Here is a 57,671-nt window from a genome sequence, read left to right as displayed (position 1 = left end):
GACTTTTTCTCCTCAAATTACTTGTAGTTTATTCTCTAAAGACAGAGGCTTTTACCTGAGAAGGTAAAAGCCTTTGGTAGCTAAGCTATCTTAGACAAATACGCTGCTACCGCCACTCTGTACTTGAGTAAGGTAATCGGTAACTCCTAATAGTTGAATCTGGGAAGCTCCATTATCCAGGACTAACCCGAAATCAGTTTGAATCTGTGATACTTGGTTACTACCCAATACCCAGAGGCTATCTTCGTTGTCGGCGAAGTCAGTAATGACAACATCGGCGTTTAAGACTCTGAACTGGTCTGAGCCAGTACCTCCAGTAAACACAGCATCGGTGAACAGTGCGGTCATTTGGTCGTTGCCATCTCCACCGTATAAGGCAGAACGAATTGGACTATCATCAGGTGCCGAATAAGTAGTGAGGACATCATCGCCATCACGACCGAGAATCCACGAACCCTCTTGTCCCGATAAGATGTCTCTGGCGTTACTCCCTCCTAAGTAGGAGAAACGACCGGCGTTAGGAACGCGTGTCTGAACCCCGACATTGGCGTTGCCGAACTCGTAGTAGCTCGTCAGCCCTCTGGCATCAACTTCAATCGTCTCCCAAGTACCTAAAACTGGGGTAAACACACCTTCATTGAGGCTTGTAATTTGTAAATTCATACTGTTTTGTAGGTTATTTTGTGTGAGAGAATCTCTCAAAATAAATGGCGCTAGCCCTACAACCTAGAAACCTAAATAGGTTCCTTCCACAAAAGTAAGAGGCTCGAATCGTTCTAAAATTAATGCCTCGGTTTGTTCAGTCTTGATTATTAAACCCTGGTCGTTGAGAAATTGCCGTACATTGGGGTCTCCAATGGAAATGCGATCGCCTTTCTCGAAATCTGTCACTAATATTTTCATGCCAACTGCGAAAAAAGTATCACTGCCTTCACCCCCGCTAAGAACACAGGAAGGCACAGTCGTTTTTGCTGTGGAGAGTGCTTTGATGGTGTCGTTCCCCGTTCCACCGAGAATGATGCAATTTTCGGCTCCATTCCCCGCTACTTGCAAATTGTTATCGCCGCCATTCCCGACGAGTAAAGCCCCACTATCTGCTAAGAAGAAATCGATCTTTGAACTCCCGATAATTGTTGAATTAGGGCCAGCCCTTCTGACTATAGCCCCTACTTCAAAATCAGCAGTAGAGAGATTCAGTCGTATGGTGTGTCGATTCACATTGATGTAGGCTGCTGAATAACTTTCTGTGATTTTGACGTAGGCGTTTTCTTCGTTGATTTCTAGAATTAAGCTATTTTCCATAAAGTTTTTATTCTGACTTTAACAAAAAAATAGCACCGTGAAGGTGCTTATATTACTGGCTAGGTTTTTCGTTTTAATCGAAGAAGAGCCACTTTCGTTGGAAAAGTGAGAGTAAACTGAAAATCTGAATAGTTTTGGCTTAATAACAATGTGATTTGCGCCCTATTATTTTGGAGCTTTGATGAATCCGAATGAGGCAAGGCTACAATCGCGTCGATAAGATTGCGTTCTTTTATTTGTTTTTCAACCTTGCACCAATCTGAGTAGTTAAAGCCGTGATCTACCATAATTTTACTAACAGCATTGAGTTGAGAGGCTACTGGATTGTCGAAGTAAAGCAGGTAGGCAGTTAACATAGTCGAGGCTAAAATGCCACCAAGGAGTATAAAGTCGAACCATAAAAGGGTGTAATCAAATATTGCCTTGGTAATAACTCCGATAAGAAGAGTTATTATCGCTCCTATCCAAAAAGAGAGGATAGTTGGTATTAAGTATCTCATAAGCGTTACTGAGTAAAATTCTGCAATAATATCGAGCTAGCTTCGAGCTTAGTCCTCGTAAACCCACAGGGGCATTATTTCTGCTACCGTTGCCGTGACAATTTCCTGGAAGTCTTCTTCGTTGGTTATCGAGGCTCGTTTTAGTTTTGCTCTGATTTCTGAACGGATTTCTTTGAGAAGACAATCTGATATATGAGGCAGGTCAATCCCTGCCAATTCGATGTGTTCTTTGCTAAGACTTTTGCCAGTGAAGTGCATATTAACTGAAGGTTGATTGATAGTTTCAGTCAAGATGCGCTAGCATGGCGAAAAAAAAGAAAGAGACGAGCATTTGCTTGTCTCGATAAGCTATAAAGCCCTAGAATATAAGAAATACGAGCAATAAAACGTCAAAACCCCAATGCAGATACTAGGGACTTAGAGAGAGAAATAGATGAAATAGTGTATCAATTATATGGGTTGAGTGAGGAGGAGATTGCTATAATTGAAGAAACCAACCAACGGAAATAAATTAACTCTCATTTAATTTCACTCACTAAAAATCATGGCTACTCAAGAACAAATAAACCAACAACTTAATCACCTAAACCAAGAACAACTTAACCAAGTTGCTGATTTCATTACCTTTCTAAAATTCAGAGAAAATTTAACTAAACCTCTAAAGAATATAGATAATATAGCCAAACTTTATCAAGAATTTGCTGAAGAAGACCGTCAACTTGCTGAAGCAGGAATCAATGAATATGCTGACTTATTAAACCAAGAAGATCAACGATGAAGATTGAACGAGGAGAAATTTGGGTCGCTACTCTTGACCCCACACAAGGATCTGAACAAGCAGGAATACGTCCAGTAATTATCTTTCAAGAGAATACCATCTCTCAATTTACAACAACCATTATTAGCATTCCTTTAACTACTAATTTAAGACGAAGTTCTTTACCTAGTTGTTTATTCATTCCTCAAAATGAAGGGGGTTTAAATCAAGATTCAGTTGCTTTATGTCATCAATTAAGAGTCTTAGATAAAACTCGTTTACGCCGTAAATTGGGAAAATTAAGTTTAAACACTATTAATCAACTGGAAAGTATTGTCTTATTTACTTTAGGTTATCAGCAGTAAGCAATGAATATTTTAGTAGAAGCTGTTGCTTAATTTCTAGAGAGCGAAATAGATAAGATTATGTATAATTTATATGGGTTAAGTGAAAAAGACATTAACATTATAAAAGAAAAAAAAAGAGCTACCCCTCGAAGGAGTAGCTACGCTCGATGTAACGAAGATCAACGACAATCGATTACATTGTTTGGTATCTGATAATTGGATGGAACTTTTTGGAGATAGTAGTCTGTAGCTCGTCCGAATCGGAATTCTTGTGAACCACATGATATAATTATCCCCGTCGGTCCTAAACCTAACAAAGCATCGCTGTTTAACTGATCAATTTCTTCTTTTTGCAGTCCGTTAATCAGCAACGTTTTTTCTGGCAGATCTATCATATAGGATTCATTTTTAAGCCGTTTTTCTCGTTCATTCGCCTTTATGGTGCTTACAGTAATCAATGTCAATATGGCAATAGACACTATACCCGATATTATCAGGTCGCACTGTTTTTCGCTTAAATTGTCGAACATTTTTTTCTCCTGAGTGGCGAAGCTACCCCTGCAAAGGAGTAGCGTATTATTTCTAGCTTTCGTTAATTTGGATTGGCATGACTAACCCAAAGGTTTTGTATTCCTCTAAGGGCGATATGAACACTGGACCTGGTTGATCGCCCGTTGTTTCCGTGATTTCCATAGTTACAGTATCTCCGGGCATCGCTTTGAGGCACTGTTTCAGGTAGTTAGAGTTAAAGCCTAAAGACTGTGCTTGCCCATTGATATCTTCTACTTCTAATGTATCTTCGGCACTCCCCGTCGTGTTTTCCTTTGAGCGAAGGGTGCATTTCTTCTCTTCTGGGTCGAAATCGATGAAACATAAGGAATCTTTACCAACTGCGAACGTATCAATGAACTTCAGAGCCTCAAGGAGTTGCTTGCGGTTAAAGGTACAGTCCAGGCTAAAATCATCACCGTTGATCAACATTTCGTAGTCTGGGTACTTCCCGTCTAATTTACGACTTCGGATAAACCCTTCTGAAAAATCCACTTGAATTTTATTTTCATCAAAGCTGATTGTAACCATCTCTGCAATTTCTTCACTCGTTTCCATCTGTTTCAGCGCGTAAGCTGTTAAGGTAAGGGTTTCGGTTGGCATGACGAGTTTATTTTCTGGATTATTCTCCGAAGGCTCGTACAATACCCTTGTTCTAGCTAATCGATGCCCATCCGTCGCCGCAAATTCTACCGTGTTTTCTTCGTCGGTATCGAAGTTCAGACAGACACCGCATAAAATAGCCTTGGCCATCTCGGTTGCTACAGCATATTTGGTTTCTTCAACTGCTTGGATTAGATCATCAGCTTCTATGGAGACTTGTTCGATTTCTTCTTCTGTCAGGGAGTCAATCCAAGGCATTTCTTCGATATCCCCTTTAGCAAATTTTGCCTCCTTTCCTTGTTGACTTTTCAAGTGAAGATATTCTTCGTCAGCGGACAGTGTAATCGCTACCTCGTCTTTAAGCGTGTTAAGTAGGGTGAGGAAATCTTTGCAATTTACCGCCACTTCGCCAGGGGTGTTGATATTAGCATCTCTCACTGTCCAACTCATTGCTATCTGCCCATTAAATGCCTCTACTTTGAGGATTTCGGGTTCAGCTTTGAGGATTACATTGAGTAGGATTAGGTGGGTTGGGTTATGAGGAATCACTTTATTAGCTAGGCTTAAGGCTTTGATTAGCCCGGTGGGAATGCAAGATATATCCATGATTTTTGGGTAAACTAGATTTTCTGAAACAGCTTTGCGCTAGCAAAAAGAAAGAGAACAGGGACTACCGAAGTAGCCTGTTCTTAGCTATCAAGAAAAGCGCGCTCGCCTTTGGCGAGATCCGCTTTGCGGATCGCTTCTTTGATAGGATTCTTGAATAGTTTTGAGAACGGCAATAGCGTTTTCTAGAGGTACAAAGGCACGGAGTTTATGGCTAACGTATTCGCTTTGAACTCCCAATTGTTTGAGCCATTGCAATTCAATGGTCGAGTTATGTCCTACAATTTCTAGCCGGTAATCCCCTCGGACTAACACTTTTCTTAGCTCTAGTTTCTCAGTTAGGGATTCTTTTGTTCCCTGGTTCATCACCGATTCGTAGATATCCTCGATTGTCCGTTCATGGCTCAATTCAAAGCTTCTGGCAATGTAAGTCATGGCGCTTTCGCTGACAGCACGACCTAGTAACCGCTCACCATCTTCGGTGTGAATGCGGTATATTCGCATCTGGTTATTGTCAAGCCTTTTCCAAATCGGTAAGAGGACACCCGTAATCAGGTAGAAAGTGGATTCGATGAATTCAGGTTCTTGGGCAATCTGTTGTTCCCACCCTTGTTTGAATGTTTCAGCATCAACCTTAGTCCATAAGGAGTTGTCGAATTCCCAACGTCTCATTTTGGTAGTGTTACAAGGACGAGTTAAGCTGAATCTCGGTTCGCTAATACCATCTTTGTTAACTACGCTGGTGGTTGAAGTGACAACTGCTACTTGATTTGACATTTGGTTCTTAGCGAAGAAGGTGTCACTATAACTGCCTAATCTAATGGCCTCGTCTAAGCTGAGTATCCGATTCAGTTCAGTTTTCTGGATTTCAACCGCGTAACTGGTTCCTCCAGTCACAGGGTCTTGATAGAGTTGTTGTCGGTTTACCACTTCTAGCTTTTCAGCTTTGATAGTCTCGACACCCATTTCATAGATCCCTGCTTCCTTAGCTTTCTCAATGGCAGAACTAATGCACATCTCCAACGTGGTAAACAGGATTTCTTGATCCTCTAACCGCATCGCTAAGACTCGATTGAGGAAGGTTTTCATGGGAGGAAGTTCAGCTTTGAAATCTCCTTCTTTGGTTAGGAGATTTAACCCTGAAATTCTCTCGAATTCCGCTAAAGTCATACCTTCAACTAGTCCTTTATAGAGGCTGAAGTACAATGTCCGTAACGCCTGTTTAGCATAAACAGACTCTAGGTTATCCTCTTCTCGGAAGAGTCCCTGATTGCCTGTTTTGCGTTCACCTTTGGTCAACGCTCCTAAACTAGCTAACCGTCTGGCGATAGTGCTGGTGAAGCGTTTCTCCCCTTTGATGTCGGTGCAAATCACACGATATAAGGGAGGTTGAGCTTGGTTACTGCGGTTGGTTCTCCCAAGTCCCTGTATAGCGACATCAGCTTGCCAGCCGCCTTCTAAGAGATAATGCACCCGTGGGCGTTGATTCTGGCAACTTCTATTGGCGTGGTACGACCTACCTGTTCCTCCTGCCTGGGAGAAGACAAGAATCTGCTTCTCGTCATCCATGAACAACTGGGATTCTGCTAAGTTTGCAGAGCTCGACCGTTTATCGACCATCATGCGATCGCTACCCTCTTTCGTGACTCGGATGATTCGCTTTGAGCGTCCTGTCACTTCAGCCACCGCTTCATACCCAAAATGGTTAATGATTTGGTCTAATGCTGATGGCAAAGGTGGTAACAAGGAGAGTTCTTCGATGAGAGCATCCCTTTGACGTAATGCTTCTTGACAGGGTATAGGATTATCCAGTGAATCGGTCATAAGTTGACTACGCTCATTGCCGTTATCATCTGTGAAGCTCTCATATTGATGTATTGGGAATCCGTTGATCAGATAATCAAAGAGGTATTCTCGTGGAGTAATATCAACGTTGATATCATTCCATTGACTGACTGGAATTTCGTCTAGTCGTCTGTTCAAAAGGGCTTCATCGGTTGAAATCAGTTGAATCACGGCTGCTTTCCCCTCTTTCATATCCGCTTCTATCTGTTTGAGTAGAGTCGGACATTTAATCGAGGTAATCAGATGACCGAAGAATCGTTGTTTAGTGCTTTCAAACCGAGAATAGACGGAGGATTTTGCCCTGCCATTTGTACTACCGAACTTGCTGCTGATTCCCGTAAGCTCAAGGGCTTTCTCAATGTTCTGATAGATAATCTGGTAAGCGTCGGCATACCGGTTGTACATCGCCACTTGAGCCTCGTTGAGTTCGTGTTCAATGATTTCGTACTCAACACCATCAAAACTCACACTACGAGCTAAGTAGAGACCCATAGCCTTAAGGTCGCGGGCTACTACTTCTAAAGCAGCAATCCCACCCTCGGCTACTTGGGATAAGAAATCTTCTCGGTTGATAAAGGGCAAAATCTCTGAGTTCCAGAGCCCTAACCGTTCTAAGTAACTAAGATTCTCTAACTTACTGGCGCCTGTAGCTGATACAAAGACAAACCTCGCATTGGCTAAGACTCGTTGAAGACGTAACCCTGCCAATCCCTGTTGAGAGGCTGCTTTGAGACCTCGTTCGCCGTATTCTGCTACCGCATTGGCCATAGCATGAGACTCATCAAAGACAATAACGTTATCACTGTCTTCGCCAAGCCACTCTATAATTTGCTCAACACGAGAACATTTGTTTGCTTTTGCGGGACTTCTCAATGTGGCATAGGTCAAGAAGAGGATTCCTTCGTTGAGAACAACGGGATCTCCTTGCTTGAACTTGGATAGAGGTACTACCTGAGCAGGATCACCACCAAGGGCTTTCCAGTCTCTCCGAGCATCTTCAAGTAAAGCGTTACTCTTGGAAATCCACACCGCTTTCCTGCGACCTTTTAGCCAATTATCGAGGATAATCCCGGCACACTGGCGTCCTTTTCCTACCCCTGTACCGTCTCCGTTAAACCATGCTTTGCGGTAATGCTTAGCTTCTTTGGTTCCTTCAGGGACTCGTTCTAAAGTGTCGTGGTCAGCATCATACATAAACCAATCAGGTAAGAATTGCTCATGGCTATTCCCTGCATAAATGACACTTTCTAATTGAGCATCAGAGAGTAAGCCTTGCTCAATCACCGCCTTTGGTAGCTTAGGTTTGTAGGTTGGTGTGGGTGGTGCGATCGCTGCCATTGCGGCTGATTCAACGAGTTTAGTTGGATGAACTTTAGCTGCTTTGATATTGATGGTTTGAGGCATATAACGCTCATAGATCCCATCATCGTTGAGGTACTCACCCTCATCTCGCCAATCAATAACGTTGTAATCAACGGTAATGACATCATCGAAAGATACTTTTGCTTGTGGCCTTGTATCTTCTTTGACTTTCTTAGTCTTTTTGCTAGGTTTTGTGATAGGAACTACGACTGATGACTGATGCTTCTTAACCTTTTGTCGAGGTGGGATTTTAGTGTCAATCAAGTCAGCGATTTCATCGAGATTTAAGCATTTGTCGACAATGTAAGAGTCTGCCTCGTCAACTTTATCAATTACCGTAAGTCTGGTATCAATAGTTGTGCCATGTTTGTAGTAGGTCTTACCTTCGATACCAACACTGAAAACGACTTTACCGGGTAACGCTGCGATCGCGTCGCCCCATGTTGTGCTATTGGGTGAGAACGAATCAGAACTTAGTGTAACTAATCGTCCTCCTGCACTTAATCTGTGCAATGCTGAACGAATGTGAGCTAAAGCTGCACTACACCCCTTCTTCTTGCTATGGAGATGGGTGGTAAACGGTGGGTTCATAACTACGACAGTCGGTTTATGCTGAGTTGGGAGCAGATTGTCGATTTGCTCTGCATTGTAGTTATAGACTTTGTGTGAAAAGCCTTGCTTTAGGCATTCGATTCGATCTTCGCTAATTTCATTGAGAATCAGCGATGCCCCTTTAATCTCAGGCCAAATAGCGAGTAGGCCGGTTCCTGCACTTGGCTCTAACACTACATCTTTAGAGGTGATTTGAGCAGCTTCACCCACTAAATACGCTAAAGGTAAAGGGGTACTGAACTGTTGAAGTTTTACCGATTCTTCAGAGCGTAGAGTATGAGTCGGTAATAGGGTTTGTAACTCAATAAGTTCTTTGACGGCTACCATTGGGTGTTCAGCGAGCGTTCCGTGGTATTTTCTCACCCACAAGACTAAGGATAATTCCACAGCATTATAGGCTTGTTTCCAGTTCCAACGCCCTTGGCTATCTGTACCGCCAAAAGCTTCGTTCATGGTTTGTTTGAGGAGACTTGAGGTTATTTTCTGATTAATCGACAGGTAAGAAAGCAGCTTCTCGGCTACAGTTAGTAAGGTTCCTGTCCCAATCACTGGACTACCCAAAGATAGACCACTGAATAATGAACCTTGGGTGAGTGAAGAACTTTTATGAGAGGAAGGCTTCGTAGGTTTTCGTCTTTTATGAGAGGCTTTCTTTGGTTTCTGGGTCGGTGCAGTGGATTCTACCAACCCGAATAAAGACATCTGTTCGGTGTTCATATAATGTTACCTCTATAGCTTTCACCTTATCGGCGCTAGCCATGAGTAACCGATTATTGCTTTGTTAAGCTATTTGTTGAAAAGAAAATTGGTAGGTTTGTTGGAACAGAATCAAAACCTAATGATGGGCTATAATAAGAAGGAGGAACAAATTAAGCAAAACAAATTAGGATTGGAAGTTTAACTGGACTGATTCTCAAATATTGTTTAAATATCCTTATAAATTAGAAAAAATGACTTCTTATCAAACTCAACTAACTTTAGATGAATCTCAGCAAATTGTTCTTGAGAATTTACCTTTTAAGAAAGGAACTAAATTGACAATTAATATTGAAGTTACTAAAGAAGAAAATGAAGCTACATCAGAAGATTTTGAGGCTTTGTTAGAAAAAACTCAAGGAATTTGGACAAAAGACGATGGGTTAGAATATCAATAGAAAATGAGAGAAGTTTCAGCTTCTCAGAATCTGTTATTTATAGATCAAATCGAATAACTCTATGGGGGAGTCTATATTGAAGAGTGGAGTGGACTAGACTCAGAATCGCATCTTCAAGGAAAAAATCATCCAATGGCCAAACTAGGTTTAATAATGGCTGGTACAATACGTCGACAAGCCATTTTCCCACCATGAATATTTCTAGCAACAGGGCCAATTTGTAAAGCAGTTAAACCACCCATAATAAAAAAGTTGGACTTAGGCAGACGTAAATGTTCATCTAGTACCGGCAAACCGTTAACGATTTCTGTCGGATAAGTCTCCAGTACGTTTTGCAATAGGGGATGCTCTTTTGTGTTGAATGTTGTACCAGTAGCTAACCAAATACGATCAAACTGATGCTTGTTTCCATCGTGACAACCAACCTGCCAAAGATTATTTTGCCAATGTGCCTCTCTAACTTGACAGCATTCTTCAATTTGTATTTTACCTTCATGAGATGCCTTTCTTAATTGCAGCATCATTTCAGGAGTCATTGAACCACCATTACGTGCTTGCTGTATTTGCTGATAACGAACATACCAATCAGTTTCAGCGTGAAAGTCTTTAAGATATTTTGGCCCTAACCAACCAGGATCAGCATCAAAAATTTTTTCTTGTAACTGCTTTCTCGTCATCAAAGTAACAGTTGCACCTAAATTTATTGCACCTTTAGCTAAATGTCCGCTACTTAAACCACCACCAACAATTAATATCCTTTCTCCTGTTAACTTAAGTTGGTTGAGATTTACCTGTTGAGAATGACACAATGTCTCTGAAGGATAATTGAGCGGAATCTTCTCTACCCAGTCAGGAAACTGCATTTTCCCACTTCCCGTAGCCAATACCACTCTACGAGTCATAATGGTTTCTTCCGTATCTAAAACCAATTGAAACCGAGGATGCAAAGCACGTTTAATGGGTAAAATGTCTACGACTTTGCCCCGATAAACTTTATCTTCTAACTTCCAGCGACGAATAACTTCATCACAAAAATCATGAAATAGCTTCGTACCTGGTCTATCATAGGGAGGGAACAGTTCATGATGCCGATGTTCAGCAAAGGTTCTTAATTGATGGGGATTAGGATCTGGGTGATGAACCGCAGGGGATCTTAAACAAGGAATTTGTTGAGCTGCAAATTGTTGCTGCCATTGACTCAGCCAAGTTTGACTGGGATCAAAAGCTAAAAATTTATGATAATACTTTGCACGTTTTTGTAAGAGATGGGTGGTTAACGTTAGAGCCTGAACTCCTGCCCCAACAATTGCTAGGTCTATATAATTAGGTAGTGCCACTGCGGATTAATTAAAATTAACGATAATCATTCTCATTGTATAATAATGGTTATCATTTTAATGAACCAGTTCTCCACTAAACATCATGAGTTTTACTGCTGAATCTCTCTATGTACTCGATCGTCTTCGTCCCAAGGCATCTTTACAACGCTTTGTAATTACTGCTGTCACTGGTTTAATGGCGCTCGCTTGTGGAACAGAACCCACACCTCCAAGCAGTTCTGATTCCACACCCGAAACAAGTTCAGGTCCCAAGATTGTTACTACTTTCTTACCGGTTCATTTGTTTACTAAAGCTGTAGTTGGAGATACCGGACAAGTCGATATTTTGATTTCCCCTGGTGCAGAAGTTCACGACTATCAAGCTACCCCAGACGATGCAAAACTGTTAGCACAAGCAGATGTTTTAGTAGAAAATGGTTTGGGGATGGAAGCGTTTCTATCAGATTTAGTTGCCAATGCAGGTAATTCTGAACTTCAACAAATTGATGCTAGTGAAGGAATAGAAGCAATGGAAGGGGAACATGGACATGATGAACACAAACATGATGAACATGGACATGACGAACACAAACATGATGAACATGGACACGGACATCACCATCCAGAAGGAAATCCTCACGTCTGGTTAGATCCTGTTTTAGCGCAACAACAGGTCGCTAATATTAGAGATAGGTTAATTGAAATTGACCCCAGTAATGCAGATAGCTATCGTAGCAATGCTCAAGCTTATATTGAACAACTACAACAGCTAGATAATGAATTTAAAGAAAAATTAGCCCCCGTTCAAGGTTGTAACTTTATTACTTTTCACGATGCTTTTCCCTATCTAGCGCAACGCTACGGACTCGAACAAGAAGCAATAGTAGAAATTCCTGAAGAGAGCATGACTCCCCAAGATATCCAACGAATAAAACAAATAACTGAGGAACATTCTGTTAAAGCTTTATTAACTGAACCAGGAATTGAAGACAAGCGCATTGAGCAAATATCCAGTGACTTAAATCTATCTCTTGAAGCGATTAACCCTCTTGAGGCAGGGGAAACCGATCCCCAATATTATTTTCAAGTAATGCGGAGTAATTTGGAGGCATTGTCAAGAGCCTGTCAAAATACTTAATAAGTGATAGCTTTTCTTGTTTTGCGGCTCTTTTGAATCAAATTAGTAAATTGAATGTACCAAAACCTATCTATTACCCAACCCATCATTAAAGTGAAAGATTTATCGGTAATGCGTGGGGAATATCTAGCAGTCGATAATGTTTCTTTTGAATTATTGCCAGGGACTCATACAGCCATTATTGGTCCAAATGGTGCAGGGAAAAGTACCTTAATTAAATCTATTTTAGGTTTAGTTGAAGCGCAGTCAGGGGAAATTACCTTGTTTGATGGGAATGGTAAACGTTCAAAGCGATTAAAACAGGAAATTGGCTATATTCCCCAAAAGTTTCCCTTTGAACGCACTTTCCCCTTAATCGTATCGGAGTTAGTGGGTTTAGGCTTAAATAGCCAACATTGGTGGTGCGATCGCCAACGAAAACGAGAGATTATCCATCAAGCGTTAGAACAAGTTCATCTAACCAAACAAGCAAATCAAAAAATCGGCACTCTTAGTGGAGGAGAATTAAAGCGAGTTTTATTAGCTTATTGTTTAGTGGTTCCTCGTCGTCTTTTAATTCTCGATGAAGCGTTAGCAGGGGTAGATGCTACGGGAGAGATGGAATTTGCTGCTTTACTCAATAATCTCAAACAAGAACAAAATTGGACGATTTTGGAAGTTTCCCACGATTTAGATTTAGTTAGTCGCTATTGTGACTCGGTAATGTGTTTAAACCGTCGCTTACTTTATCAAGGTTCCCCTCAAACCACTCTCACCCCCGAAAATCTCTTGCACGTATACGGTGCTTTAATTAGTCCTACTTGTCATCATCATGAACCTAGTAAACTTCCTGAGTCTTTTTAGTCTACCCTTTATGCAACGGGCGATACTGGGTGGCGTACTGCTTGGTATTTTAGGGGGAATTTTGGGTAGCTTTTTAATCCTGCGTCGTCTTTCTCTATTCGGCGATACCGTGGGACATTCGGCAATGTTGGGAGTGGTTTTAGCTGCGTTATTAGAACTTCCTGCCACTTGGACGTTAATGGGTTTTACCGTTGCTTTTGGTTTAGGAGTTATTTATTTGATTGACAGAACTGATCTCGGTAGCGATACAGTATTGTGTATTTCCTTATCAGGTTCCATCGCTTTAGGCACCATTGGTTTTAGTTATTTAAAGGGATATCGGGGTAATTTATTATCGATTTTATTTGGGGATATTTTAGCTATTAGCAATACCGATTTGATTTTATTATTATTAATTTTAGCTGTAACGATAGCCTGGATTCTTATTAGTTTACCAGAGCAAATATTACTTACCCTTAATAGCGATTTAGCTTTAGTAAAAGGTGTACCCGTTCGCAGCCATCGTTATTTTTTTATCGTGCTTTTAGCCATTACGATCGCCCTAACGATTCGTGCCGTTGGTATTTTATTGGTTAATGGTTTTTTAGTTATTCCTGCTGCAACTGCCAGATTAATTTGTCAGCAGTTTGTACCATTTTTAGCCACTGCTGCTGGTATGGGTGCGTTTAGTGGGGTAATGGGAATGGTTATTTCTGGTGCGATCGATCTACCGAGTGGTCCTAGTATTGTTTTGGTTCAGTTGTTTGGGTTTTTGGCAGTGGCTTTATGGTGTCAGCAGGGTTAAATGATTCTATTATTGCTCTTGAATAACCCTACCATATAGACGGATAGCCTGCACTCCTTCCCCTTATTTTAATAGAAACTTAGGCAAAAATTAAATTTTCACTACTTATGATACACTACCTAAATTTATAAGGGTTTGAGGCTTGTCATTTCAGATAGGTTTAGCGGGGACAGCGTTGCTCTGCACTCGAACAGCGAGACCGCAAATATTTTAACAGTGTAGAAGAGCATACTTACTACTCAAACCCCAAACCCCAAACCCAAACGGGATATAATGATAATGATTATTATTCTACAGAATCCTAATAAATAAAATTAGCCTCAAGTTACTAGCTATTGTTCCTTTAGTTACTACCAAAGTTTCTAACTCACGTTGCTTAGAAAGTAAAAATATCATGAAAGCTAAATATACTCGTTCTCAAGCGCAAATTAATGAACTACATCTAGCCACTTTGTTGAGCTAGATGTTTCTGACGCTTCTTTGCATTGTTGTGCTTTTTCGCCCCTAGTTGCCTCATGCTTCCGCATAAAGTAGAGCTAGGCGACTCTACGTCTAAAGAGGACAGTTCCTGCCCCCTTGCCCAGTTTAAACACACCTGGGCTGATGCAACATCTCTGTCGCAACTATAAAGGCACTTTTCGCAGTTGTGCTGGCGTTCTGCTAATGTCTTTTTCTTTTGATGACCACAATTAGGACAAGTCTGAGATGGCTTAACTTTTCGAGTAGGAACCTCAATGTAAAACCCACCTGCTTCGGTAACTTTGCTTTTTATTAATGATTTTAAGTTACCAATTCCAACGTCAAGAATTGACCGATTTAATCCAGTCTTTTGACGTTTTCTTTTGCTACCTCTTTTAGCTTTTTTGGTCATTCCTTTTAGGTTTAATTTCTCAGTTGCCACCAAGCTATTACAGCTAACTATTTGTGTGGAAACTTGATGATGCCAGTTTTGTCTTTGACGACCAACTAAAGATTGAATCTTACCGATTTTTCTAACAGCTTTTTTCCATCTTCTAGACCCTTTTACTCCCTTTTTTCCTGCACGTTTCTTTCTAGATTTCTTTGCTGTTTTGTTGATTTTATCCTGTGATTGTTTGAGAAATCTAGGATTATCAATAACAGTGCCATCGTCAAAAGCAAGTGCATGATGAGTCCCAAAATCGATACCACAAGCCTCTTTACCTGTTTCTCGTTTTGGATCACAACTAACAGTAACAGAAGCGTACCATTTTCCTTGTTTAAAGATGATAGTGCAAGTATTTGGTGTTCCCCAATCTCTTGCTTTACCCCTCATCTTTATTGTTCCAAAATTAGAAAGTGTCAACTTTCCATGATGTCCATTACTGTCTATTTTCCCAACCAGCTTTATCAGGATAAGTCCACCCTTTATATCTTCTTGAAGACTTTAGTTTCGGATAACCTGATTTAATCTTGAAAAAACGTTGGAAAGCAAAATCAACCCGTTTTACAGTTGCTTGAAGGGCATGGCTACCAAGGTCTTTGTATTCTGGCCAATCTTTTTTAAACTCAGGTAATGAGTTTTGTTGGTCAAAGTAATTAATGGATTTACCAAACTTTTTGTATTGAGTTTTTCGATTAACTACACAAGCATTGTATAAATCTTTGTGTAAACGTCTCCAATAATGAAGTTTCTCATTTTGTTCTTTATTTGGGTAAAGTCTAAACGTGATTCTTTTAGTAGCCATGTTGCCGACCTCAACAGAACTGATATGATGATTTTAGTCTAATTACCTGTAGGGTGTCAAGATGAAACCAAGAAAAGGGTCACATAGTGTTTTTAGTGTGCGGTTACACTTTGTTTTTGTTACTCACTATAGACGCAAAGTAATAACCGCCCTAATGCTAGAGCGATTAAGAGAAATGATTTGGCAAGTATCTCGCAAAATGGATTGTGAGTTACTAGAGTTTTCGGGTGAAATGGATCATGTCCATATCTTATTAGATTTCCATCCTAAAAACTCTATTTCTACAGTTGCAGGGTGTCTTAAAAGTTCGACAGCTAGAGTCATGAAAAAAGACTTTCCTGAACAAGTAACTAAGTTTTATAAAGACAAAGTTTCTTTTTGGTCTAAGTCTTATTATGTCACTTCTTCTGGTGGCGCACCTATTGAAAAGTTAAAAGAATATATCAAGAACCAAGATGCTCCGAAAAGTTAATTTGACAATTTTTCGGACATTGAGTCCTCAAATTGTCGTGCTTTCCTTCCCTAGTCCGCTACGCTGAGACTAGGGACTGACGCACTGAAGTTCAGGTACTCAAGTCGTTAAATTATGCTATTTCCGCCCAGAACTTATATGCAGAACTCAAAGATCGAGATCAGCCTTTAGGACTAGCAACAGTTTACCGTGCCTTGGAAGCTTTAAAAACTCAAGGAACTGTGAAAGCACGAATTTTAACCAGTGGGGAAGCACTTTACAGTTTAATTTCTCACGATCATCACCACATAAATTGTGTTAGTTGTGGTCAATCTTTCGTGATTAATGAGTGTCCTGTCCATGACTTAGAAGAACGATTAGAGCAGACTTATCACTTCCAAGTCTACTATCATACTTTAGAATTTTTTGGGCGATGCCCTCAATGTCAAGACAATCAAGTACAATGAGAATCATTATCATTTTTGAGTCAGTGTGAGGAATTGAATGATTAATCGCTGTTTTTTCTTTAATAATGTAATCCTAGTTTTAGGAATGATTCTGTTTTCTACGTCTCCCAGTCAAGCTTTACCTACTCAAGACTTGTCTTTAAAAGAGTCTCGTGGTGACTTTTTGCGTCGTCAGGGTACAGTGTCTTTAGAAAAAGAAGAAACATCCCCCTTGCCTCAGTTACCGAAAATTGATCGAGATTTTCATCTAAGACAATCTCGGGATGGCTTTTTGAACCCTGGTAGTCGTCAGCAACGCTCCATGAGTCAAGTAACCAGTGTGTCTGAGTTACAAGACATATCACCCACTGACTGGGCTTATGAAGCTTTACGCAGTCTTGTAGAACGCTATGGCTGTATTGTGGGATATCCTGACCGTACCTTCCGAGGCAATAGGGCGTTATCCCGTTACGAATTCGCTGCCGGCTTAAATGCCTGTCTCAATACCATGGAACGATTAATCCAGGAAAATGTTGCCGTTTTACGGGAAGACATCGAAAAATTGAAACGGTTGGCACAGGAATTTGAACAAGAATTGATCGCTTTGGGCGCAAGGTTGAGCAATTTAGAGGAACGGGTCGCTTATCTTGAAGATCATCAATTTTCAACCACGACTAAGTTAACTGGAGAGTTTGTGGTCGGTTTAACGGGTATTACCAGTGGAGAAAGAAACGGAGGAACTGAAGAAATTAACAAAATTACTAACTTCGGTTACAGGGGACGACTGGAATTAAATACCACCTTTGATGGTAATGATTTGCTCTATACCCGTCTCGCAACAGGCACTGTACCCGCCTATTCTGACATCACAGGGACGTTTGAAGGAGAATTAGGCTTTTCGCAACCTGACGACAGTGATCTCGCCGTAGAACTGATTATTTACGAGTTTGACCTGGCTGAAAATATCAGGATGTTTGTTGAACCGGTTGGGGGTGCGTTTGATGACTTTGTACCAACAGTCAACTTTTTGGACGGTGACGGAGCTTTTGGGGCGATTTCTGCCTTTGGTAGTCGTAATCCTCTTTATTATATGGGTGAAGGTCCAGGAATTGGCTTTCAGGGTCGTTTGTTTGAGGTGTTTGAGTGGAGTGGGGGTTATTTAGCAACTGATGGTAATGACCCCTCTTTGGGTGCAGGGATGTTTAATGGTCCTTATGGGTTAATAGGACAATTTGCCTATGAGCCCAGTGACCGATTAAAAGTCGCGTTTACCTATGTTCATGGTTACAATAATTTAGATTCGGGAACAGGGACTCTTCGCTCCAATTTTCAAACCTTTGTCGAAGAAGAATTTGAAGAGTCTGTAAATACGGTTAATAACTCCTACGGGGTGGAATTTACTTGGCGTATTTTTGATCGGTTTGTATTAGGAGGTTGGGGCGGTTTTACTAGCACGAGAACCCTAAATGCTATTGATGCTGGTGACGAGTTTGATGTGATTCAACGAGGTAAGTTAGATATTTGGAATTGGGCGGCAACCTTAGCCTTTCCTGATGCGTTTAAAGAAGGGGATACGGGAGCTATTATTGTGGGTATGGAGCCGTGGGTTTCTAAAGCCGATATTAATTTTCCTGACGATGTAAGAAGAACGGATCAAGATAGTTCTTTTCATATTGAAGCCATTTATCAATATCCTATTAATGACAACATTGTAATTACCCCTGGCATTATTGTTATTACTGAGCCTGATTTTGATGATCGAAATGAAGCGTTAGTGATTGGTACAATTCGTACCACGTTTACATTCTAATTGAGCAATTAAAACTAATCATTCATCATGCTGATGTTGGACAAAAGTTCTTAATTGATGGGGATTTGGCTCAGGGTGATGAACAGCGGGGATCTCAAATATCGCTAGGTCTATATAGTCAGGTAATTTGACTTTCTAAAAAAATAATAATGATTATCACACAATTAAAATGATAATCATTATTATTTTAATTGTGTCTATCAACTTAATCTTATTAAAGTCATTAGAGGTAAAAATCAGATGAAAACGCCCATAATATCGCTTTTGCTGTTAACACTCCCCCTTGTCTCCGCTCAAGCGGCTTCGTTTGATTTGACGGATAATAACAGTGAAATTAGGGTGGATGATAGAAACGGAATTACTATTTGGTATGTGGATGGAAGTCCTGATAATGTGTTTCTTTCCAATTATTACTATCGAATTGGACCAACAGGAAACGAATCTCCCTTTTTTGACGGATTGGGAACCCCAACGGTGACTCAACCAACAGGCAATCAACTGGAATTGACTTATACAGGAACGGAGTTACAAGCTGTAGTGAATTATGAGTTATTGGGAGGAGATTTAGGGAGTAGCCGCTCTTTTATTGATAAATCTGTTACTTTAACTAATCTTTCCGGGCAAAATCTAGATTTTCACCTTTTTGACTACAGTGATTTTGATATTAAGTTTGACCAGGCAAATCAAAAGGATCAGGCGATCGCATTAGATTTTGGGACAATTATTCTGAATAGCGCGACAAAACCCCTATCAATTCTTACCCAAGTCAGTCCCACTCCATCTCACTATGAAATTGCTGATTTTGTGACGCTTTACAATAAGTTTTTTAATGATCTTGATGGTCCCACAACGTTACCCGATAATCCCCCTCTGAATGTTCCTTTTCCGATTCCTCCGAGTGATAATGCCTTCGCTTTTCAATGGGATTTTAACCTAAATGCAGGAGAATCTGTGACTTTCAATAGTCAGTTTAACTATGCTCCTGTTCCTGAGCCAAGTGGTCTATTTTCATTGATTGGGTTAGGTATTTTAGGGGGAATTTCTTTAACTCGTCGTGTCAAATAATAAATAATAATAATCATTCTCGTTGTATAATAGTGATTATCATTTTGATGAACCAGTTCGCCACTAGAGGTTATGAGTTCTACCACTGAATATCTTTCCTTACTCCATCGTCCTCGTCGCCTTCGTCGTACCTCCTCCTTACGCCGTATGGTACGTGAAACCCAATTAACAGTTAATGATCTGATTTATCCCGTGTTTGTTATGGAAGGAGAAAACCAACAACAAGAAATCCCTTCCATGCCAGAAATCTATCGTTATACCCTCGATTTACTGCTCAAAGAAATAGCCGATGCTGCTAATTTAGGGATCAATGCGATCGCACTTTTTCCCCTCATTCCTACAGAAAAGAAAGATAACGCAGGAACAGAAAGCTATAACCCCGATGGTTTAGTACAGCATACTATCAAAGCCATTAAACAAGAAATTCCTGAAATGACTGTCATTACTGATGTAGCACTTGATCCTTTTTCTAGCTACGGTCATGATGGCATCGTCAAAGATGGCAAAATTCTCAACGATGAAACAGTAGAAGTATTAGTAAAACAAGCCATTTCTCAAGCGGAAGCCGGAGCCGACATCGTAGCCCCTTCCGATATGATGGATGGGAGAATAGGGGCAATTCGTCAAGGTTTAGATGCTGCTGGTTATTTTGAGGTAGGAATCCTGGCTTATTCAGCAAAATATGCCTCAGCCTATTATGGACCTTTCCGCGATGCTTTAGAATCTGCTCCCCAATTTGGTGACAAACAAACCTATCAAATGAACCCTGCTAATAGTCGAGAAGCCATTAAAGAAGTGGCTTTGGATATTGCTGAAGGAGCGGATATCGTAATGGTTAAACCAGCTTTAGCTTATCTCGATATTATTGGTCGCATTAAAGAATATACTAACTTACCTGTTGCTGCTTATAACGTCAGTGGTGAATATGCAATGGTTAAAGCGGCTGCCGAGCAAGGTTGGATTGATGAAAAGCAAGTAATTTTAGAAACCCTTACCAGTATGAAACGGGCAGGGGCAGATTTGATTCTGACTTATTTTGCCAAACAAGTCGCTTTGATGTTGCGCTAAAGATCCTTTAAATCCTCAAAATTTTCCTTGCAACAGACTTTAAATTTTTGGCTATAATGATTATCATTATTGAAATATCCTTCTATGATTATTGCTGTCGCTAGTCCCCCAGGTGCGGGCAAAACCCAGTGGATTCACCAACAAATCCCCCAAACCAATACATCGGTAGGCTATTTCAGCCCTGAAACTGATTCTATCCCCATTGATGCAATTTATCTCCAAAGTAAATATCCTCAATTGAAGTTTTATCAGACAGGAGAAGAAGCAGCATTAACTGACACCATCACTTATGTTGAAATTCCCTGGTATTTAGATTTAGCAGGAATTGAACCGTTACTGCAAACTGTTAATTCCCATCGAGTCGCTATGATTCCAGATGATACAGACAGTACAGAATTAAAGAGTTGGGCAGATGAAATTATTCCAGGAACTAACATCACTAATCAAACCACAGCTTTACAGATTCATCGGGGCGTTTTGACGGGAGAAATCCTAGATTTTGATAGTTTAGCTACTTTTTGGCTGGAACTTACCCAAGGTGCTTACGGTGAGGTAGTTCGGGCCAAGGGAATCTTTGATTTAGCAGACGGACAAATTTATTATGGTGACTTTACATCAGGGAAAGCAGAATTAGAATTCAAACCCTTAAATTTACCCCGTTGGTTAGATGGTAGACCAGATCGTTTTAGTGGTTTTGAAATAGTGGGTAGTAATTTAGATAAAGCTGAAATTGTTCAGACTGTCCAAGATTGCTGTGTTCCCGAAGATGCTATTAATTATTATCAACAACAAGTAAAAGAAGCTTTAGCAACTGAATTAGAAGTAGAGGCAGTATGAAAATAGCAGTAATATCCGATATTCATGGTAATTATGCAGCTTTAGATGCAGTTTTACTGGATATCGACCAACAAAAAGCCGAAAAAATCTATTGTCTTGGGGATCTAGTGGGTTATGGTCCTTTTCCCAATGCTGTTACCGCACAAATTCGCTCTTTAGACATTCCCACTGTACAGGGTTGTTGGGATGACGATATTGTGGAAGGACTCAACTCCTGTGAATGTAGTTATCCTTCTCTGTTAGCAGAAAAAAGAGGGGTAATCGCCCACGAATGGACAAATAAGCACGTTAATCCAGAAGTTCGGGAATATTTAGCCCAACTCCCCCAGACTTATAAAGAAGGGAATCTCTGTTTCGCACATGGGAGTCCTCATAGCAACCACGAATATTTGTTACCGGAAATGGATGCTTTTACTGCTTTAGAAAGAGTCCTTTCCAGTGATGCAGAGATATTATTTTGTGGACATACCCATGTTCCCTACGTTCGCACCCTAGATGCTGGACAATTACAGGTAAGCGTTCATCAACCTAATAAAAAGGAACAACCTACTGTTAGTTTTAATACTCCTCTCAAACGTATTATCAATGTTGGTTCGGTTGGGGAACCCCGTCATGGTCGTCCTAATGCTACCTATGTTATCTATGATACGGAGACACAAGAGGTAAACTTACGAGAAGTGGAGTATGACTATAAAATAACCTGTGCTGCCATTTTAGATGCTGGTTTACCACCGATTTTTGCTTGGCGTTTGGCTAGGGGTTTAGAATTTGCCGAAAAAGCGGACGATCCGACTCATGTTTGCGAAAGGTAACTTAAATTACTTAAATATAAAGAATAGAAAATCAATGTGGGCAATTTTAAGTGGAATTGAAGGAAATATCGCAGCTTACTCAGCAATATTGGCAGATATCAAACGCCAACGCATTCCAGTAGAAGCATTGTATATTTTAGGGGATGTCATAGCAGCCAACCCCAATAGCGAAAAAGTAATCAGACGAATTCAAAACCCTTTACCTGGAGAATTACAACCCCAAGTCTGTGTCGGTTGGTGGGAGGAACAATGCTTTGCTTTACACGCTGTCGGTTCAACAGCAGAACCCACAGAATTAATTGATCGCTTTGGAATGGAAACCGTACAACTTCTTTGGGACTCTGTATCTCGTGAAACGGTACAATGGTTACGCAACTGTCATTTTGGTTTCTTGGAATTAGATTGTTTGTTAATTCATGGTAGCACCGTTAGTGCCAGCGATGAGTTAACCCCCGAAACCCCACCCTGGCAAATGCTCGACCGTTTGCAAAGAGTTGAGGCCAATTCTCTTTTTTGTGGTCGTTCCGGTCAAGTGTTTGAATATGTACTACAAGGGGGTTCGGTTAATAGTTCGGTGATGACTTTAGATCGCCAGCAACCCATGCAAACCATGACGGCAACCAAAAGAAGGGTTGTCGGAGTAGGAAATGTCGGTAGAGAACCTGGAAAGGCTACCTATACCCTTTATAGTCCCAATAGCGATCGCCTGGAGTTTAAGACAGTTTACTATGGGGAAAAAAAGGGTTTTGGTAATTAAATCAAATTAATTCAATTCTTGGCCTGTGGTTGTGGTAGGAACAGACAAACAATGCTCGATCTGTTCATATAATGTGTTCTTATCCAAATTTTGTCCAATTAAAACCAATTGATTTTTGGGTGTCCCTTTCCATTGATCATCTTCTAAAGTAAACCGTTTACCACTGAGATGAAAAATGTGGCGATCGCTACTTTCATTGAACCATAAAATACCTTTAGCTCGAAAAACATTTTTGGGGATTTGGTTATCTAGAAAATATTGAAATTTCCGAAGAGAAAAAGGTTTATCGCTTTCAAAAGAAACGGAGGTAAAACCATCATTTTCTAAATGATGGGAATGGTGATCATGGTGATGATGATCGTGGTCATGATCATGGTGATGGTGATGGTGATGGTGATCATGGTCGTGATCGTGGTGATGTTCAACCTCTTGCTGCTCAAAATACTTATCAGATTCAAATAATCCCACACTCAGAATTAAAGGTAAGGAAACTTGAGATTTTTTAGTGCGCAAAATTCTAGCAGAACCTTTTACATCTCTAATTCTATTTTCTAAAGCATCAACCTCCTTTTCATCTACTAAGTCAGTCTTATTTAAAACAATAATATCTCCATAAGCAATCTGACTTCGAGCCGCTTCTGACTTAAATAAATCGAGGCTGAAATTAGCACAATCTACCATACTAACGATAGAATCTAGACGAGTCATGTCTCTTAATTCTGTTCCCAAAAACGTTAAAGCAACTGGAAGCGGATCAGCTAACCCTGTGGTTTCAACAATTAGATAATCTACTTTTTCAGGACGCTCTAAAACTTTATGAACTGCTTTAACTAAATCTTGATTAATTGTGCAACAGACGCAGCCATTGTTGAGTTCTACTATATTATCTTCAGTGCTAACAATCAACTCATTATCAATACCAATTTCCCCAAACTCATTCACTAAAACGGCTGTTTTTATTCCTTCTTGATTGGTTAAAATATGGTTGAGAAGTGTTGTTTTTCCACTTCCGAGAAACCCAGTAATAACTGTTACAGGTATCCCCCGTTTGGGTGCATCCATTGTGTCATTGTTTCCTGACTGTTTATCCACTATTTGCATAATTTTTCCTGTAGTTAACTTATGGGCAAGAAAACAACCAACAGGTAGATTAACTCTATCGGTTGATATACATTCTTTTTTATATTAGCTCATTAACTGCTAAAATGATAATGATTATCATTTTAGCAAAGAAAGTATCTCGAGGTTGTCTGCCGATGAATACCAAGAATCCCCAATTTGATGTTGTTATTGTCGGGGCTGGGGCGGCTGGAATTGGTTGTGGGGTGGTCTTAAAAGATTTAGGAATTGAAAACTTTGTTATTTTAGAACGGCATCAAGTGGGAGCTTCTTTTAGCCGTTGGCCTGAAGAAATGCGCTTCATTACGCCATCGTTTCCCAGTCATGGTTTTGGACTCCTGGATCTCAATTCAGTAGCTTTAAAAACTTCTCCCGCCCTCACATTTGGACAGGAACATCTTTCGGGGAAAGAGTATGCCTTATATTTAGAGACTATTACTGAGTATTTTCAACTTCCCATAAAAACCGAGACGGATGTAGAAACAATTACAGCTTTACGTCAATGCAAAGGGTTTGTTATTCAAACCAATAGAGGTGAGTTGCGATCGCAGTTTGTCATTTGGGCAGCAGGAGAATTTCAATATCCTCGTTTAAATCCCTTTCTCGGTGCAAATTTATGTATTCATAATTCTCAAGTCCGTTCTTGGTCTGATCTTGAAGGAGATGAATTTGTGGTGATCGGGGGCTATGAAAGCGGTGTCGATGCAGCGTCAAATTTGGCAGCATTAGGGAAAAAAGTCAAGTTATTAGACCGCAATAGTAGCTGGGCAAACTTAGACCCAGACCCTAGTATTTCCTTATCTCCCTATAGCCTAAAACGTCTTGAAATAGCTTATTCTCTAGGTCGAGTCGAGCTAATTGGGGAAAAACAAATCGAAGAAGTTAAGGCTGTGAAAAATGGATATGTAGTAGAAAGTGAGTATGAAAAGTGGTTTAGTTCTACACCACCCATTCTCTGTACCGGGTTTGATAGCAGTTTAAAACAGATTGCTCCCATGTTTGATTGGTCAAACGGCTATGCAGCACTGACTCAAGAAGATGAGTCTACCCTAACGCCAGGATTATTTGTCGTGGGGCCTTCGGTACGTCACGGCGAGTTAATTTTTTGCTTTATTTACAAATTTCGGCAGCGATTTGCTGTGGTCGTTAATGCGATTGCTCAACGTCTGGACATCGATACGACTCCCTTGCAAGTCTATCGTCGAGAAGGCTTGTTTTTAGATGACCTTTCTTGCTGCGATAACGATTGTGTTTGTTAAAAAAGAAAATGAATATCTTTACACCCTCAAAAATAGAACGAGATTGTGTTGTTGTCATTGGCAAAGAAAATACGGGCAAGTCACAACTAATTGCTTCTCTGACGGGTAAATCTGCATATAGTGACAATTTTCGTGGCTCTACCATAGCTTGCGAAACTTATGACTCTGAAGCCTATACTTTTATTGATACCCCTGGAATTCTTTATCGTTCCGACAGCGTAACCACTAGGCAAGCTTTGAGACAGTTGCAAGAGAATGACACCGTACTATTAGTAGTCAAGGCGACTGACGTAGATCGAGATTTAGCAGATTTATTACCCTTGGTAGCAGATAAACGGGGTATTGTGGTGATTACTTTTTGGGATAAGCTCTCCTCCATAACCAACAATCAACAAGTAGTGCGAGAGTGGAGTAAAAATTCTAACCTGAGCATTGTAACGGTAGATGCTCGTTACCTGACAGCAGAACAACAAAACTTGATTGTAGATGCTCTACAACAACCTCATACTTTTTCCATAAAATGGATTCCTCAAAGGGCTGGCTGGCACATTCAACCGCAACCGACACTGCTAGAACATCCGAACCTGGGCTGGTTAGTCGCGATCGCCCTATTACTGATTCCTGCCATAATTGCTGTTTGGGGGGCTAACTCCTTTGCAACTTTAGTAGACCCCGTAATGCAAGCTGCCGTCGCTTATTTAATTGAACCATTATCACAACTCCCCATCGGGTTAAGAGAAATACTGATAGGGCAATATGGACTGGTAACGATGGGGCCGTTGCTGTTTATTTGGGCAATGCCGACGGTGGTTCTTTATGCTTTATTTTTGGGCGCATATAAAGCGAGTGGTTTGGTAGAAAGGATTACGATTACTCTTGATCCTTTACTGCGTAAGTTCGGGTTATCAGGAAGGGATTTAGTGCGGGTAATTATGGGGTTTGGCTGTAATGTTCCTGCGGTAATTAACACTCGTGGCTGTTCTAGTTGTTCTAGAGGAACTTGTATTTCGGCGATCGCTTTTGGTTCAGCTTGTTCTTATCAGTTTGGCGCAACTTTAGGGGTGTTTAGTGCTGCTAAGTTAACTTATTTGGTAATTCCTTACTTACTTTACCTAAGCACAACGACTTTAATATATACTCGCATCATTTCTTCTTCTACAGCCAAATCGACTCAAAATTCTCTGGTAATTGAAGGAAGAGCCTTTTTAGAATTTCCCCGTTGGTCTGCAATTTGGCGCGAAGCTAAGTCAACGATTCAGCAATTTTTGTTCAATGCGATTCCCATCTTTTTAATGATTACGATTATTGCTTCTGTCTTGAATTGGTTAGGCGTGATTGCCACTTTAGCCAATATTATCAATCCTTTAATGGGATGGTTTAATCTACCCCCTGAAGCGTCATTGCCTATTGTTTTAGCTTCTATTCGTAAAGACGGATTACTGCTGTTTGCCGAACCGGAAACCTTGGCTATGTTGACCCCATTACAAGTTTTGACTGGGGTTTATCTAGCAGGAGTATTGCTGCCTTGTTTAGTTACTCTGTTAACCATTATGCAGGAAAAGTCTTATCGATTTTCCTTATTGCTGCTAGGTAAACAGGCGATCGCTGCGATCATTTTTTCTTTATTACTCGCCTGGGGTGGACTGTTAATTAGCTAAAGATCATTCCTTTTACTATGATAATGATTATCAAAATTGAACAGTTGAACTAAGATGAATCCCCTATTTACTGCCAGAACTTCAGTCGAACAAGTAGAAGAAGGTTTGTTCCTTGCTCCCAAATTCGACTGCAATGGTTTGATTCCAGTCGTTACCACCGATTTCAACACGGGTGAAGTGCTGATGCACGCTTATATGAACGAAGAAGCCTTAGTTAAAACCATTGAAACGGGAGAAGCTCACTATTACAGTCGCAGTCGTCAGCAACTATGGCATAAAGGTCAATCCAGTGGACTGGTGCAAAAAGTAGCACAGTTAACCATTGATGATGACCAAGATTGTCTTTGGATGCAGGTTATCATAGCTGGTTCGGGGGCTAGTTGTCACGTGGGTTATCGTTCTTGTTTTTATCGCCGTATTCCTACAGGAAAAAGTGCTGTTTCTTCCCAACAACCACTACAATTGACTTTTACTGAAACCGAGAAAACATTTGATCCCAAAGCGGTTTATGGTGATACCCCTAACCCGACACAATTGTAAATAAATACAAAGTATTTTTATGTTATGTTTACTGTAAGAATAATAATCATTCTCAAAACAATGGTATGATTGCACAGGATATGCAGATACAAACAAGTTTCAGAAACCTTCACCGCCTAGTTACGGGAGAATGAATTATGGAAATTAGAACTGCCCGAATGTTCATAGTTCCACTGTTTTGCGGAATGACCTCGGTCGTTTGCTTTGATGCTAAGGCATACGCTGGTGTCCTCTATTCGACGAGCTATGAAGCACCAGACTACTCAGTGGGTGCGCTCAGCGGGCAAGAAGGTTGGCTTAACAGTTTTGATATTGATCCTGTGGTCACGTCGGGTTTCGCACGCACTGGTTCCCAATCGCTGGAAGTACGTCAAGCTGTAGGTGAAAACCCCTTTGGCCTGACATTTCGAGCCGGGCCTTATTCGACATCTGCTCCAATGGTGTCAGTGAAGCACTCAATTTATCTCGACGGGACGGACGGATGGGCTTCCCCTTCCACATTCCTTTCACCAATGGCCTTAATTGGTGAGAATGGCTTCGTTTCACAACTCGCCGTCCGCGATGGTAATCGCGTAGAATTTGGGGGCGGAGTGGCGGATATTGAGACCGACAGGTGGATTGACCTTAAGTTGGTTCTGGATTTCCAAACACAAACCTCGAATGCTTTCGTAGACGGCTCCTTCATCGGTTCCGAAACTTTTGATAATCCTGCTACGGAGCTAGTACAAGTTGAGATTTTTCACATTTTCGATAACACAACATTTAACTCGCCGGGTCTATCGAGTTCCTTTTTTGTTGACGACCTTTCGATCAAGATCAACTCCGTACCAGAACCTGGAACTATTCTTGGTCTTTTCGCCATTGGTGGGTTAGGATTTGCGACTAAACTCAAAAAGCAAGCCTAATCTGTTGAGGTCGCTTCCCTCGATATCCTTGATCAGCTAAAACCTTATTAATAGGACGAATTAATTCAATACTATGACTCGTCTAAACTTCAACCTGTCCGATGCTCTGCCATCCTTACCTAAAAGTGGAATGCCAGTCACTATAATTACTGGTTTCTTAGGGAGTGGCAAAACCACTTTACTCAATCAAATTTTACAGAATAAAGATAAGCTGAAAATAGCAGTATTAGTCAATGAGTTTGGTGACATTAATATTGATGAGAAACTTTTAATTTCAGTCGATTCAGATATGATAGACTTAGGGAATGGTTGTATTTGTTGCACCATTAATGATGGTTTTGTTAATACGGTCTATCAAGTGTTAGAAAGAGAAGAAAAAGTAGATTATTTAGTTGTTGAAACAACAGGATTAGCAGATCCCTTACCGATTATCTTGACTTTTCTTAGTACAGAATTAAAATTTTTAACTCGTCTTGATTCTATTATTACCGTTGTGGATGCAGCCGCTTTTGATGCTGAACATTTTGATAGTGATGCTGCTCTAAGCCAAATTAGATACGGTGATCTGGTTCTTTTAAATAAAATTGATTTAGCAACTAAAAATAAAATTAGCGAATTAAAAGCATTTATTGAAGATACTAAACCAGGATTTAGAATTTTAGAGAGTGAATATGGACAAGTTCCTTTGCCTTTAATTTTAGACATTGGTTTAACTCAAACAGATAATTATCAAACTGATATTTCCGAGTTTCGACGTAACAAATCGGCTTTTAACAATCATTTAGAAACTGATGGCTTTAACTTTGTTTCTTTTGAAAGCGATCTCCCTTTTCAACTTGAAAAACTTGAACATTTTTTATCTGAACAATTATCCAGTAATGTATTTCGTGCTAAGGGGATACTTTGGTTTCAAGAAAGTCCCTCTCGCCATATTTTTCAACTGAGTGGACCTCGCTACGATCTCCAAGCTGATGATTGGACAACTCAGCCAAAAAACGAACTTGTATTCATCGGGCGTAATTTGGATAAATCTTTAATTAAACAACAGCTTAAAGATTGTTTAGTTGATTTAGTCATTAACAAGGAATTTAGTCTCCCCAATTTACCCTCGTGAACCTCATGGATTTATTTTATCGAACTCATTTAAAAGCAGATCCAGCAAAAGTAAAACAAGTAAAAATCTGGATATCTGAAATCTTAAAGATAGACGAAGAAATAGCAATTTCTTTAAATCAATTAACCTGTCATGAAGAAGATTGTCCGCCCATTGAAACAGCGATTGTAATCATGGAAAAACCGACAAAACAATACAAAATTCATAAATCGATTAATGAAATAGATAGAGCAGATATCGAACAATTGATTAAACAATAAATAGTCAAATATCAAACTGTAATTAAGATGAGCAAACACACGATATTTATCTGTCGTTCCTGCGCCTTTTCTTCTCAACAAAAAGATTATTTAGGACAAAGAGGCGGTAAGCATTTATTAACTCAATTAAAAGAATTACAAGCAACCTGGCAATATAAAGATCAATTTATCATCCAAGAAGTGAGTTGTTTGAGTGCTTGTAATCGCCCCTGTACTGTGGCTTTTGCTGCACCCCATAAAACGACTCTGATGTTCGGTGATTTGCCACCGATGACCAGTCCCTCTTCTATATTGCAATTTGCCGAACAATACTTTACTAGCAAAGATGGACTCATAAAACGTCAAGACCGTCCAGAAATCTTACAAAAAGGCATTTTAGCCCGTATTCCGCCTTTACCCCTTTAAAGATAATAAAATCGATGACTTTAAAAATTTACAATACCCAAACCCGTCGCCTCGAACCCTTTATAACGCTTCTCCCAGGTCGAGTAACGATGTATTGCTGTGGCGTAACTGTCTACGATTATTGCCATTTAGGTCATGCCCGTTCCTATATTATCTGGGATATGGTACGTCGCTATCTGCAATGGCGGGGATATGAAGTGACCTACGTGCAGAATTTTACCGATATCGATGATAAGATTCTCCGTCGCGCCCAACAGGAAGGGGTATCGATGGTGGATATTTCTGAACGTTTTATCGAAGCTTATTTTACAGATATTCGTCCCTTAAATGTTATGGATGCCGATGAATATCCCCGCGTCACCGATAATATTTCTGGAATTCAACAATTAATTCAGGTATTGCTGGAAAAAAACTATGCTTACGCCGTCGATGGAGATGTTTACTTTCATGTAGAAGCTTTTGGCGAATATGGCAAACTCTCTGGACGTAGTCAGTCAATGATGCAAGCGGGGGCTAGTGGTAGAGTAGCAATGAGCGATCCTGCAAATAGCCATAAAAAACATCCTTCAGATTTTGCCCTCTGGAAAAGTGCAAAACCAGAAGAACCGGCTTGGAATTCTCCTTGGGGTGAGGGTCGTCCTGGTTGGCATATTGAATGTTCTGCTATGGTGAGGGGATTGTTAGGAGAAACCATCGATATTCATGGTGGTGGGGGGGATTTGGTGTTTCCCCATCATGAGAATGAAATTGCCCAGTCAGAAGCAGCCAATGGTAAGCCCCTGGCTAAATACTGGGTGCATAATGGCATGGTAACGGTGAATGGGGAAAAAATGTCTAAGTCTTTGGGGAACTTTACAACAATTCGCGAGTTATTAAATCGTCCCCTCGATCCAATGGTAATTAGATTGTTTGTTTTACAGGCACATTACCGCAAGCCTTTAGATTTTACTGAAGAGGCCATTAGTTCAGCAACCAATGGTTGGCAGACTTTACAGCAAGGTTTACGCTTTGGGGAAAAATATGGCAATAGATTGGGTTGGCAGAAAAACCAAGAACTCGATTCTGCTGTAATAGAACAATTTAATGCAGCAATGGATGATGATTTTAACTCTCCTGGGGGATTGGCAGTTTTGTTTGAACTCGCTAAAAATCTCCGTCGGGAAGGAAATCTGTTAACCCATGAAGGTAAAACCCCTACTGATTCGGACAATTTACAACGACAATGGCAAACTTTAGTTCATTTAGCAGGGATTTTAGGATTAGAAGCTAAACCGAAAGCCAATTTAGAGGATACCCAGAACTTCGATGAGGCAAAAATTACCAGACTGATTCAACAACGGAATGCAGCCAGAAAAGTCAAAGATTATGCCCAAAGCGATCGCATTAGGGAACAATTACAACAAAAGGGAATTACTCTAATCGATCACCCTAATGGGGAAACCAGCATGGTTTATAGCTCATAGCAGTTTCTCGTCCAACGATTAAAGCTTTAGATTTTTTTTACAATCATAGTTCAAACAACCATAATTTTTATGTCTAAAATGAGAATGATTATTATTCTTATTTTTTTGTAGGAGAAGAGAAGATGTTCGATTTTCAGCAAAGTATTACGGTATCAGTCTTTGGAGCTTTGACAAGTCTAGTTTTTTTGGCAGAAAGTCCAGCCCAAGCTGTCACCTTCAAACTTTCATGGACTGGGCAAATCCTTGGTTATCAAGCTGAGGGTTCATTTAGCTATGATGAGACCAAAGATTATGAGAATGGCATTGTTAGAAAGGATGACCTTGAATCCTTTGACATTGCCTTTTTTGACCCAGAGGGCAATCTCATCAAAGAATTTATCGATAATCATTTGACCTATCCCGACTTTAATTTCAATTTCGACACAACAACGAGAACAATTTTACAGGATGGTTCTTTTGACGAACCTAATGGTATTGATATTGGGGAGTTTACGTTAACTGACGAAGACGAAGCTGAGGGGTTAAATTTTTGGTCGGCTGCACCCATCGGGTCAGACGGTGTTGCGATTCCTCACGTTCATTTAACCGACCGAGGCAATGATTTTCCCGATTTAGAAATTGGTTTTCGTAGTCATTTAGATGTGGCATTCTTTACCCGAACCACTGCCGAATTATTAGATGACCCAACAGCAGGGGATGAATTCGGACAACGAATGATTGCCAGTCAAGTACCTGAACCGACAAGTCTTTTAGGACTAGGATTGGTTTCACTGGTGGGACTAGGAAAATGTAAAGGTTTAATTAGAAGAGGTTAAACAGTGATCAATCAGATTTTTAGCAAACGGACAGTCAATGATTGTGTCCTCATGGCGTTCGGATTACTTTTGTCGGTCGGTCAAGCTCAAGCTGTCACAATTTATGCTTCAGGACAGCGTTTCATTCCTGCGGTACCTGGTGAGCATGATGATATTCGGGAAAACTTTATCTAGGCTTTGCTGAAAAAGTCACTCAAAAATTTATGCGGCCAAAAGCCAGTAATTTGCCTCTAAATTAATAACTTTAACTGCTATAAAAGAATTTAAAAAATCAGTTTTTGTTATCATTTTTTGCTTGTTTAGTTCAAGTGTTTTACTGGTAACAGAAAATGACAAAAGAAGTAATAATAACTGCCGAAGAAGTTGAGAAAGGTTGATTACTAAAAATGTAATAGCAATAGCAGTTTCTGATGTTTCTTTAAGCTTAGTTTTAACCAAATCTAGACTAAATTTTCTCTTCGCTTGTCCAAACTTTCCTTCAATTCTATTGCGAAATCCCTCATCTATTTTGGTTTGCCTTTTTTCTTCTTGACTGATATTCTTAGGGGGTCTTCCTAGTCCGATTCCACTTAATCTAATTCCTCTTTGCTTACACCAATCTTTATTAGCTTTACTTCGATAAATTCTATCTGCATGAACTGAGGATGGATAGCAACCATAAGTCTGTTTAAACTTTTCTACTTGTCCTTGTAAGTCTCCAGATTCATTAAAATTTTCCCAACTTATTCTATCTAAAAATATATAGTTATCTACATAACTTACTGAAAGTTTAGCTCCAAACTCTGTGGGTTTCCCTGCTTTTCCTCTCACGATAGGTCGAATATGCGGTTGATTTATACTGACAATTCTTTGGGAAACACTTTGAGTTTCTTTTTCCCACATCTGTTGTTGCTGTTCATAAACTTTTTTGACAACTTCTAGAAGATTTCTTTGTCTTTTATTTAGGCTATCTAGGGTAGCCCCCTCTAAGATAAGTTTCTCTATACTGACTAGATTCTTTTTAATATACTTAAGTTGTTTTCTAATCGCTTCTCTTCCCTCTTTTTTAGTAGAACGACGCTTTTTCGCTATTCTTAAATACTCAATTCTTGCTATATTTCGATACGTTCTTGGTTTTTTCTTGAGTCTTCTTTTTATGGATTTATAAAGACTGTCTATTATCTGTTCTGTAGCTTTTCTTCCTTGATTTAATATTTCTAAATCTGTCGGATATTTGATATCACCAGGGGCGCAGGTGGCATCTAATATCAGTTTACCTTTATTTTCCCTCTCTCCTATTTCTTCAGAGTCTGAGCTTGACTTTTCTTCTTTTTGTTCTGTCTTCTCTCTTCCCGTTTTGACCATCTCTTCATTAATTTTATTCACCATTTCTACATTTATCCTCTGTCTAAAATGCACCATCATTGAGGCTTCAAAGGGAGCTTCAAATGTATAGGCTTCTAATCCTATAAAGTATTGTAGATACGGATTTTCTCTTATTTGTTCTACTGTTTCCCTATCGCTTATTCCTAACTGTTCTTTGATTATTAACGCTCCTAATGCCATCCTAAATGGCTTAGCTGGCGCACCTTTTTCTATTTTAAACTGTTTTGCATATTCTTCTTCAAACTCATCCCAAGGTATCAACTCGGCCATGATCACCCAACGATTTTCTAATGATAACTTTGTTCCTGGTAGTAGTTCAAATTTTTCTGGGGTGATTGGCGAGTGCTGTTTCTTACGGTACATTTGTTTTAGTCAACCAGGTGCAAGGGACTTTTACCAATTTTAGAGCTTTTCGGGCAACTTTGGCGGCTTTTTTGTTGCACTTTTCGGGAGATAGATTAGTCTGTAACCTTGATGGATTAACTGTTCTATCCTTTATAAGCAAACTCTATCTATGCCATTGACTCTAATACAGGGATCGCTACCCCGGTATCCCCTGAAACAACCGGTCTTCCTTCAGCCCTTGCCGGAACGCTGGATCAACGGTTGCTTGGTTTTGCGTCCGGAGGACAATTGGTAGAAATCGATCCGCTAACAGCCAATTTAACCCCGATTGGTAATGCAAATGGACTCACTAGCACCGGTTTTGACATTCTCGACGATCAGCGTGGATTTCTTATTCCTTTTGATAGCAACTTCAACACACAGCAAATTTATGCCCTTGATTTAGCCAGGGGGATGGCAACTCCTAAAGGAAGTACGACAGAGGTTGGAGATGCGATCGATGAAACGCGAGGAACGGCACTAGGAACAGCAGAACCTTTCCTTATTAGCCTTGGTTCGGTTGAAAATCAACTGTACGGTCTCGAGCTCGATACCGATAGCTTAATTCACTTTAATCCTGATACGGGAGAGGCGGGCGTTATCGGTTCGGTAGGAACGGTAACTTCTGGCGATCGCTCTATCTATAGTGGATTTGCGGCACTGACTGGGGTGGATACGAATCAAGATGGGTCTTTTGATGCGTTATTTGGCAATGTTAATTTTATTGACTCGGATAATGATCCTGGTACCCCTTCTGAGCGATTGGGAGGAATTGCTCAATATAATCTCACCGATGGTACTTGGGAATTAGTAGGAACGAATCCGGGAGTCATTTTCTTTGGTTTTGCCAGTTCACCTACATCTGTTCCTGAACCAGGGGTTTTATTTGGCATTATCACAGTGAGTCTTTTTGGGATTTGGACAAAAAGAAACGCCCAAGAGTAGCCATTGTTTTGAGCAATATTTTTTTTGTTCGTAGAGAAATTTACGACTCAGCTTTTTATTTCTAGCTATCTGACTAACTTTAGATTTAGACATCAAGATACTATAACTGAATGCCGCTAAGTTATTCGGCGATCGCTGATCCAAGGCGGATTTCAAGCGAATTTCATTTTAGCCCGAAGAACTGACCGAGGTTCTTGCATTAATGGGTAGGCTTTCGGACGGCGTTTTCGCACTCTTGGTTCAACTCTGCCAACTCTCCTCTTTTCATAACTATCAGCTATCTTTTTCAACATTGTTTTATAGATTTTCTTGACTCCTTTTCTGGGTTTATAAACCCATTTAGTGCTAAAATTATTTAGGTGTTGTCTAGTAGCTTGTAAAGACAGACGGATAGGTTTATGGTTAAAAATATCCCCTGCATCGTACATAATTGACCTTAAGAAATTATAAGCTAATAAATAAACGTAAATTTCTTTTCGTACCATTTCTGGAGTTTGACAAGTCAAAATATCCATGCCCAAGGTTGTCTTAATATTTCTCAAGTTAACCTCAGCTTGCCACCTTTGATCATAAAGGTCTAAAATATCACTCGATGGATATTCAATTGCATCTATTAAAGTTGTTACGACAATAATTTCTTTGGTTCTAAAACCTGGAATACAAATGTAGCAATGAACTTCTCTTAATACTAAATCTTTGGGGAGAGAATAAAAATCTTCTTTTGATATATCTTTAGGTTTACGCTTTGGCTTTTCCCACAATATTAAGCGATCATGTGGACACTTTCTTGTTTTCTTTTTCTTTTTAAAAGGAGGACTTACTGTATATTTTGGTCTTTTCTTCCCTTTTTGTAAGCGTCCTTGGTGTAATCTCATAACACTATCTATTCCTTTCTTTTTCCAGGAATAAATGTCTATATAACTACAAAAAGCCCTATCGCCTAAAAGAATATCACCTGCGTCTAAATAATCAGTTAACTTTCTAGCTAATTTGATGTCATGAGTCTTAAAAATATCAATGACTATCCCCACAACTGACCCAGTAGCGTAACTAAATAATACCCCAATTTTTGCCAAAGGGAAACCACAACCTTTTTTCTGAGAACCATGCTGTGGGTAGGCTTCTTGGTTTTTCAACGAGTCAGGCATTGACACAGTGGAGCCATCAATACTTTTCACACAACGACCATGCCATAAATGTTTTTTGTCGACTTTTTCCTCATTACCTTTAGCACTAATTTCTAACAGCTTTTTTAATAATTCTTCCGGTAATTTTTTCCTTGCTTGGCAATAAGCACTTGTGTTTTCTGATGGAGTTTCTATTCCTTCGGATGCCAAATATGAGATAATTCTGCTGACAGCATTTTGGCAACTATGGTCAGGATCTAAGACTTGAGAAAGAAACGACCATATTATCACAATGGGATTATAAATTCTACTTTTATATTTTACTCCCATTTCTTTTAAAATGTCTTCAATTATTTCACTTTTTAATAGCTTTTGAAATGGAAGTCCGATGCCACTTGTAAACTGTTGTATCAAAACTTGGGTTGGGTGAGGACTTATGGCCATAAATCTAGTTAAGGGAAACTTGTCTCAAACCCAGGTATAGCAGAGATTTTCGGCTTTTTCCGTTCGGAGCGATCATAGAATAACTTAGCGGCATTCTACTATAACTATAGTTATAGTATCTTGATGTCTTTTAGGCGAATAAGTCTATACAAAATCACAAATTTCAAGGATAATAAAGAGTAGATGGAATTTTTAATCTAGTCGCCCCATTCCTTCCATGAAAAAATTAATTGATGGACTGCAACAGTTTCAAACGGGTTACTTTAGTTCTCATCGCCAACTATTTGAAGAATTGTCCCACGGACAACATCCCCGTATCCTGTTTATTACCTGTTCTGATTCTCGCGTCGATCCTAACTTAATTACCCAAGCTGAAGTAGGAGAACTCTTTGTTATTCGCAACGCAGGTAATATTATTCCTCCTTTTGGAGCAGCTAACGGTGGGGAAGGAGCAGCCATTGAATATGCTATTGCCGCTCTTGATATTAAGCAGGTAATTGTCTGTGGTCATTCCCATTGTGGTGCCATGAAAGGATTGTTAAACTTGAGTAGTTTGGAAGACACAATGCCCTTGGTTTCTAATTGGTTAAAACACGCAGAAGCCACTCGACAAGTGATGAGAGATAATTATGGTAATTTGGAAGGAGAAGAGCTATTAGAAGTCACCGTTGCTGAAAATGTTTTAACTCAACTCGAAAACTTACAAACCTACCCCATTATTCGATCTCGTTTACATCAAAGAAACTTAACGCTTCACGGTTGGGTTTATCATATTGAAAGTGGTGAAGTGCTAGAATATGATGCAGTTTCTCATGATTTTATTGCCCTTCAAAGTGAAATAAGAACTCCAGAGCCGGAGTACAATTTTCATCCTACCTGTCCCGTTTCTTCCTCTAAAAGTTTCCCCGTTCCCCCTGCTAGTCAATCTAAGGGAAATCATCGCCAGTCCGTACCTATTCAGACTCCCCTTAAAAATGGAGGATTGGCCAGCAGGAATTAGGGTAGTATTAATATACCTAGCTAATGGATAGATAAGTGAGTCGTTCTGAATTTTCAGCGACAGAAACTCCAATTAACGTCACATGATTCTCTAAAGGAATAGAAGCAAAATAGCAACAGAGTTCTTCAGTCGTTCCTCCAGGACATAGAGGACAATCGTTGACAATTATCGGTAAACGTTCTCCCCATTCCTGTAATCGCTGTTCCATCTCGACCATATCTAATCCATACATATCAGAGGGATTACGTTGGGCCCGAAGATGTAACGTAACTTGAAAATCATGCCAATGGTTCTCTGTCCAGATTGGAGGATTATGATGCTTGCGACGTAAGATAGCACGGATTTGATAATCAAAGATTAGGGACTGCTTCATCACTTGTAACTATGGAGATAGAATATTAAACAACATCATTTATCTTTTAGAGCCTTATTTCCGCAATTACCGCATAATACAACCCATTGGGGATCTTTTTTGACAAAATATGTACAATGATAATGATTATTGTTATCATTTTAACTTTCCTAGTTAATAATCAGATCAACAAATGCTAAAAAACAACATGATGTTTATCGACCCACACATCCACATGAGTTCGAGAACCACTGATGACTATCAAGCAATGGCTAAAGCCGGAATCGTGGCAGTTATTGAGCCGGCTTTTTGGTTGGGGCAACCACGTACCAGTGCTGAGACTTATAAAGATTATCTCAGTTCTCTAATTGGTTGGGAGAGATTTCGCGCTAGTCAGTTTGGCATCAAACACTACTGTACTATGGGTTTAAACTCCAAAGAAGCCAACAATGAAGCATTAGCAGAAGGCGTAATGGAAATATTACCCCTTTATGCTTGTAAAGAAGGAGTGGTAGCTATTGGAGAAATTGGTTATGACGATATGACTCCGGCCGAAGATAAATACTTTCGTCTCCAGTTAGAATTAGCCAAAGAATTAGATTTACCGGTGATGATTCATACTCCCCATCGGGATAAAAAATCTGGCACATCTCGCAGTATGGATGTCTGTCTAGAACATGGTTTAGAACCATCGATGGTGATTGTTGACCATAACAACGAGGAAACCGTTAAAGAAGTCTTAGATCGAGGATTTTGGGCAGCTTTTACCCTTTATCCCCACACAAAAATGGGTAATAAAAGAATGGTTGAGGTGGTGCGGAATTATGGTTGCGATCGCATTATTGTCGATAGTAGTGCAGATTGGGGCATAAGTGATCCTTTAGCTGTCCCAAAAACTGCCCAATTAATGCAACAAGAAGGCATTCCCGAAGACCATATTAAAGCTGTTTGCTATCAAAATGCTCTAACGGCTTATGGACAAAGTGGACAAATTAAAGAGAGTGATTGGTTAAATTCCTCCCCCATTGATCAACGTCATCTGCACAGTGGTAACTCTGTACTGAGGGGACAACAACCTGTGGTTGAATCAACTCCAGAATCAGAATTCGTTATTGTTTAAGACAGTCTACGATGAGAGCAAAAAGGGATTTGAGAATAAAAAAACAAGAAATATCTCGACTATCCTCAAGCTCTCACTTTCTTATCTCTAATTTTCAGTCAATCTGGGAATCAACTGAGCTAAATTACAAGGACGATTACGAGAATCCAGTTGCTCTTTGATAATACTCCATGCTGTTTGACAAGCACCGCTAGAACCAGGCAAACAAAAGATATAAGTCCCATTAGCTACGCCAGCCAAACTTCGAGACTGAATGGTAGAGGTTTTAATTTCTTGATAGGAAATCATGCGAAATATCTCACCAAACCCCTCAATTTCTTTGTCTAAGAGTGGTTTAATAGCTTCTGGCGTTCCATCCCGTCCCGTAACTCCTGTCCCACCAGTGGTTAAAATAACTTGAACCGATTCATGTGCAACCCATCTAGATACTACGGCACGAATTTGATAAATGTTATCGGGAACGATAGTTTTTTCTACTAACAAATGACCTGTGGTAGTTAAATTATCCACTAATATTTTTCCCGATTTATCATCTGCTTCTGTTCTTGTGTCAGAAACGGTTAGCACGGCAATTTTTAAGGGGAGTAAAGATTCATTATGGTTCATTTTTGTTGTTTTTAAAATAAGTTTTAAGAGAAATATTTTTCGACTTCTAAAACACTTTTACCAAAACAACTATTGACAATTGTTGTAACCTGATCGCTGTTTAACTTAGACAGAAACTTACTTATCGTTAATTCTAAATATCCTGAATCATGATAGACAAAGAATCTAATTTTATTGTTTTCCCATAGCCAAACTTCAGGAATTTTTAAGTATTGATATTTAGTTAAATCGTCGATACTCCCTGATGTTAGATTTATTTCTACTGCCAAATCTGGCTTATCCTTGTCTATCTCAAAACAGTAAGCCACGTCAGGTTCTTTCCCTTCTTTTCCTTCTTCCTTAAGAGTCGTTTGATTGTAAGAAAACAGTGCCATATTGTTTTTACGACAATACGCCAAAATAATCAACCTAACATAATCACCAATTAATTCATGGTTACGTCCTGGGGACACAATAGTAATAACTCCATTGCGAAATGAAACTCGTTTACTGGGCAAATTTAAACTAATATATTCAGCCCAAGTTGTATTAGTAATTGTGGTGATGCGATCGCTTTTTTGTGTTCCAATAGTTAACATTTTTACTTAGGGGACATCTAAATTTAACAAGAGGTAATTATATCAAATCTTGGCAAGAATTATAATTATCATTGTCAGCTTGGAAATAATAATCTAATAGATTTTCCATAAAGACAATAACATATTTCACTTTGTATAGCCGTTCGCTGAAATCATTACAACTCTAAATCAATCTCAACAATGATCATCTATCATAATAACTCAAAATTCAACATTTTCTGCCTGTAATGCTCTCCATGATTGGGATAAAACTTTGCTGGCTGATTGGGCAAAAACAAAGGTAATTAGCAGTCCTACCAGAAAATCAGGAATAAAAGAACCTGTTAAAGCGACTAACGCTGATGCGCCTAAAACCGAGGTATTAGCAATAATGTCATTACGAGAACAAAGCCAAACAGAAGACATATTGAGGTTATCACGACGATGCTTAGTTAATAACCAAAGGCAGATTAAATTAGCAATTAAAGCTGCAATTCCAACAATAGTCATTAATTTTGGTTCTGGGGGGACTCTGGTAAAAAGTTCGTAACTCGCTCTCGCAAAGACAATAACTGCGGATAAGAACATAATACTTCCTTTGAGAAAGGCTGCTTGGGCTTGGGCTTGACGACTGCGATGAAGAACATACAAGCTACTCGCATAAACTAAGGCATCGCCCAACATATCCAGCGAATCTCCCGTCAAAGAGAGAGAATTTGCTCGAATTCCACCCCCTAATTCTACGATGAACATAACCGCATTGATAACGAGAACGCTCCAAAGCACTTTACTCTGGCTTTTTCTCAGTTGTGCTAACTCGCACCCCTTCTGTTGACAACAATCTCCCATTTTCTTTAACCTCTCAGTCACAACTCTAACATTCAAATGAATATTAGAATGTTAATGTAAAACATTCAAACGATCAAGCAAATGTTAAACTATGTAATCATCAGGGCTAGGGAACAATTTCTTGAAGACTATGATGAAGAATACTCGCTAAACGCTGATCTCTTAGGGAATAATAAGCCAATTTTCCGTCATTTCGATATTTAAGAATCTTAAGATCCCGTAATTTTCGCAAATGATGAGAAGCTGATGCAACTTTCACATTAAGCAAAGCTGCTATATCACAGACGCAAAGTTCAGGAGTGTTACTCAAAGCATAAAGAATCTTTAACCTAGATTGATCCGATAAAGCTGAGAATAAGATAGAAGCTTCCTCTAAAATTGACTCATTGGGTAATATTTGAGCGACTTCAGCGACTAAATCGGTATTAACACATTTAACTTGACAGACATCTTTTAACTTGAGCCTTTTCACCAACTGTTTCTCCTTCATCTTGACAAGCTGATTCTCAGTTTAACGAACTTATCAAACGCCTATTACATATTAGCCTTATTAGCGATCGCATCATCTAAACTCTTTTTCAACTCAGTCAAATCCATTGTACCAATATCTCCCTGTTGGCGAGTACGAATGCTCAAACTTTGAGTTTCAACTTCCTTGTTTCCAACGATGGCTACCACAGGAATTTTTTCTAGTTCGGCCTTACGTATTTGTTTGCCCAAACGTTCACCGGTGCAGTCTATTTCTACCCGATAACCAGCCTCTTTTAGCGTAGCAACGACAGTTTCCCCATATTCTCTTTGTGCTTCACTAACTGGTAACAAACGTAATTGGATAGGTGCTAACCATAAAGGAAAATCCCCTGCATAGTTTTCGATTAAAATTCCGTAAAAACGCTCTAAAGACCCAAAAATTGCCCGATGAATCATAATCGGACGTTGACGAGAACCATCGGCTGCGACATATTCCATGTCAAAGCGTTCTGGTAAGTTAAAATCTACCTGGATCGTAGAGCATTGCCAAGTACGTCCAATGGCATCTTTAATTTTGATATCGATTTTAGGACCATAGAAAGCACCGCCTCCCTTATCTTCAATATATTCCCAACTTTTGCTATTTAACGCTTCTACTAAAGCTTGAGTTGCCAATTCCCAACCTTCATCTGTCCCCACTGACTTCTCTGGGCGAGTAGAAAGATTAACTTCATAGTCTTTAAACCCAAAATCCGAAAGAATCTTTTCTGTTAAATTGAGTACACCCAGAATTTCTGCGGCAATTTGTGTGGGTAAACAGAAAATATGAGCATCATCTTGAGTAAAACCCCGTACTCGCATTAAACCATGTAGAACCCCAGAACGTTCGTAGCGATAGACTGTCCCTAATTCTGCCCAACGCAATGGGAATTCTCGATAGGAATGGAGGTCATTTTTATAAGTTAAAACGTGAAAGGGACAGTTCATCGGTTTGATTTGATAAGCTTGTTCCTCGATATCCATCGAATCAAACATATTTTCCCGATAAAAGTCAAAATGTCCCGATGTTTTCCACAATTCTAAATTAGCAACGTGGGGGGTATAGAGGAGTTCGTAACCTCCATCTAAATGAGCTTTACGCCAATAATCTTCAATGATGTAGCGCATGGTTGCACCACGAGGATGCCAAAATACCAAACCGCCACCCGCACCTTCTTGAATGCTAAACAGTTTTAACTCTTTTCCTAGTTTGCGATGATCTCGGCGTTTAGCTTCTTCCTGTTGCTTTAAATAAGCGTCTAATTGTTCGGGGGTTTCCCAAGCTGTCCCATAGATACGTTGTAATTGGGCTTTGGTTTCATCTCCACGCCAGTATGCCCCTGCTACGCTTTCTAGGGCGAAAGCATTGGGGTTTATCTCCCCTGTATAGTTAATATGAGGTCCGGCACAGAGATCCCACCAAGATACTGTAGCAGGAATTTTGACAGGTTTAATCAAAGAAGGTTCTGGTAAAGCACCTTTGAGCTTTTCTCCTACATTGGGCAATCTACCACCGTCGGGACTGCCAATATAGTAACGAGTAATGGTTTCTCCTGCAGGAATGCTATCTAAAATCTCTAGTTTATAAGGTTCCCCTAACTGTTCGATTTCGGCTTTAATTTCTTCTCTAGTAATCTCTTCACGAATAATCGGCAAATTAGCTTTGATAATAAAGCGCATTTGCTTGGTAATTTTTTTCAAATCTTCAGGGGCAAACGGTTCGGGGCGATCAAAATCGTAATAAAAACCCGTATTTGTCGTGGGACCAATGGTAACTTTTGTCTCTGGAAATAAGATTTGTACTGCCATTGCCATAACGTGGGCGCAAGTGTGACGAATGCGTTCTAATTGTTCTGGGTTGGCGATTTGTAAGGGAGATTGAGTTAATTGGCTGACCACTGGTAAGTTATTGTAATAATAATCATTATCATAATAGCGTAAATTGATAATCATTATCAAAATATCCCGAAACGAATTAACTTAAGACTATGACTCGTCTAAACTTCACCCTGTCCGATGCTTTGCCAGCCTTACCGAAAAGTGGAATGCCAGTCACTATCATTACTGGTTTCTTAGGGAGTGGCAAAACGACTTTACTCAATCAAATTTTACAGAATAAAGACAACTTGAAAATAGCAGTATTAGTTAATGAATTTGGGGATATTAATATTGATGAACAACTGCTCATCTCAGTGGATTCAGATATGATAGAATTAGATAATGGGTGTATTTGTTGCACTATTAATGATGGTTTAGTTAATGCTGTCTATCGAGTTTTAGAAAGAGAAGAAAAAGTAGATTATTTAGTTATTGAAACAACAGGATTGGCAGATCCATTACCGATTATTTTGACTTTTTTAGGAACAGAATTAAAGTTTTTAACTCGTCTTGATGCTATCATCACAGTTGTTGATGCAGCGGCTTTTGATGCCAACCATTTTGATAGTGATGCTGCTTTAAGCCAAATTAGATACGGTGATATGGGTATTTTAAATAAAATTGACTTAGCAACTGAAGATAAACTTAATGAATTAAAAGCATTTATTGAAGATATTAAACCAGGATTTAGAATTTTACCAAGCCAATATGGTAGAGTTCCTTTACCCTTAATTTTAGATATTGGTTTAACTCAAACAGATACCTATAAAACTGAGATTTCTGAGTTTAGACGTAACAAATCTGCTTTTAATAATCATTTAGAAACCGATGGCTTTAATTTTATTTCTTTTCAAAGCGATCGCCCTTTTGAAATTGAGAAATTTGAACATTTTTTATCTGAACAATTACCCAATAATATATTTCGCGCTAAGGGGATACTCTGGTTTCTAGAAAGTCCGGCTCGACATATTTTTCAATTGAGTGGACCTCGCTATGATCTCCAAGCGGATGATTGGACAACCCATCCAAAAAACGAACTTGTCTTCATCGGGCGTAATTTAGATAAATCATTAATTGAACAACAGCTTAATGAATGCTTAGTCAAGGTAGATATTCCACATCGATTTAGTTTACTTAATTTACTCCCTTGACATACTTTTCCTGAAGTCTACTCCAGTTTCAGGAAGAATAGCCAGCATGAGAAACTTAAAATTCTGAAAAATTTAAGAACGATTATCGTTATAGTATAATTAACTTTTGTAAAGGCAATTGCTTCTCTTCGTCATGTCAGAGATTAACCAGCAAGGATTACCAGTTACCATCATTATCGGCTTTCTCGGTAGTGGAAAAACCACCTTACTCAATCAAATTCTGCAAAATGACCTTGATCAAAAAGTTGCAGTCTTGGTTAACGAGTTTGGTGACATCAATATTGATGGTCAACTTTTAGTTTCTTACGAGGATGATATGGTGGAGTTGAGCAATGGTTGTATTTGCTGTACTATCAATGACGGTTTGGTAGAAGCCGTAAAACGAATCTTAGCCAGGAAAGAAAAAGTAGATCGTTTGATTATCGAAACGACGGGGGTAGCTGACCCTTTACCGATTATTTTGACTTTTATTGGTTCAGATTTTCGGTATTTTACGCGCTTAGACGCAGTTATTACCTTGATTGATGCAGAAACCTTTACCCCAGAACACTTTGATAGTGAGGTAGCGTTTAAACAAATTGCCTATGGAGATATTCTCTTATTGAATAAAACTGATTTAGCAAATAACGAACAACTAACCGCATTAGAAAGCTACATTGCCTCTGTTAAAAAGAATCCCAGAATTATCCATACCCAATACGCCCAAGTCCCGTTACCTTTAATCTTGGATGTGAGTTTAACTAACACAGATAGCTTTCAAGAACAACACCATCACCATCATTCTCATCACCTCAAAACAGATGGCTTTATGTCCCTGTCTTTTCAAAGCGACAAACCCTTTGATGTTTATAAATTTCAAAAGTTTTTAAACGAAGGACTTCCCCTAGAAGTATTTCGTGCCAAAGGAATTGTTTGGTTTGCAGGAAGCCAATTACGTCACATTTTCCAACTCTGCGGACAGCGCAACGATATCAAGTCCGAACCCTGGTCTAATACTCCTGTGAACCAGCTAGTCTTTATCGGTCGTCATTTAGATGCCGATAAACTCCGCCAACAGCTAAATAACTGCTTAGCTACCTCTGTTACCCTTTAATTTAACTCAACACTATGACCTTAGCTCAGTCCGAACCCAATCCAGTTAATAAAATCGATAATAAATTGCCGTCATTAACGACCACACAACAGCCTCCTGTCTCTGAGGAGGAGATGCGCCAAGCGGTAAGGACTTTACTGTTAGGATTAGGAGAAGATCCTGATCGCGAAGGTTTGAAAGATACGCCAAAACGAGTGGTCAAAGCCCTTAAATTTTTGACTTCTGGCTATCATCAATCGTTAGACGAACTGCTAAATGGGGCAGTTTTTCATGAAAATGCTAATGAAATGGTCTTAGTTCGTGATATTGACCTATTTAGTTCCTGTGAACATCATATCTTACCCATTCTCGGCCGCGCTCATGTTGCTTATATTCCCGATGGTAAGGTTATTGGACTCTCAAAAATTGCTCGTATTTGTGAAATGTACGGACGACGTTTGCAGGTACAGGAACGCCTTACCGCACAGATTGCAGATGCACTTCAAGGATTATTGCAACCGAAAGGAGTGGCTGTGGTTGTAGAGGCAACTCATATGTGTATGGTAATGCGAGGGGTGCAAAAACCTGGTTCTTGGACTTCCACCAGTGCGCTTAGAGGGGAATTTGCTAATGATGCTAAAACCCGTCAGGAGTTTATGAGTTTGATTCAACACAATCCTAGGTTGCGTTAATCGATTTGCGTGCCACTCTTAGAGATGAGTGTTAAGCTCATCTCTAGCGTTTTTTGACTACATTTTAAGATAAATTCTATCCAACCACAAAGGAATAACAGGCAAAGCCTGATCACCTGAGTTCGGCATAAGATAATTGCCTATAGTTTAGTCAGTGAAAGAATTACAGGAAGTTTCCAACTTTATTGTCATTCTACACGAAAAAAACCTAGCCAAATGCTAGGAATTGGTTGGATTACTTTTCTGCCCAAGTATCGGCGATCGTTGCTTCGACGACAACAGGAACCGATTTGAGAAATCGTTTCCCCGCTGAAATCATAGCTTCTTCAAGCATGGTACTTCCTTCGGCGACGTGAACCTCTGGAACTTCAAGGACAATTTCATCGTGAACGACCACAATAGGAAAGCCCCCTAACTCATCAAGATCCGTATTCAATTTATGTAATGCCAGCTTTGTGATATCGGCACTGGTTCCTTGAACGGGGGTGTTTAACAGAGAGGTTAACGGAGGTTCATCTTTCCATCGTCGTAGCCGTCCGCTCAGAGTGCGTATGTCTTTTACTTTCGTAGTCCGTAACTTAAACGCAGTATCTTGATGCCATTGATGAAGTCCTGGGTAGCCTTTGAAGAAGTTATCTCTAAAGCGCTGCGCTTCTTCTATGCTCATCTTCACGCCATAGTTAGTTTCAGCATAAATCCTCAATTTAGTAGCACCCATGCCGTAGATAAGACCGAAATTGACAGCTTTTCCTAGTTGCCGTTCTTGCTTGGTTACTTCATCAAGCGGTTTCCCCGATACCAAAGCGGCTGTAAGTCGATGTAAGTCTTTCTCGTTACAATACGCATCAATCATCACCGAATCATTGGCAATCTCAGCAGCTATCCTCAATTCAATCTGGGAATAATCAGCAATTATCAGTTTATAGCCTGAGGCAGGGACAAAGCAGCTACGATACTGTCGTTCTCTAGGAATTTGCTGTAGGTTAGGGTTAGAGAACGAAAACCGTCCACTAGCAGCTCGCATCTGGTTTACATTCGGGTGAATACGATGGGTCACAGGGTTGACAAAAGTAGGTAGTTTTTCTCCAAAGCTACTGTGAGCTTTCGACCAATGTCGATACTCAATAATGGTGAATACTTCTGGATGATTTTCCGAGAGTTTATCGAGGGTGTCTTTACTGGTACTATTCGTATGGATTCCTAACCGAGCTAACGCAGCGATCACCTGTTCGTTAGAATCAAGATTAATTGACGCTTCTCCTCCAAATAAGTTCAACTGCGCGTGGTCTGGTTTTAAAACCTCACAAGCGATCTTAGCAGCATCCTCTCTCCTTGTTTCTATTTCTTTGGCTAATTCACCCCATCGATCCAAATCAAGACCCATCCCCATAAGCCCCATTTGAGCAACTCTAGCTAATGCTCCTAGTTCTACTTGAATGGCATCTGCTAATTGATTTTCAATGATTTTACTTCGGAATGTGTCTCTTAGAGGGAGTACCACAGCAGCATCATTGGCAGCATATTGTAATTGTTCTTGGGTTAATGGCTTTCCCCAATCAGAAACTTGTAGTGATTTATCCAAGCTGTAGCCTAGCTCTCTTGCTGCTACTCTCATCAGACTGTAACTGCCAGGTAGGTTACGATTGAGTTCTTGTTTGAGCTTTTTCTTGTTCTTGATCGACTGATTCAGATTCGGAATTGGTAGTACACCTGCTTTTATATCATCTTCAAGGGTAGGTGGTAGCCCAGCTGCTAATAATTGAGCCATTAGCATTGTGTCAATCCACGCTGTTTTTACGGGATTGATACCCAGATGCTTTGTCAGAAATTGAATCTCAAAGGCTAGGTTATGCCCTACTTTCGGAATTTTATGGTGTTCAATAAACCGTCTGAGTGATTCCTTATGAGTGATACTTCTGAACTCGATAAGGATAACCGGGCGGTTTGGTGCGGCTATCTGGATTAGGCTAATTTCTGATGTGTGGGGGTCAAGTCCAGTAGTTTCTATGTCTAATCCGACTACAGTGTGAGTCTCTAGCTCTTTTAGCGCAGTGACTAAACTCTCATCGTCTTTGATAATTTTATAGTCGGCATTCGGGTAAGGGGTCAAATTCTTACTATATTTCTCTAAAAGTGAGTCTAGGTTAGTTAGATCAATTCCAAGCTTGTCTTTTGAAGATCCATCAGTATCGGCTAACACCAAGGTCAGTTGTTTTGTAGCCATTGTTAAAACCTCATTACAACTTTTTGCTAAAATGCGCTAGCAGATCAAATTAAGTCTACGACTCGTAGACATTTCTAACGAGCCGTAAACTTTATCTAAAGATTTATTTCGCCAAATTGCTTAGACCAAAAGCATCCTCGTGACTCAAAGAAAACTACGTCTTCGCAATCAAGACACTTCAATAACTTCTTTTGCTTTCCGTCTTTCTTGCTACGATATTCTCTTAAATGCAGTGGCTTTTGACACTTTGGACAACTGGCCTTGGTTTCTTGCGTCGGCGATTTGGTTCCTAGTGATTCCCATTGCTTACGGTCTTTGTTGTAGAACATGACTGTTTCACAGCCCTCACATTTGAGGAAATAAGGCCGGTGTAACTTCTTGGACTTAGACGGAATTTTGCTCATGGCAATGTTGCATTTGGGACACTTTGTTCTCGACTTTTCTAAGGATTTACCATTACCGTTAAACGATTGAACTACGGGCTTACCTAGGTTTTGCGCTATCTTAGTCAGGGTTGGTTGCCAATGGTCAAAATGGAACTGACATACATAGGGTTGCCATTTTTCATCCCCTTTGGCGATCGCATCGAGGTGAGACTCCATCTGAGCAGTAAATTCAACTGTTCCTAGTTCCGTTAAATGCTCTTTGACGAAGTGGTACACTTTGAGCCCTACCTGTGTTGGTTTTAGCATTCGCTTCTCAACCGCAACGTAGTTTCTATCTTTGAGCGTTTGGATTGTCGGTGAAAACGTGCTAGGTCGTCCAATTCCTTTCTTTTCCATTACTTTGACCATTTGTGCTTCGGTATAGCGAGAGGGTGGCTTAGTCTGTTTCTTTTCAGCCTGAGCATCGGTTAAACTTAGTGCTTGGTTTTCTGCCACCAAAGGCAACTCAGAATCAGCCCCTAAGTCTCTCCAGTAGCGAAGATAGCCAGGGAAGGTTACGACTTGCCCATTTGCTTTCCAGAACACAGTATCGGATTGGGTGGTGATGGTGGTTTTATCTAACTCGGCGGGTTTACATTGACTAGCCACAGTTCTAAACCAAATCAGTTGGTATAGCTTTCCTGCCGCATCTCCTAGTTCCGCAGCGATGTCTGATTCGGTTTTGGCTAAATCAACTGGCCGTATCGCTTCGTGAGCTTCTTGGGCATTTTTCGGTTGTCGATGTTTCACGGCTGACTTAGGAAGGTTCTCAGGGTCATTTACTTTAAGATACTGCCGTATGACTTCACAGAAATCGTCGGAAATTACCGTTGAGTCAGTTCGGTGATAGGTAATCACTCCCGCTTCGTATAATTTCTGGGCTAATTTCATTGTCATATCTGGCGAAAGCTTTAGTCTGGCTCCTGCTGCTTGTTGTAGATTACTCGTTGTAAACGGTGCAGGAGGTGACTTCTTACTTTTCTTGGTTTGAAGGGAGACCACTTTGTGAGAGTTGTTCCGTGCGATCGCCACAAGACGATTAGCCTCTACTTCGCTTGTTACCCGCAAGGACTCTTTTTGTGTCTCTTTCGGAGTTTGGCTATCATCTCTTTCTTCATCAGTATCTTCGGAATTTTCGTTGCTTTCTCCTGCATAAAAGGCTTTGAATCCCTCTTTATATGAACTCCATACAGAATAGTAGGTTTTTGGTTTAAAGTTTTGGATAGTTTCTTCCCGTTCACAAATCAGTGTCAATACTGGGGTTTGAACCCTCCCCATGCTTTTGGCTCCTTCTACATAATCCCACAACAAAGGTGAACCGGTGTACCCGATCAGTTTATCTAATGTAGAACGTCCGAGAGCGGATGCCACAAGGTTAGTGTCGAGTAAGCGAGGATTAGCGATCGCCTTCCTGACTGCTTTCTCTGAAATTTCGGAGTACACAATGCGTTGAGGATTTTTGATTCCCATGACTTGAGCGGCGTGCCACCCAATACACTCCCCTTCTCTGTCAGGGTCGGTGGCGATAAAGATCCGTTCACTGTTTGTCCTTTTAGCTGTCACTTGTAATTGTCGAATCACCTTTTTGCTACGCTCAGAGCGAGGTACAAACTTTGGTATGACTGTGCCCTTGGGTGTTAGCTCAAACCCAAGATTATGACTCCCTGACTTGTCAAACTCTCTGATATGTCCACCTGTTGCGATCACCGTCCAGTCTGCTCCTAGGAATTTTTCTAATTTTTTACGTTTTCCTGGTGCTTCGATTACTAATACATTTTTTGCCATAATTAAACCTCGTTTAATAATTGAACTAAAAAAGGAGTAGCCCAAAAGGACTACTCGCATTTACTTAAAAGGGGATAGGATCGTCGGCTTCTTCAGTTTCAACCTCAGTTTCGTCAACCTTTGATACTGGCTTCGGACGCTTAGTTAATTGTTTCTCTTGAGGTTGTGGAGTAGGGGTACACTTCTCGAAGAAATCTGGATCATTCTCCCAAGAAGCGGTGTCGTTTTCTTGATTCTCTGAGTCAGAGGATTTGGATGAAGTGTCATCTTCCTCAGCACCCCCATTAGGAATAGGAAAATCGCTATAAGTTTCTCTTAGAGAGAAGATTAGCTCACCAGCTTTAGATCCTTTGGGGATTAAAATGTTATTGAAAGGCTCTCCAATCAATGTAACCACTCGACCTTTATTCTCTTTTTCGTGTTCAACGTCAATTAGCTCGGCTTTTGTTACCGGGTGTAGCCGTTTCACCGGTACGACAAAAGGTGATTTACCCTGGCTTTTGTGGAAATCTAATTCCATGTCTAAGACAGTCAACGAATGAACTTCATCTTCAAGAGCCACGCCTTTATTACCAGTCGCTTCCGAATAAGCTTGGTTAAACTCGTCTCTCAAATTACTGACTTCTGAGCCGATAGCACCCCCTGTTCCTGCACCTAGTCCCAACTGTAAGGGAACTTCGTGCAATGGGTTGTTATCTTCGTCTACAAACAATAGTAAGTATCGGGTTCGCATACGGTAGTTGTCGCGATCGCCATCGAGAAGTTCTTTATACTTAGTCGGCTTCCCGTATTTATATGCAGGTCCTTTGTAAAACCATCCCCTCGGTGTTTTCTCCTGAAGTTCGATAGTGTCAGACTGATGAATGATACAACAGCGCATTCGCTTAGTAATATAGCCTTCTACTGTTGCTGGATTGGGAGAATCTTCATTGAATGTCAATGTGATTTCCTCAAACCATTCAGTAGGAGTAAATGATACTCGTTCTGCTTGTTCTAAAGGGATGAAAACCCCATAAGGACAGTTACTGTCACGGATTTTCTTCTCAGAGGATAATCTTTCGGGATTAACTAATTGACAATAAGCTGTCGAATTATCACGAGTTTCAAACTCTTTTAGCCCGTCAAAAGCTGAGGTGTCAATGGTTTTGTTACGTTTCTTTCCAGAGTTAAATGCCATAGTCTTAGTTGGTCAGTGTACAAAGTGCTTCTTCGCTGTAAAACTTTCTATAAAAGCAATCAAATTCGACGAAGCTATATCTAGGTTGATGCCGTGCTAACGGCTCTTAAAGCTCTTAAACAGGACGATACGATAGATTGGTTGAAGTTCTTCTAGCGTGCTGGATAGCATCTTTGAGTGAAGCCATTTCTTTTTTACAACTTGCTTTGAGAACAATCTTTAAAGTTTGTGGAATAGTATTCCAAAATTGTAAAATATTTATACTACTATGCTCATCTTTAATCAATGCGATCGCTTTTCGTAGTAACCCTCTTAATTCTTTTGGAGCATTAGCCACCTCTACCATAGACTCGATGAGCTTCTGAGCTATGGTGTTCAGGGAAGTCGTGTAAACAGGCGCTTTCTTTTCTGGCTTCACTTCTCCGAAGATGATTCGGAGATTTTCGTTCTCCCTTTCTCTTTTAGCTTCTTCTCGTAACCGTTTTCTTTCGTCTAAACTGGCTAAGACAGCTTGCCGGTCAGGATCATCAATTAAGCTTCTGTCTAATTGATACAACCTAACTTTGTCTAACCCTTCTTTGAAAAATTTAAGTTTCATTCCGACTTTTTCTAAGAACTTATTTATGGTGCGAATGGCTTGGGACTTTTTCGTTACGGTTACGGAATAGGCTGTTTTTAGGTTTTTACTCCTTCTTGCTTTAGCAAGGATTTCTAAAAGCATAGGAGAGTCTTTTGATAAAGCTTCTTGAGGGTTATCAATCAAGTGCTTAACTAACTTAATAATGCCGATGTTGTTCAATACTTTGATTTGAAGACTCAGGGTTTTGATATCAGGCAAAAAGGCGACCCCTTGAGTGAAGCTGTGTAAATGGCTTTTCCAGATTGCTAAATCTCGTTCGACGGTATCTTGAGGATGGGTGCAATACCACCACATTTTATGAGCATTAAGCCACTTTCTCCTGTTTTCTGTGATTGCTTTTTGGATAAACTCTTTGGTTAAAGGTAATCCAGGTAATTCTTGCATAAGATACGCCTTCGTTATCTGTAACCTTTCTTCTTCAGTCGTTGTGAGCTTATTCTCAAGCATCTGAGCTTCTTCAAAGGTGATCGTCTTAGCATTCATGATGGCTTCTGCCTCTAAGCCAGGAAGTTGCTTTTTTGCCTCTCTCACTTGTTCTCCTTTGTCGGTTTTACCCCCTTTCTCGACAATTTCAAGGCGATGTCCTTCTTCTTTCAACTCTCGGATTAATGTATCGGCTAACTGCTTTTTATCCCAGTTATTTCTAGCAATAATTTTGGCATAATACTCGATATGAACATTGTCCCAAGTCCCATTCTTCTCATCCCATAACTTGGTAAGTAGAGTCTTCATTAATTCAGCATCTTCTGCGGTTTCCCCTGCCACAACTTTTGAGACATCAATTAGTAATCCAGTTGTTTTATTAAACTCAAATAAATGGGACTTAATTTCGGAGGTCATTACTAAAGCTTCGTTTTGAATAACACCATGATTGATGATACCCCTATTTTTACACCAGATATACCGAGGAATCGGTGTTCGTATTCTTCCTAACATCTGACGACTTTGACTCGGCACTAACGTTCCAAAAAATAACCCATACATCTCATCAAACCAGTCCACATCGATACTGACACCTGCACCCATCGAAGGGGTGAATAGGAACAATGTCGGTCTAAGGTCTTTGATGGATTCGTTGGGGTTCTCCATGAACGCTTTACCGAAGTCGGTTTCTGTCGTTTTTCGGTCAATCCGCACTACGTTAATAGTGGGATCATCTGCTAATACCGCTTTCTCAATGGCTTCTGCTTCTGCTTGACTGTCACAAGCGACTGCAAGACGTCTTTGGCGAGGTCCACTTTCTTCTTGGATAGGTGTTTTTAACCGGTCAAAAATTTGTTGGACAATGACATCTTTGCTACCTCCTTTCCAAAACAAGATATCCCAGGTCGGTACTTTTGAGCCTTTATTGACGATTAGTTTGGTGTCAGTACCAGGCGCTAACGTCCTAAAATAGTTTAAGGAAAGATCGGTTAAATCTGCATCAGCTACCAACAGGCATCCTCCCTGTTTTAGGCATTCTGGTATTAAAGTTTCTAGGGTAGCTAAAATTTGAGCGCGACGTTCACTACAAGTTGAACTAAGCAAGAAATGATTCATGGCAAGTTCCGCTTCATCGATAATAATCAATGTGTTTGACCACTGACTTTCACTCAACTTCCACAAGCTATCCCAACACAACCCTAAATCTGTGATATCTTCCCATAGTAGTGTTCGTGTATTTCCTTTAAGATCCCCGATCCACTCAACATCCCATTTAATGGCTTGCTCTCGTCCTAGGGCAATACGCGGCGTAATGGTCAGGATTTTGCGTCCTTCTAACTTAGCTCGTTCAATAACTTTGTTGATTTGATAGGATTTCCCTGTTCCTTTGGGACTTTTCAGGGCAACAATACCTTTCAACTCTGGTATTAGGGTTTCTAGATTAGGCAAGTAACGTTCGTCTATTGTTTTAAAAGGTTTGAGGCTAAGCTGTCTCAGTGCTTTTTGTTCTTCTTTGAGTAGATGTTTACGTTGTTCGCGGTTACAAAGACGGATGAAGTCTTGCGGTGTCAGTATTTCTGCGTTATCGAATGTCTCTTTGCTAATTTCATCGACATCTCCGTCTGTTTTAGTAACTTGCCCCCACCATTTTACTTTGATATTCGATTGAATCTGGCCGATTTTATTGAACTGGGATACCATTCGTCCAAAAACACGAGGATTAATGGCGTCTCCCCCATCAGGACATACCCAAACTTCTTCAAAGTCATACAACAAAGCTTTTAGCTGATTGGGACTTGAGGCAAAGGCTCCCCCTGTTGCACCTATTACGGGATACCCTGTAATCTTTGAGGCAATAATCGCTTTTAGAAATCCCTCGACGAGAATTACAATATCACCACCCTTTCCGTAATAATCAACGTAGGTTAACGGTAATTCTAATTCCTTATTAACCACCACGTGACTACTCAGTGCAGTTTTTGGCCAAACGTACTTAGCCCCTTTCGTCTCCTCTTGAGTTGGATCTCGACGGATTTGATATCCTTGGACTAGCCCCTCTTTGGTAAAGGCCGGTACACTGTATCCTCTATCTCTCAGGCTAAACTTATTCTTATAAACTCCTGGAAATGTCCAATGTACATTAACTACGGTATCTTGATTTTTTTCTAAGGAGAAAAAGCCAAAGCTTTCTATGTCTGCTTCTGATAGCCCACGATCCAGAAGATTCTGGCGATGGTCTTTATCTAGTTCAGTGGTATTTCTCAGGGATTTGAAAATCTTATCAAAGTCCTTACTGCCGAGGGCATTCTTTAGCTGTCGTTGATCTTTTTTCTTCTTCTCAGTCTTAGTTCGCCTCAGAAATCGCTCTAACTGTCTTGCATCACGAGCGCACTCATCTTGCTTGACGAAGTATCCCCAAGGCGCAGGATCTACAGTTCTAATAAATTTATAATTGTCAACAACTAAGTCGGTTTCATAGGCGGCTTCGTGGCATAACACACTGTCGTCGGGTAAAATTCGGCAATCCCCAGTGGTGTCTCCGCAAATAGGGCAGGATAAACCCTTCTTCGTGGGTCTGAAAATATTAGCCATGTTTATGTTCTCAATTCTTAGTATTTTTGCACTGAATGTAGCGGAATGAAATGGAGTGAAGAATTCTTCAAACCAATAAGGTGGTTATCCGTGTAGTGATTTGTTATCATTGAATAGATATTTGGATTTAGGGAGAGGCTTTGCTTGGCTTTTCCCCGTTCCCTCATGCCACTATTAATCGTCCTGTTTTATACTCAACGAGTATTTGGTCAACGAATTTTAGTGTATTGAAGGGATAGGTGCGTTCAATTAGACCCGAAGGACGCCTCTGTTTTTGCAAAAGCGTTCCATCAGGCCGAATAGATTCCTACACTGCTCTCAAATCTCCTTGACAATCCTTGTTTTTAAGGGCTTTAAGGTGTATCTCTTTCTGAAGACAAAGACTTCGGTAAACATATCCTAGGGTCAACCGGTAACATTTTGGCATCCGGTTATATTCTTTTCCCCAAGACCTTACAGTCTTATCAGTGACTTTTAATAATTTAACCAGTACCTGTCTGGTTTCTCTGTTAAAATCTTCTTGTGCTTCGTATAGTTTCCTCACATTGGGAGGTAGTTTATCGATTTCATAGAGTTTTCGGATAAACTCTATCCCGCTCATCTCTTTTGCTTTCAAATAATGGGGATAGTCAATTTTCTCTGAATATCCATACTCTGGATAGGCGCGGCTCAAAGGGGACGCTTTTCTATGTGCTAACATATTCTTTGGTTCTCTTGCTGGTGTGTTCAGTAAGTGGGCAAGTCGGCTCCTAGTGCTACCAACACTTTGAGTCGGCGTTAATGCCCTGTGTTGAATCGATTATAACATCCTCTGTACAGAATGTAGGCGATCGCTGTAAAATAGAAAATCTTCCGAAATTCCTATGTAGTCAACGTTTCCCGTCTTTTGTCTGTTTATATTAAAAATACTAATATAAATATTACATTATATTATATGTATTTATGTATTTTAAGTAGTTCTTCGTCAAAAAAGCCCAAAGAACCCCCATGAACTACCCCAATTAATAAAGCTATGGATATTATTAATTCAGGAGTAAGACCACCTGTCATTGATTGGGAGCAATTGTTTAGTCAAGTTATTAAATAACATATTTTTCAAATAGAGGTTCACCCCAAGTCATTAACCTCAAAGAAGGAAATTCATCAAAATTATCAGGATAGAATGTTACTTGATAAGTTTGGTGTTGATAAAGGACTTCCCAAATATTATTATCTATTTTCCTAAATTCTGTACCTTTACTTTTCAATATGTGAGACTGCGTAAACAACTTTTCAATATCTTGACAAGTCAAGGGTGAAGAAGGAATAGGTTGACGAACTTTAGCTAAATCGGCATCAACGTTCATAGCCACCATTGCCTCTAAGTTAGGGCGACTCATAGGAGTGTCCATAACTTGTTCAAATTGCGAAAATAAAACCCCTTGTTCTTCGGGGTCGGCGGCCATGGCAGCTTGATGAACTACATCTAGCCACTTTGTTGAGCTAGATGTTTCTGACGCTTCTTTGCATTGTTGTGCTTTTTCGCCCCTAGTTGCCTCATGCTTCCGCATAAAGTAGAGCTAGGCGACTCTACGTCTAAAGAGGACAGTTCCTGCCCCCTTGCCCAGTTTAAACACACCTGGGCTGATGCAACATCTCTGTCGCAACTATAAAGGCACTTTTCGCAGTTGTGCTGGCGTTCTGCTAATGTCTTTTTCTTTTGATGACCACAATTAGGACAAGTCTGAGATGGCTTAACTTTTCGAGTAGGAACCTCAATGTAAAACCCACCTGCTTCGGTAACTTTGCTTTTTATTAATGATTTTAAGTTACCAATTCCAACGTCAAGAATTGACCGATTTAATCCAGTCTTTTGACGTTTTCTTTTGCTACCTCTTTTAGCTTTTTTGGTCATTCCTTTTAGGTTTAATTTCTCAGTTGCCACCAAGCTATTACAGCTAACTATTTGTGTGGAAACTTGATGATGCCAGTTTTGTCTTTGACGACCAACTAAAGATTGAATCTTACCGATTTTTCTAACAGCTTTTTTCCATCTTCTAGACCCTTTTACTCCCTTTTTTCCTGCACGTTTCTTTCTAGATTTCTTTGCTGTTTTGTTGATTTTATCCTGTGATTGTTTGAGAAATCTAGGATTATCAATAA

The 57,671-nt window shown here is 40.0% G+C and carries 54 protein-coding genes and 1 pseudogene; 29 read left to right on the top strand and 26 right to left on the bottom strand.

Features of this window, described 5'->3' with window-relative positions; all coding sequences use genetic code 11:
• Nucleotides 1-90: 90 nt before the first annotated feature.
• From CY0110_RS14465 to CY0110_RS14450, 4 genes are all read right to left on the bottom strand, one after another.
• Nucleotides 91-663, bottom strand: a complete 573-nt coding sequence (locus CY0110_RS14465) for a hypothetical protein (protein ID WP_008276203.1) — start codon at nucleotides 661-663, stop codon at nucleotides 91-93.
• Nucleotides 664-726: 63 nt separating this feature from the next.
• Complete coding sequence (locus tag CY0110_RS14460; RefSeq protein WP_232285730.1) at nucleotides 727-1,218, bottom strand: hypothetical protein; 492 nt, start codon at nucleotides 1,216-1,218, stop codon at nucleotides 727-729.
• Between the two features lie 143 nt (nucleotides 1,219-1,361).
• Nucleotides 1,362-1,802 (bottom strand): hypothetical protein, encoded by a 441-nt coding sequence (locus CY0110_RS14455; RefSeq protein WP_008276201.1) that lies wholly within the window; start codon nucleotides 1,800-1,802, stop codon nucleotides 1,362-1,364.
• 48 nt (nucleotides 1,803-1,850) lie between these two features.
• A complete protein-coding gene (locus CY0110_RS14450) occupies nucleotides 1,851-2,093 on the bottom strand; it encodes a hypothetical protein (RefSeq protein WP_232285729.1) in 243 nt (80 codons plus the stop codon).
• Nucleotides 2,094-2,346: 253 nt separating this feature from the next.
• Between CY0110_RS14450 and CY0110_RS14445 the strand changes: the two genes are divergently transcribed.
• Together CY0110_RS14445 and CY0110_RS14440 are read left to right on the top strand one after the other, a co-directional pair.
• Nucleotides 2,347-2,580, top strand: a complete 234-nt coding sequence (locus CY0110_RS14445; protein ID WP_008276199.1) for a hypothetical protein — start codon at nucleotides 2,347-2,349, stop codon at nucleotides 2,578-2,580.
• Nucleotides 2,577-2,924, top strand: coding sequence for a type II toxin-antitoxin system PemK/MazF family toxin (locus CY0110_RS14440; protein ID WP_008276198.1), 348 nt, complete (start codon nucleotides 2,577-2,579; stop codon nucleotides 2,922-2,924). The genes CY0110_RS14445 and CY0110_RS14440 overlap by 4 nt, the downstream gene beginning before the upstream one ends.
• Before the next feature lie 161 nt (nucleotides 2,925-3,085).
• Here the strand turns inward: CY0110_RS14440 and CY0110_RS14435 are convergent, their stop codons facing one another.
• The 3 genes from CY0110_RS14435 to CY0110_RS14425 all read right to left on the bottom strand — a co-directional run bounded on the left by CY0110_RS14435 (nucleotide 3,086) and on the right by CY0110_RS14425 (nucleotide 9,200).
• A complete protein-coding gene (locus tag CY0110_RS14435) occupies nucleotides 3,086-3,436 on the bottom strand; it encodes a hypothetical protein (RefSeq protein WP_008276197.1) in 351 nt (116 codons plus the stop codon).
• A gap of 52 nt (nucleotides 3,437-3,488) precedes the next feature.
• Nucleotides 3,489-4,664: a DNA polymerase III subunit beta gene (gene dnaN, locus CY0110_RS14430; RefSeq protein ID WP_008276196.1), complete on the bottom strand. Its 1,176-nt coding sequence runs from the start codon at nucleotides 4,662-4,664 to the stop codon at nucleotides 3,489-3,491.
• A gap of 90 nt (nucleotides 4,665-4,754) precedes the next feature.
• Complete coding sequence (locus CY0110_RS14425) at nucleotides 4,755-9,200, bottom strand: strawberry notch-like NTP hydrolase domain-containing protein (protein WP_008276195.1); 4,446 nt, start codon at nucleotides 9,198-9,200, stop codon at nucleotides 4,755-4,757.
• 233 nt (nucleotides 9,201-9,433) lie between these two features.
• On the opposite strand from CY0110_RS14425, the gene CY0110_RS14420 reads away from it, so the two are divergent.
• On the top strand, nucleotides 9,434-9,637 hold the full coding sequence (locus tag CY0110_RS14420; protein ID WP_035799492.1) for a hypothetical protein: 204 nt from the start codon (nucleotides 9,434-9,436) through the stop codon (nucleotides 9,635-9,637).
• A 125-nt stretch (nucleotides 9,638-9,762) separates the two neighbouring features.
• Here the strand turns inward: CY0110_RS14420 and CY0110_RS14415 are convergent, their stop codons facing one another.
• The gene (locus tag CY0110_RS14415; protein ID WP_008276193.1) at nucleotides 9,763-10,974 is read right to left on the bottom strand and encodes an NAD(P)-binding domain-containing protein; all 1,212 of its coding nucleotides are present in this window, start codon (nucleotides 10,972-10,974) and stop codon (nucleotides 9,763-9,765) included.
• 85 nt (nucleotides 10,975-11,059) lie between these two features.
• Between CY0110_RS14415 and CY0110_RS14410 the strand changes: the two genes are divergently transcribed.
• The 3 genes from CY0110_RS14410 to CY0110_RS14400 are packed head-to-tail and all read left to right on the top strand — an operon-like array spanning nucleotide 11,060 to nucleotide 13,721.
• On the top strand, nucleotides 11,060-12,094 hold the full coding sequence (locus CY0110_RS14410) for a metal ABC transporter solute-binding protein, Zn/Mn family (RefSeq protein WP_008276192.1): 1,035 nt from the start codon (nucleotides 11,060-11,062) through the stop codon (nucleotides 12,092-12,094).
• Nucleotides 12,095-12,148: 54 nt separating this feature from the next.
• A complete protein-coding gene (locus tag CY0110_RS14405; RefSeq protein WP_008276191.1) occupies nucleotides 12,149-12,937 on the top strand; it encodes a metal ABC transporter ATP-binding protein in 789 nt (262 codons plus the stop codon).
• Nucleotides 12,938-12,947: 10 nt separating this feature from the next.
• Complete coding sequence (locus CY0110_RS14400) at nucleotides 12,948-13,721, top strand: metal ABC transporter permease (RefSeq protein ID WP_008276190.1); 774 nt, start codon at nucleotides 12,948-12,950, stop codon at nucleotides 13,719-13,721.
• Nucleotides 13,722-14,163: 442 nt separating this feature from the next.
• Here CY0110_RS14400 and CY0110_RS14395 read toward each other — a convergent pair whose 3' ends face one another.
• Together CY0110_RS14395 and CY0110_RS30920 are read right to left on the bottom strand one after the other, a co-directional pair.
• Nucleotides 14,164-15,015 (bottom strand): RNA-guided endonuclease InsQ/TnpB family protein, encoded by an 852-nt coding sequence (locus CY0110_RS14395; protein ID WP_008276189.1) that lies wholly within the window; start codon nucleotides 15,013-15,015, stop codon nucleotides 14,164-14,166.
• 46 nt (nucleotides 15,016-15,061) lie between these two features.
• A complete protein-coding gene (locus tag CY0110_RS30920) occupies nucleotides 15,062-15,427 on the bottom strand; it encodes an RNA-guided endonuclease InsQ/TnpB family protein (protein WP_008276188.1) in 366 nt (121 codons plus the stop codon).
• Between the two features lie 61 nt (nucleotides 15,428-15,488).
• On the opposite strand from CY0110_RS30920, the gene tnpA reads away from it, so the two are divergent.
• The 8 genes and pseudogenes from tnpA to CY0110_RS14355 all read left to right on the top strand — a co-directional run bounded on the left by tnpA (nucleotide 15,489) and on the right by CY0110_RS14355 (nucleotide 22,673).
• Nucleotides 15,489-15,899 (top strand): IS200/IS605 family transposase, encoded by a 411-nt coding sequence (gene tnpA, locus CY0110_RS14390; protein ID WP_035799468.1) that lies wholly within the window; start codon nucleotides 15,489-15,491, stop codon nucleotides 15,897-15,899.
• A gap of 89 nt (nucleotides 15,900-15,988) precedes the next feature.
• Nucleotides 15,989-16,345: pseudogene (locus tag CY0110_RS14385) on the top strand (Fur family transcriptional regulator); the annotation flags it as partial.
• Nucleotides 16,346-16,382: 37 nt separating this feature from the next.
• A complete protein-coding gene (locus CY0110_RS14380) occupies nucleotides 16,383-18,134 on the top strand; it encodes an iron uptake porin (RefSeq protein WP_008276185.1) in 1,752 nt (583 codons plus the stop codon).
• Between the two features lie 240 nt (nucleotides 18,135-18,374).
• On the top strand, nucleotides 18,375-19,199 hold the full coding sequence (locus tag CY0110_RS14375) for a PEP-CTERM sorting domain-containing protein (protein WP_232285728.1): 825 nt from the start codon (nucleotides 18,375-18,377) through the stop codon (nucleotides 19,197-19,199).
• A gap of 72 nt (nucleotides 19,200-19,271) precedes the next feature.
• Complete coding sequence (hemB, locus tag CY0110_RS14370; RefSeq protein ID WP_008276182.1) at nucleotides 19,272-20,267, top strand: porphobilinogen synthase; 996 nt, start codon at nucleotides 19,272-19,274, stop codon at nucleotides 20,265-20,267.
• 84 nt (nucleotides 20,268-20,351) lie between these two features.
• Complete coding sequence (locus CY0110_RS14365) at nucleotides 20,352-21,104, top strand: GTP-binding protein (RefSeq protein ID WP_008276181.1); 753 nt, start codon at nucleotides 20,352-20,354, stop codon at nucleotides 21,102-21,104.
• Nucleotides 21,101-21,916: a metallophosphoesterase family protein gene (locus CY0110_RS14360; protein ID WP_008276180.1), complete on the top strand. Its 816-nt coding sequence runs from the start codon at nucleotides 21,101-21,103 to the stop codon at nucleotides 21,914-21,916. The genes CY0110_RS14365 and CY0110_RS14360 overlap by 4 nt, the downstream gene beginning before the upstream one ends.
• A gap of 34 nt (nucleotides 21,917-21,950) precedes the next feature.
• On the top strand, nucleotides 21,951-22,673 hold the full coding sequence (locus CY0110_RS14355) for a hypothetical protein (RefSeq protein WP_008276179.1): 723 nt from the start codon (nucleotides 21,951-21,953) through the stop codon (nucleotides 22,671-22,673).
• A gap of 6 nt (nucleotides 22,674-22,679) precedes the next feature.
• Here the strand turns inward: CY0110_RS14355 and CY0110_RS14350 are convergent, their stop codons facing one another.
• Entirely contained in the window at nucleotides 22,680-23,774 is a 1,095-nt protein-coding gene (locus CY0110_RS14350) for a CobW family GTP-binding protein (RefSeq protein ID WP_008276178.1), read from the bottom strand.
• Between the two features lie 155 nt (nucleotides 23,775-23,929).
• Between CY0110_RS14350 and CY0110_RS14345 the strand changes: the two genes are divergently transcribed.
• The 9 genes from CY0110_RS14345 to CY0110_RS14305 all read left to right on the top strand — a co-directional run bounded on the left by CY0110_RS14345 (nucleotide 23,930) and on the right by CY0110_RS14305 (nucleotide 32,211).
• The gene (locus tag CY0110_RS14345) at nucleotides 23,930-25,051 is read left to right on the top strand and encodes an NAD(P)/FAD-dependent oxidoreductase (RefSeq protein ID WP_008276177.1); all 1,122 of its coding nucleotides are present in this window, start codon (nucleotides 23,930-23,932) and stop codon (nucleotides 25,049-25,051) included.
• Nucleotides 25,052-25,059: 8 nt separating this feature from the next.
• On the top strand, nucleotides 25,060-26,709 hold the full coding sequence (locus CY0110_RS14340) for a nucleoside recognition domain-containing protein (RefSeq protein ID WP_008276176.1): 1,650 nt from the start codon (nucleotides 25,060-25,062) through the stop codon (nucleotides 26,707-26,709).
• Nucleotides 26,710-26,763: 54 nt separating this feature from the next.
• On the top strand, nucleotides 26,764-27,249 hold the full coding sequence (hisI, locus tag CY0110_RS14335) for a phosphoribosyl-AMP cyclohydrolase (protein ID WP_008276175.1): 486 nt from the start codon (nucleotides 26,764-26,766) through the stop codon (nucleotides 27,247-27,249).
• Nucleotides 27,250-27,386: 137 nt separating this feature from the next.
• Nucleotides 27,387-28,154, top strand: coding sequence for a PEP-CTERM sorting domain-containing protein (locus CY0110_RS14330; protein WP_008276174.1), 768 nt, complete (start codon nucleotides 27,387-27,389; stop codon nucleotides 28,152-28,154).
• A gap of 73 nt (nucleotides 28,155-28,227) precedes the next feature.
• Nucleotides 28,228-29,268: a CobW family GTP-binding protein gene (locus tag CY0110_RS14325; protein ID WP_035799465.1), complete on the top strand. Its 1,041-nt coding sequence runs from the start codon at nucleotides 28,228-28,230 to the stop codon at nucleotides 29,266-29,268.
• A 5-nt stretch (nucleotides 29,269-29,273) separates the two neighbouring features.
• The gene (locus CY0110_RS14320; protein ID WP_008276172.1) at nucleotides 29,274-29,528 is read left to right on the top strand and encodes a hypothetical protein; all 255 of its coding nucleotides are present in this window, start codon (nucleotides 29,274-29,276) and stop codon (nucleotides 29,526-29,528) included.
• 27 nt (nucleotides 29,529-29,555) lie between these two features.
• Nucleotides 29,556-29,933, top strand: a complete 378-nt coding sequence (locus CY0110_RS14315; RefSeq protein ID WP_008276171.1) for a DUF1636 family protein — start codon at nucleotides 29,556-29,558, stop codon at nucleotides 29,931-29,933.
• 14 nt (nucleotides 29,934-29,947) lie between these two features.
• The gene (gene cysS, locus CY0110_RS14310) at nucleotides 29,948-31,396 is read left to right on the top strand and encodes a cysteine--tRNA ligase (RefSeq protein ID WP_008276170.1); all 1,449 of its coding nucleotides are present in this window, start codon (nucleotides 29,948-29,950) and stop codon (nucleotides 31,394-31,396) included.
• A 122-nt stretch (nucleotides 31,397-31,518) separates the two neighbouring features.
• Nucleotides 31,519-32,211 carry a PEP-CTERM sorting domain-containing protein gene (locus CY0110_RS14305; RefSeq protein WP_008276169.1) on the top strand — a complete coding sequence of 231 codons (693 nt, stop codon included), beginning with the start codon at nucleotides 31,519-31,521 and terminating at the stop codon, nucleotides 32,209-32,211.
• Between the two features lie 201 nt (nucleotides 32,212-32,412).
• Here CY0110_RS14305 and CY0110_RS14300 read toward each other — a convergent pair whose 3' ends face one another.
• Entirely contained in the window at nucleotides 32,413-33,939 is a 1,527-nt protein-coding gene (locus CY0110_RS14300) for an IS5-like element ISCysp17 family transposase (protein WP_008274984.1), read from the bottom strand.
• A gap of 243 nt (nucleotides 33,940-34,182) precedes the next feature.
• On the opposite strand from CY0110_RS14300, the gene CY0110_RS14295 reads away from it, so the two are divergent.
• Nucleotides 34,183-34,905: a PEP-CTERM sorting domain-containing protein gene (locus tag CY0110_RS14295; RefSeq protein ID WP_232285727.1), complete on the top strand. Its 723-nt coding sequence runs from the start codon at nucleotides 34,183-34,185 to the stop codon at nucleotides 34,903-34,905.
• Between the two features lie 152 nt (nucleotides 34,906-35,057).
• Here CY0110_RS14295 and CY0110_RS14290 read toward each other — a convergent pair whose 3' ends face one another.
• Nucleotides 35,058-36,476 (bottom strand): IS4 family transposase, encoded by a 1,419-nt coding sequence (locus CY0110_RS14290; RefSeq protein ID WP_008276166.1) that lies wholly within the window; start codon nucleotides 36,474-36,476, stop codon nucleotides 35,058-35,060.
• 217 nt (nucleotides 36,477-36,693) lie between these two features.
• Between CY0110_RS14290 and CY0110_RS14285 the strand changes: the two genes are divergently transcribed.
• Entirely contained in the window at nucleotides 36,694-37,476 is a 783-nt protein-coding gene (locus tag CY0110_RS14285) for a carbonic anhydrase (protein WP_008276165.1), read from the top strand.
• Between the two features lie 16 nt (nucleotides 37,477-37,492).
• Here CY0110_RS14285 and CY0110_RS14280 read toward each other — a convergent pair whose 3' ends face one another.
• Entirely contained in the window at nucleotides 37,493-37,849 is a 357-nt protein-coding gene (locus CY0110_RS14280; RefSeq protein ID WP_008276164.1) for a hypothetical protein, read from the bottom strand.
• Between the two features lie 172 nt (nucleotides 37,850-38,021).
• Between CY0110_RS14280 and CY0110_RS14275 the strand changes: the two genes are divergently transcribed.
• The gene (locus tag CY0110_RS14275; RefSeq protein ID WP_083794080.1) at nucleotides 38,022-38,948 is read left to right on the top strand and encodes a TatD family hydrolase; all 927 of its coding nucleotides are present in this window, start codon (nucleotides 38,022-38,024) and stop codon (nucleotides 38,946-38,948) included.
• 87 nt (nucleotides 38,949-39,035) lie between these two features.
• Here CY0110_RS14275 and moaB read toward each other — a convergent pair whose 3' ends face one another.
• The 5 genes from moaB to thrS all read right to left on the bottom strand — a co-directional run bounded on the left by moaB (nucleotide 39,036) and on the right by thrS (nucleotide 43,423).
• Complete coding sequence (moaB, locus tag CY0110_RS14270) at nucleotides 39,036-39,554, bottom strand: molybdenum cofactor biosynthesis protein B (protein ID WP_008276162.1); 519 nt, start codon at nucleotides 39,552-39,554, stop codon at nucleotides 39,036-39,038.
• A gap of 23 nt (nucleotides 39,555-39,577) precedes the next feature.
• On the bottom strand, nucleotides 39,578-40,132 hold the full coding sequence (locus CY0110_RS14265) for a Uma2 family endonuclease (protein WP_008276161.1): 555 nt from the start codon (nucleotides 40,130-40,132) through the stop codon (nucleotides 39,578-39,580).
• Between the two features lie 201 nt (nucleotides 40,133-40,333).
• Complete coding sequence (locus tag CY0110_RS14260; RefSeq protein WP_008276160.1) at nucleotides 40,334-40,960, bottom strand: cation diffusion facilitator family transporter; 627 nt, start codon at nucleotides 40,958-40,960, stop codon at nucleotides 40,334-40,336.
• 106 nt (nucleotides 40,961-41,066) lie between these two features.
• Entirely contained in the window at nucleotides 41,067-41,432 is a 366-nt protein-coding gene (locus CY0110_RS14255) for an ArsR/SmtB family transcription factor (protein WP_008276159.1), read from the bottom strand.
• Nucleotides 41,433-41,494: 62 nt separating this feature from the next.
• Nucleotides 41,495-43,423 (bottom strand): threonine--tRNA ligase, encoded by a 1,929-nt coding sequence (gene thrS / locus CY0110_RS14250; RefSeq protein WP_008276158.1) that lies wholly within the window; start codon nucleotides 43,421-43,423, stop codon nucleotides 41,495-41,497.
• A gap of 35 nt (nucleotides 43,424-43,458) precedes the next feature.
• On the opposite strand from thrS, the gene CY0110_RS14245 reads away from it, so the two are divergent.
• From CY0110_RS14245 to folE, 3 genes are all read left to right on the top strand, one after another.
• Nucleotides 43,459-44,499: a CobW family GTP-binding protein gene (locus CY0110_RS14245; RefSeq protein ID WP_008276157.1), complete on the top strand. Its 1,041-nt coding sequence runs from the start codon at nucleotides 43,459-43,461 to the stop codon at nucleotides 44,497-44,499.
• 133 nt (nucleotides 44,500-44,632) lie between these two features.
• Nucleotides 44,633-45,592, top strand: coding sequence for a CobW family GTP-binding protein (locus tag CY0110_RS14240; RefSeq protein WP_008276156.1), 960 nt, complete (start codon nucleotides 44,633-44,635; stop codon nucleotides 45,590-45,592).
• Nucleotides 45,593-45,606: 14 nt separating this feature from the next.
• Nucleotides 45,607-46,263: a GTP cyclohydrolase I FolE gene (folE, locus tag CY0110_RS14235; RefSeq protein ID WP_008276155.1), complete on the top strand. Its 657-nt coding sequence runs from the start codon at nucleotides 45,607-45,609 to the stop codon at nucleotides 46,261-46,263.
• Nucleotides 46,264-46,498: 235 nt separating this feature from the next.
• On the opposite strand, the gene CY0110_RS14230 is transcribed toward folE, so the two are convergent.
• From CY0110_RS14230 to CY0110_RS14200, 7 genes are all read right to left on the bottom strand, one after another.
• Nucleotides 46,499-48,487 (bottom strand): bifunctional 3'-5' exonuclease/DNA polymerase, encoded by a 1,989-nt coding sequence (locus CY0110_RS14230; protein ID WP_008276154.1) that lies wholly within the window; start codon nucleotides 48,485-48,487, stop codon nucleotides 46,499-46,501.
• Between the two features lie 95 nt (nucleotides 48,488-48,582).
• Nucleotides 48,583-50,697 (bottom strand): type I DNA topoisomerase, encoded by a 2,115-nt coding sequence (gene topA / locus CY0110_RS14225; protein ID WP_035799481.1) that lies wholly within the window; start codon nucleotides 50,695-50,697, stop codon nucleotides 48,583-48,585.
• 64 nt (nucleotides 50,698-50,761) lie between these two features.
• Nucleotides 50,762-51,874, bottom strand: a complete 1,113-nt coding sequence (locus CY0110_RS14220) for a DUF5895 domain-containing protein (protein WP_008276152.1) — start codon at nucleotides 51,872-51,874, stop codon at nucleotides 50,762-50,764.
• A gap of 115 nt (nucleotides 51,875-51,989) precedes the next feature.
• Complete coding sequence (locus tag CY0110_RS14215) at nucleotides 51,990-55,529, bottom strand: plasmid replication protein, CyRepA1 family (RefSeq protein ID WP_008276151.1); 3,540 nt, start codon at nucleotides 55,527-55,529, stop codon at nucleotides 51,990-51,992.
• A gap of 307 nt (nucleotides 55,530-55,836) precedes the next feature.
• Nucleotides 55,837-56,229 (bottom strand): hypothetical protein, encoded by a 393-nt coding sequence (locus CY0110_RS14210; protein ID WP_008276150.1) that lies wholly within the window; start codon nucleotides 56,227-56,229, stop codon nucleotides 55,837-55,839.
• Nucleotides 56,230-56,608: 379 nt separating this feature from the next.
• The gene (locus tag CY0110_RS14205) at nucleotides 56,609-57,079 is read right to left on the bottom strand and encodes a hypothetical protein (protein ID WP_198139171.1); all 471 of its coding nucleotides are present in this window, start codon (nucleotides 57,077-57,079) and stop codon (nucleotides 56,609-56,611) included.
• Nucleotides 56,995-57,671, bottom strand: a 677-nt coding sequence (locus CY0110_RS14200; RefSeq protein WP_035799462.1) for an RNA-guided endonuclease InsQ/TnpB family protein, incomplete at its 5' end; no start/stop codon positions are given. The genes CY0110_RS14200 and CY0110_RS14205, both read right to left, overlap by 85 nt.

Source organism: Crocosphaera chwakensis CCY0110 (genome assembly GCF_000169335.1).
GTDB classification, from domain to species: domain Bacteria; phylum Cyanobacteriota; class Cyanobacteriia; order Cyanobacteriales; family Microcystaceae; genus Crocosphaera; species Crocosphaera chwakensis.
Note: the sequence above shows the minus strand (reverse complement) of the source record. Positions and strands in the feature narration are given on the sequence as shown.

Excerpts from the sequence above, each read along its gene's own strand:
- CY0110_RS14465 (WP_008276203.1), bottom strand. The coding sequence starts at position 663 with ATGAATTTACAAATTACAAGCCTCAATGAAGGTGTGTTTACCCCAGTT.
- CY0110_RS14455 (WP_008276201.1), bottom strand. The coding sequence starts at position 1,802 with ATGAGATACTTAATACCAACTATCCTCTCTTTTTGGATAGGAGCGATA.
- CY0110_RS14445 (WP_008276199.1), top strand. The coding sequence starts at position 2,347 with ATGGCTACTCAAGAACAAATAAACCAACAACTTAATCACCTAAACCAA.
- CY0110_RS14440 (WP_008276198.1), top strand. The coding sequence starts at position 2,577 with ATGAAGATTGAACGAGGAGAAATTTGGGTCGCTACTCTTGACCCCACA.
- CY0110_RS14435 (WP_008276197.1), bottom strand. The coding sequence starts at position 3,436 with ATGTTCGACAATTTAAGCGAAAAACAGTGCGACCTGATAATATCGGGT.
- dnaN (WP_008276196.1), bottom strand. The coding sequence starts at position 4,664 with ATGGATATATCTTGCATTCCCACCGGGCTAATCAAAGCCTTAAGCCTA.
- CY0110_RS14425 (WP_008276195.1), bottom strand. The coding sequence starts at position 9,200 with ATGAACACCGAACAGATGTCTTTATTCGGGTTGGTAGAATCCACTGCA.
- CY0110_RS14420 (WP_035799492.1), top strand. The coding sequence starts at position 9,434 with ATGACTTCTTATCAAACTCAACTAACTTTAGATGAATCTCAGCAAATT.
- CY0110_RS14410 (WP_008276192.1), top strand. The coding sequence starts at position 11,060 with ATGAGTTTTACTGCTGAATCTCTCTATGTACTCGATCGTCTTCGTCCC.
- CY0110_RS14405 (WP_008276191.1), top strand. The coding sequence starts at position 12,149 with ATGTACCAAAACCTATCTATTACCCAACCCATCATTAAAGTGAAAGAT.
- CY0110_RS14400 (WP_008276190.1), top strand. The coding sequence starts at position 12,948 with ATGCAACGGGCGATACTGGGTGGCGTACTGCTTGGTATTTTAGGGGGA.
- CY0110_RS14395 (WP_008276189.1), bottom strand. The coding sequence starts at position 15,015 with ATGAGGGGTAAAGCAAGAGATTGGGGAACACCAAATACTTGCACTATC.
- CY0110_RS30920 (WP_008276188.1), bottom strand. The coding sequence starts at position 15,427 with ATGGCTACTAAAAGAATCACGTTTAGACTTTACCCAAATAAAGAACAA.
- tnpA (WP_035799468.1), top strand. The coding sequence starts at position 15,489 with ATGAAACCAAGAAAAGGGTCACATAGTGTTTTTAGTGTGCGGTTACAC.
- CY0110_RS14380 (WP_008276185.1), top strand. The coding sequence starts at position 16,383 with ATGATTAATCGCTGTTTTTTCTTTAATAATGTAATCCTAGTTTTAGGA.
- CY0110_RS14375 (WP_232285728.1), top strand. The coding sequence starts at position 18,375 with ATGAAAACGCCCATAATATCGCTTTTGCTGTTAACACTCCCCCTTGTC.
- hemB (WP_008276182.1), top strand. The coding sequence starts at position 19,272 with ATGAGTTCTACCACTGAATATCTTTCCTTACTCCATCGTCCTCGTCGC.
- CY0110_RS14365 (WP_008276181.1), top strand. The coding sequence starts at position 20,352 with ATGATTATTGCTGTCGCTAGTCCCCCAGGTGCGGGCAAAACCCAGTGG.
- CY0110_RS14360 (WP_008276180.1), top strand. The coding sequence starts at position 21,101 with ATGAAAATAGCAGTAATATCCGATATTCATGGTAATTATGCAGCTTTA.
- CY0110_RS14355 (WP_008276179.1), top strand. The coding sequence starts at position 21,951 with ATGTGGGCAATTTTAAGTGGAATTGAAGGAAATATCGCAGCTTACTCA.
- CY0110_RS14350 (WP_008276178.1), bottom strand. The coding sequence starts at position 23,774 with ATGCAAATAGTGGATAAACAGTCAGGAAACAATGACACAATGGATGCA.
- CY0110_RS14345 (WP_008276177.1), top strand. The coding sequence starts at position 23,930 with ATGAATACCAAGAATCCCCAATTTGATGTTGTTATTGTCGGGGCTGGG.
- CY0110_RS14340 (WP_008276176.1), top strand. The coding sequence starts at position 25,060 with ATGAATATCTTTACACCCTCAAAAATAGAACGAGATTGTGTTGTTGTC.
- hisI (WP_008276175.1), top strand. The coding sequence starts at position 26,764 with ATGAATCCCCTATTTACTGCCAGAACTTCAGTCGAACAAGTAGAAGAA.
- CY0110_RS14330 (WP_008276174.1), top strand. The coding sequence starts at position 27,387 with ATGGAAATTAGAACTGCCCGAATGTTCATAGTTCCACTGTTTTGCGGA.
- CY0110_RS14325 (WP_035799465.1), top strand. The coding sequence starts at position 28,228 with ATGACTCGTCTAAACTTCAACCTGTCCGATGCTCTGCCATCCTTACCT.
- CY0110_RS14320 (WP_008276172.1), top strand. The coding sequence starts at position 29,274 with ATGGATTTATTTTATCGAACTCATTTAAAAGCAGATCCAGCAAAAGTA.
- CY0110_RS14315 (WP_008276171.1), top strand. The coding sequence starts at position 29,556 with ATGAGCAAACACACGATATTTATCTGTCGTTCCTGCGCCTTTTCTTCT.
- cysS (WP_008276170.1), top strand. The coding sequence starts at position 29,948 with ATGACTTTAAAAATTTACAATACCCAAACCCGTCGCCTCGAACCCTTT.
- CY0110_RS14305 (WP_008276169.1), top strand. The coding sequence starts at position 31,519 with ATGTTCGATTTTCAGCAAAGTATTACGGTATCAGTCTTTGGAGCTTTG.
- CY0110_RS14300 (WP_008274984.1), bottom strand. The coding sequence starts at position 33,939 with ATGTACCGTAAGAAACAGCACTCGCCAATCACCCCAGAAAAATTTGAA.
- CY0110_RS14290 (WP_008276166.1), bottom strand. The coding sequence starts at position 36,476 with ATGGCCATAAGTCCTCACCCAACCCAAGTTTTGATACAACAGTTTACA.
- CY0110_RS14285 (WP_008276165.1), top strand. The coding sequence starts at position 36,694 with ATGAAAAAATTAATTGATGGACTGCAACAGTTTCAAACGGGTTACTTT.
- CY0110_RS14280 (WP_008276164.1), bottom strand. The coding sequence starts at position 37,849 with ATGAAGCAGTCCCTAATCTTTGATTATCAAATCCGTGCTATCTTACGT.
- CY0110_RS14275 (WP_083794080.1), top strand. The coding sequence starts at position 38,022 with ATGCTAAAAAACAACATGATGTTTATCGACCCACACATCCACATGAGT.
- moaB (WP_008276162.1), bottom strand. The coding sequence starts at position 39,554 with ATGAACCATAATGAATCTTTACTCCCCTTAAAAATTGCCGTGCTAACC.
- CY0110_RS14265 (WP_008276161.1), bottom strand. The coding sequence starts at position 40,132 with ATGTTAACTATTGGAACACAAAAAAGCGATCGCATCACCACAATTACT.
- CY0110_RS14260 (WP_008276160.1), bottom strand. The coding sequence starts at position 40,960 with ATGGGAGATTGTTGTCAACAGAAGGGGTGCGAGTTAGCACAACTGAGA.
- thrS (WP_008276158.1), bottom strand. The coding sequence starts at position 43,423 with ATGATTATCAATTTACGCTATTATGATAATGATTATTATTACAATAAC.
- CY0110_RS14245 (WP_008276157.1), top strand. The coding sequence starts at position 43,459 with ATGACTCGTCTAAACTTCACCCTGTCCGATGCTTTGCCAGCCTTACCG.
- CY0110_RS14240 (WP_008276156.1), top strand. The coding sequence starts at position 44,633 with ATGTCAGAGATTAACCAGCAAGGATTACCAGTTACCATCATTATCGGC.
- folE (WP_008276155.1), top strand. The coding sequence starts at position 45,607 with ATGACCTTAGCTCAGTCCGAACCCAATCCAGTTAATAAAATCGATAAT.
- CY0110_RS14230 (WP_008276154.1), bottom strand. The coding sequence starts at position 48,487 with ATGGCTACAAAACAACTGACCTTGGTGTTAGCCGATACTGATGGATCT.
- topA (WP_035799481.1), bottom strand. The coding sequence starts at position 50,697 with ATGGCAAAAAATGTATTAGTAATCGAAGCACCAGGAAAACGTAAAAAA.
- CY0110_RS14220 (WP_008276152.1), bottom strand. The coding sequence starts at position 51,874 with ATGGCATTTAACTCTGGAAAGAAACGTAACAAAACCATTGACACCTCA.
- CY0110_RS14215 (WP_008276151.1), bottom strand. The coding sequence starts at position 55,529 with ATGGCTAATATTTTCAGACCCACGAAGAAGGGTTTATCCTGCCCTATT.
- CY0110_RS14210 (WP_008276150.1), bottom strand. The coding sequence starts at position 56,229 with ATGTTAGCACATAGAAAAGCGTCCCCTTTGAGCCGCGCCTATCCAGAG.
- CY0110_RS14205 (WP_198139171.1), bottom strand. The coding sequence starts at position 57,079 with ATGCGGAAGCATGAGGCAACTAGGGGCGAAAAAGCACAACAATGCAAA.